The 57671-nt window shown below is 55.1% G+C and carries 54 protein-coding genes and 1 tRNA gene (2 of these 55 running past the window's edge); 41 read left to right on the top strand and 14 right to left on the bottom strand.

What is annotated here, in order from left to right; genetic code table 11:
- The 8 genes from htpG to GRX64_RS03265 form a co-directional block, all read left to right on the top strand.
- A protein-coding gene (htpG, locus tag GRX64_RS03300; RefSeq protein ID WP_166263761.1) for a molecular chaperone HtpG crosses the window boundary here: on the top strand, window positions 1–681 show its end. Its footprint begins 1212 nt before the window's first position; only the last 681 of its 1893 coding nucleotides appear in the window; its start codon lies off the left edge, out of view; the stop codon is at window positions 679–681.
- Between the two features lie 6 nt (window positions 682–687).
- Window positions 688–906 carry a DUF2835 domain-containing protein gene (locus tag GRX64_RS03295; RefSeq protein WP_166263760.1) on the top strand — a complete coding sequence of 73 codons (219 nt, stop codon included), beginning with the start codon at window positions 688–690 and terminating at the stop codon, window positions 904–906.
- A gap of 287 nt (window positions 907–1193) precedes the next feature.
- Window positions 1194–2159 carry a tRNA dihydrouridine synthase gene (locus GRX64_RS03290; RefSeq protein ID WP_166263759.1) on the top strand — a complete coding sequence of 322 codons (966 nt, stop codon included), beginning with the start codon at window positions 1194–1196 and terminating at the stop codon, window positions 2157–2159.
- Between the two features lie 374 nt (window positions 2160–2533).
- Window positions 2534–2893, top strand: a complete 360-nt coding sequence (locus GRX64_RS03285; RefSeq protein WP_166263758.1) for a nuclear transport factor 2 family protein — start codon at window positions 2534–2536, stop codon at window positions 2891–2893.
- Window positions 2894–3456: 563 nt separating this feature from the next.
- Window positions 3457–4020: an alkyl hydroperoxide reductase subunit C gene (gene ahpC / locus GRX64_RS03280; protein WP_166263757.1), complete on the top strand. Its 564-nt coding sequence runs from the start codon at window positions 3457–3459 to the stop codon at window positions 4018–4020.
- A gap of 217 nt (window positions 4021–4237) precedes the next feature.
- Window positions 4238–5824 carry an alkyl hydroperoxide reductase subunit F gene (ahpF, locus tag GRX64_RS03275; RefSeq protein WP_166263756.1) on the top strand — a complete coding sequence of 529 codons (1587 nt, stop codon included), beginning with the start codon at window positions 4238–4240 and terminating at the stop codon, window positions 5822–5824.
- A gap of 365 nt (window positions 5825–6189) precedes the next feature.
- Window positions 6190–8379 carry an OsmC domain/YcaO domain-containing protein gene (locus GRX64_RS03270; RefSeq protein ID WP_166263818.1) on the top strand — a complete coding sequence of 730 codons (2190 nt, stop codon included), beginning with the start codon at window positions 6190–6192 and terminating at the stop codon, window positions 8377–8379.
- Between the two features lie 525 nt (window positions 8380–8904).
- Window positions 8905–9870: a DUF6635 family protein gene (locus GRX64_RS03265; RefSeq protein ID WP_207308718.1), complete on the top strand. Its 966-nt coding sequence runs from the start codon at window positions 8905–8907 to the stop codon at window positions 9868–9870.
- 56 nt (window positions 9871–9926) lie between these two features.
- Here the strand turns inward: GRX64_RS03265 and GRX64_RS03260 are convergent, their stop codons facing one another.
- Complete coding sequence (locus GRX64_RS03260; RefSeq protein ID WP_166263755.1) at window positions 9927–10376, bottom strand: GNAT family N-acetyltransferase; 450 nt, start codon at window positions 10374–10376, stop codon at window positions 9927–9929.
- Window positions 10377–10533: 157 nt separating this feature from the next.
- On the opposite strand from GRX64_RS03260, the gene GRX64_RS03255 reads away from it, so the two are divergent.
- Together GRX64_RS03255 and GRX64_RS03250 are read left to right on the top strand one after the other, a co-directional pair.
- The gene (locus tag GRX64_RS03255; protein ID WP_207308717.1) at window positions 10534–11391 is read left to right on the top strand and encodes a hypothetical protein; all 858 of its coding nucleotides are present in this window, start codon (window positions 10534–10536) and stop codon (window positions 11389–11391) included.
- 215 nt (window positions 11392–11606) lie between these two features.
- Window positions 11607–12584, top strand: a complete 978-nt coding sequence (locus tag GRX64_RS03250) for an MBL fold metallo-hydrolase (RefSeq protein ID WP_166263754.1) — start codon at window positions 11607–11609, stop codon at window positions 12582–12584.
- A 57-nt stretch (window positions 12585–12641) separates the two neighbouring features.
- On the opposite strand, the gene GRX64_RS03245 is transcribed toward GRX64_RS03250, so the two are convergent.
- From GRX64_RS03245 to GRX64_RS03230, 4 genes are all read right to left on the bottom strand, one after another.
- Window positions 12642–13070: an organic hydroperoxide resistance protein gene (locus tag GRX64_RS03245; RefSeq protein ID WP_166263753.1), complete on the bottom strand. Its 429-nt coding sequence runs from the start codon at window positions 13068–13070 to the stop codon at window positions 12642–12644.
- Between the two features lie 298 nt (window positions 13071–13368).
- Complete coding sequence (locus tag GRX64_RS03240; RefSeq protein ID WP_166263752.1) at window positions 13369–13818, bottom strand: MarR family winged helix-turn-helix transcriptional regulator; 450 nt, start codon at window positions 13816–13818, stop codon at window positions 13369–13371.
- Window positions 13819–14019: 201 nt separating this feature from the next.
- Complete coding sequence (locus tag GRX64_RS03235) at window positions 14020–14715, bottom strand: TSCPD domain-containing protein (RefSeq protein WP_166263751.1); 696 nt, start codon at window positions 14713–14715, stop codon at window positions 14020–14022.
- Window positions 14716–14743: 28 nt separating this feature from the next.
- Entirely contained in the window at window positions 14744–16882 is a 2139-nt protein-coding gene (locus tag GRX64_RS03230) for an adenosylcobalamin-dependent ribonucleoside-diphosphate reductase (protein WP_166263750.1), read from the bottom strand.
- 582 nt (window positions 16883–17464) lie between these two features.
- Here GRX64_RS03230 and GRX64_RS03225 point away from each other — a divergent pair.
- The gene (locus GRX64_RS03225) at window positions 17465–18277 is read left to right on the top strand and encodes a DUF6160 family protein (RefSeq protein WP_166263749.1); all 813 of its coding nucleotides are present in this window, start codon (window positions 17465–17467) and stop codon (window positions 18275–18277) included.
- A 49-nt stretch (window positions 18278–18326) separates the two neighbouring features.
- Here GRX64_RS03225 and GRX64_RS03220 read toward each other — a convergent pair whose 3' ends face one another.
- The 3 genes from GRX64_RS03220 to GRX64_RS03210 form a co-directional block, all read right to left on the bottom strand.
- On the bottom strand, window positions 18327–19121 hold the full coding sequence (locus tag GRX64_RS03220; protein ID WP_166263748.1) for an ABC transporter ATP-binding protein: 795 nt from the start codon (window positions 19119–19121) through the stop codon (window positions 18327–18329).
- Between the two features lie 10 nt (window positions 19122–19131).
- Window positions 19132–20034 (bottom strand): ABC transporter permease, encoded by a 903-nt coding sequence (locus GRX64_RS03215; protein ID WP_166263747.1) that lies wholly within the window; start codon window positions 20032–20034, stop codon window positions 19132–19134.
- 66 nt (window positions 20035–20100) lie between these two features.
- Window positions 20101–21072 (bottom strand): ABC transporter substrate-binding protein, encoded by a 972-nt coding sequence (locus GRX64_RS03210; RefSeq protein ID WP_166263746.1) that lies wholly within the window; start codon window positions 21070–21072, stop codon window positions 20101–20103.
- A gap of 281 nt (window positions 21073–21353) precedes the next feature.
- Between GRX64_RS03210 and GRX64_RS03205 the strand changes: the two genes are divergently transcribed.
- On the top strand, window positions 21354–23021 hold the full coding sequence (locus GRX64_RS03205; protein ID WP_166263745.1) for an AMP-binding protein: 1668 nt from the start codon (window positions 21354–21356) through the stop codon (window positions 23019–23021).
- 138 nt (window positions 23022–23159) lie between these two features.
- On the top strand, window positions 23160–23648 hold the full coding sequence (locus tag GRX64_RS03200) for a YiiD C-terminal domain-containing protein (protein ID WP_166263744.1): 489 nt from the start codon (window positions 23160–23162) through the stop codon (window positions 23646–23648).
- Between the two features lie 44 nt (window positions 23649–23692).
- Here GRX64_RS03200 and GRX64_RS03195 read toward each other — a convergent pair whose 3' ends face one another.
- Both GRX64_RS03195 and GRX64_RS03190 read right to left on the bottom strand, forming a co-directional pair.
- Window positions 23693–25381 (bottom strand): ABC transporter permease, encoded by a 1689-nt coding sequence (locus GRX64_RS03195; protein ID WP_166263743.1) that lies wholly within the window; start codon window positions 25379–25381, stop codon window positions 23693–23695.
- Window positions 25382–25497: 116 nt separating this feature from the next.
- Complete coding sequence (locus GRX64_RS03190) at window positions 25498–26511, bottom strand: Fe(3+) ABC transporter substrate-binding protein (protein WP_166263742.1); 1014 nt, start codon at window positions 26509–26511, stop codon at window positions 25498–25500.
- Between the two features lie 222 nt (window positions 26512–26733).
- On the opposite strand from GRX64_RS03190, the gene GRX64_RS03185 reads away from it, so the two are divergent.
- The 3 genes from GRX64_RS03185 to GRX64_RS03175 all read left to right on the top strand — a co-directional run bounded on the left by GRX64_RS03185 (window position 26734) and on the right by GRX64_RS03175 (window position 29206).
- The gene (locus GRX64_RS03185; protein WP_166263741.1) at window positions 26734–27003 is read left to right on the top strand and encodes a PilZ domain-containing protein; all 270 of its coding nucleotides are present in this window, start codon (window positions 26734–26736) and stop codon (window positions 27001–27003) included.
- Between the two features lie 77 nt (window positions 27004–27080).
- Complete coding sequence (locus GRX64_RS03180; protein ID WP_166263740.1) at window positions 27081–27680, top strand: hypothetical protein; 600 nt, start codon at window positions 27081–27083, stop codon at window positions 27678–27680.
- A gap of 158 nt (window positions 27681–27838) precedes the next feature.
- Complete coding sequence (locus tag GRX64_RS03175; RefSeq protein ID WP_427901638.1) at window positions 27839–29206, top strand: HD-GYP domain-containing protein; 1368 nt, start codon at window positions 27839–27841, stop codon at window positions 29204–29206.
- Window positions 29207–29265: 59 nt separating this feature from the next.
- Here the strand turns inward: GRX64_RS03175 and GRX64_RS03170 are convergent, their stop codons facing one another.
- The gene (locus GRX64_RS03170) at window positions 29266–30399 is read right to left on the bottom strand and encodes an organic solvent ABC transporter permease (protein WP_235937496.1); all 1134 of its coding nucleotides are present in this window, start codon (window positions 30397–30399) and stop codon (window positions 29266–29268) included.
- A 259-nt stretch (window positions 30400–30658) separates the two neighbouring features.
- Here GRX64_RS03170 and GRX64_RS03165 point away from each other — a divergent pair, with 259 nt between their 5' ends.
- Genes GRX64_RS03165 through queF form a run of 3 tightly spaced genes read left to right on the top strand, consistent with a single transcriptional unit; the run spans window position 30659 to window position 33203 of the window.
- Entirely contained in the window at window positions 30659–31597 is a 939-nt protein-coding gene (locus tag GRX64_RS03165) for an ABC transporter ATP-binding protein (protein ID WP_166263738.1), read from the top strand.
- Complete coding sequence (locus tag GRX64_RS03160; RefSeq protein ID WP_166263737.1) at window positions 31594–32367, top strand: ABC transporter permease; 774 nt, start codon at window positions 31594–31596, stop codon at window positions 32365–32367. Before GRX64_RS03165 ends, GRX64_RS03160 begins: the two co-directional genes overlap by 4 nt.
- 14 nt (window positions 32368–32381) lie before the next feature.
- Entirely contained in the window at window positions 32382–33203 is an 822-nt protein-coding gene (gene queF, locus GRX64_RS03155; RefSeq protein ID WP_166263736.1) for an NADPH-dependent 7-cyano-7-deazaguanine reductase QueF, read from the top strand.
- Between the two features lie 20 nt (window positions 33204–33223).
- Here the strand turns inward: queF and GRX64_RS03150 are convergent, their stop codons facing one another.
- The gene (locus tag GRX64_RS03150; RefSeq protein WP_207308716.1) at window positions 33224–34636 is read right to left on the bottom strand and encodes an adenylate/guanylate cyclase domain-containing protein; all 1413 of its coding nucleotides are present in this window, start codon (window positions 34634–34636) and stop codon (window positions 33224–33226) included.
- 1 nt (window position 34637) lies between these two features.
- Window positions 34638–34949, bottom strand: a complete 312-nt coding sequence (locus tag GRX64_RS03145; RefSeq protein ID WP_166263735.1) for an Mpo1-like protein — start codon at window positions 34947–34949, stop codon at window positions 34638–34640.
- A gap of 146 nt (window positions 34950–35095) precedes the next feature.
- On the opposite strand from GRX64_RS03145, the gene GRX64_RS03140 reads away from it, so the two are divergent.
- From GRX64_RS03140 to secF, 18 genes are all read left to right on the top strand, one after another.
- Window positions 35096–35656 carry a nitroreductase family protein gene (locus GRX64_RS03140; protein WP_166263734.1) on the top strand — a complete coding sequence of 187 codons (561 nt, stop codon included), beginning with the start codon at window positions 35096–35098 and terminating at the stop codon, window positions 35654–35656.
- Window positions 35657–35876: 220 nt separating this feature from the next.
- The gene (flgB, locus tag GRX64_RS03135) at window positions 35877–36272 is read left to right on the top strand and encodes a flagellar basal body rod protein FlgB (RefSeq protein WP_166263733.1); all 396 of its coding nucleotides are present in this window, start codon (window positions 35877–35879) and stop codon (window positions 36270–36272) included.
- Window positions 36273–36303: 31 nt separating this feature from the next.
- Complete coding sequence (gene flgC / locus GRX64_RS03130) at window positions 36304–36753, top strand: flagellar basal body rod protein FlgC (protein ID WP_166263732.1); 450 nt, start codon at window positions 36304–36306, stop codon at window positions 36751–36753.
- Between the two features lie 21 nt (window positions 36754–36774).
- Entirely contained in the window at window positions 36775–37449 is a 675-nt protein-coding gene (locus tag GRX64_RS03125; RefSeq protein ID WP_166263731.1) for a flagellar hook assembly protein FlgD, read from the top strand.
- A gap of 26 nt (window positions 37450–37475) precedes the next feature.
- Complete coding sequence (locus GRX64_RS03120) at window positions 37476–39332, top strand: flagellar hook protein FlgE (RefSeq protein WP_166263730.1); 1857 nt, start codon at window positions 37476–37478, stop codon at window positions 39330–39332.
- 177 nt (window positions 39333–39509) lie between these two features.
- A complete protein-coding gene (locus GRX64_RS03115) occupies window positions 39510–40262 on the top strand; it encodes a flagellar basal body rod protein FlgF (RefSeq protein WP_166263729.1) in 753 nt (250 codons plus the stop codon).
- Between the two features lie 78 nt (window positions 40263–40340).
- On the top strand, window positions 40341–41129 hold the full coding sequence (gene flgG, locus GRX64_RS03110) for a flagellar basal-body rod protein FlgG (protein WP_166263728.1): 789 nt from the start codon (window positions 40341–40343) through the stop codon (window positions 41127–41129).
- 36 nt (window positions 41130–41165) lie between these two features.
- Window positions 41166–41855: a flagellar basal body L-ring protein FlgH gene (gene flgH / locus GRX64_RS03105; protein WP_207308715.1), complete on the top strand. Its 690-nt coding sequence runs from the start codon at window positions 41166–41168 to the stop codon at window positions 41853–41855.
- A complete protein-coding gene (locus tag GRX64_RS03100; RefSeq protein ID WP_166263726.1) occupies window positions 41852–42949 on the top strand; it encodes a flagellar basal body P-ring protein FlgI in 1098 nt (365 codons plus the stop codon). Before flgH ends, GRX64_RS03100 begins: the two co-directional genes overlap by 4 nt.
- A gap of 8 nt (window positions 42950–42957) precedes the next feature.
- Window positions 42958–43965 carry a flagellar assembly peptidoglycan hydrolase FlgJ gene (gene flgJ / locus GRX64_RS03095; protein ID WP_166263725.1) on the top strand — a complete coding sequence of 336 codons (1008 nt, stop codon included), beginning with the start codon at window positions 42958–42960 and terminating at the stop codon, window positions 43963–43965.
- Window positions 43966–43971: 6 nt separating this feature from the next.
- Complete coding sequence (gene flgK / locus GRX64_RS03090) at window positions 43972–46008, top strand: flagellar hook-associated protein FlgK (RefSeq protein WP_166263724.1); 2037 nt, start codon at window positions 43972–43974, stop codon at window positions 46006–46008.
- A gap of 16 nt (window positions 46009–46024) precedes the next feature.
- The gene (gene flgL / locus GRX64_RS03085; RefSeq protein ID WP_166263723.1) at window positions 46025–47581 is read left to right on the top strand and encodes a flagellar hook-associated protein FlgL; all 1557 of its coding nucleotides are present in this window, start codon (window positions 46025–46027) and stop codon (window positions 47579–47581) included.
- A 70-nt stretch (window positions 47582–47651) separates the two neighbouring features.
- A tRNA-Leu gene (locus GRX64_RS03080) sits at window positions 47652–47738 on the top strand.
- Window positions 47739–47781: 43 nt separating this feature from the next.
- Window positions 47782–48861, top strand: a complete 1080-nt coding sequence (gene queA / locus GRX64_RS03075) for a tRNA preQ1(34) S-adenosylmethionine ribosyltransferase-isomerase QueA (protein ID WP_166263722.1) — start codon at window positions 47782–47784, stop codon at window positions 48859–48861.
- 14 nt (window positions 48862–48875) lie between these two features.
- Window positions 48876–49988, top strand: coding sequence for a tRNA guanosine(34) transglycosylase Tgt (gene tgt / locus GRX64_RS03070; protein ID WP_166263813.1), 1113 nt, complete (start codon window positions 48876–48878; stop codon window positions 49986–49988).
- A gap of 67 nt (window positions 49989–50055) precedes the next feature.
- A complete protein-coding gene (gene yajC, locus GRX64_RS03065; RefSeq protein ID WP_166263721.1) occupies window positions 50056–50418 on the top strand; it encodes a preprotein translocase subunit YajC in 363 nt (120 codons plus the stop codon).
- A 47-nt stretch (window positions 50419–50465) separates the two neighbouring features.
- On the top strand, window positions 50466–52343 hold the full coding sequence (gene secD, locus GRX64_RS03060) for a protein translocase subunit SecD (RefSeq protein WP_166263720.1): 1878 nt from the start codon (window positions 50466–50468) through the stop codon (window positions 52341–52343).
- Window positions 52336–53289, top strand: coding sequence for a protein translocase subunit SecF (gene secF / locus GRX64_RS03055; protein ID WP_166263719.1), 954 nt, complete (start codon window positions 52336–52338; stop codon window positions 53287–53289). The genes secD and secF overlap by 8 nt, the downstream gene beginning before the upstream one ends.
- Before the next feature lie 347 nt (window positions 53290–53636).
- Here the strand turns inward: secF and GRX64_RS03050 are convergent, their stop codons facing one another.
- Window positions 53637–54437, bottom strand: a complete 801-nt coding sequence (locus GRX64_RS03050; protein ID WP_166263718.1) for an inositol monophosphatase family protein — start codon at window positions 54435–54437, stop codon at window positions 53637–53639.
- A gap of 203 nt (window positions 54438–54640) precedes the next feature.
- Between GRX64_RS03050 and trmJ the strand changes: the two genes are divergently transcribed.
- From trmJ to GRX64_RS03030, 4 genes are all read left to right on the top strand, one after another.
- Window positions 54641–55510 (top strand): tRNA (cytosine(32)/uridine(32)-2'-O)-methyltransferase TrmJ, encoded by an 870-nt coding sequence (gene trmJ / locus GRX64_RS03045; RefSeq protein ID WP_166263717.1) that lies wholly within the window; start codon window positions 54641–54643, stop codon window positions 55508–55510.
- Complete coding sequence (gene cysE, locus GRX64_RS03040) at window positions 55503–56285, top strand: serine O-acetyltransferase (RefSeq protein WP_166263716.1); 783 nt, start codon at window positions 55503–55505, stop codon at window positions 56283–56285. Before trmJ ends, cysE begins: the two co-directional genes overlap by 8 nt.
- A 79-nt stretch (window positions 56286–56364) precedes the next feature.
- A complete protein-coding gene (gene iscR / locus GRX64_RS03035; protein WP_166263715.1) occupies window positions 56365–56862 on the top strand; it encodes a Fe-S cluster assembly transcriptional regulator IscR in 498 nt (165 codons plus the stop codon).
- A 14-nt stretch (window positions 56863–56876) separates the two neighbouring features.
- Window positions 56877–57671, top strand: the 5' portion of a protein-coding gene (locus tag GRX64_RS03030; RefSeq protein WP_166263714.1) for an IscS subfamily cysteine desulfurase. It continues 366 nt past the right edge of the window; only the first 795 of its 1161 coding nucleotides appear in the window; its start codon is at window positions 56877–56879; its stop codon lies beyond the right edge, outside the window.

The raw sequence follows: 57671 nt of genomic DNA, 5'->3' as shown, positions 1-57671 counted from the left end.
GCCTCAACACACTCGGGCGACGACACCCAGAACGTATCGCTGGACGAGTACATCGCCCGAATGAAGGAAGGTCAAAGCAAGGTGTACTACATCACCGCCGACAACTTCATGGCCGCCAAGAGCAGCCCGCACCTGGAAGTGTTTCGCAAGAAGGGCATTGAAGTGTTGATTCTGTCAGACCGCATCGACGAATGGATGATGGGCTACCTGACCGAATACGATGGCAAGTCCCTGCAGGACGTTGCCCGGGGTGAGCTGGACCTGGGGGAAGTGGAAACTGAAGAAGACAAAAAGCATCAGGAAGAAGCCACCGAAGCCCACAAAGGCCTGCTTGAGCGTATCAAGGCGGCGCTGGCTGCCAGTGTTCAGGAGGTTCGGGTGACCAACCGTCTGACCGATTCACCGGCGTGCCTGGTGGTGGCGGACCACGACATGGGTGCCCAGATGAAGAAAATCATGGAAGCGGCCGGTCAAAAGGTGCCGGACAGCAAGCCGATTTTCGAAATCAACGTGGAGCATCCGCTGGTTCAGCGTCTGGAAAACGAGCAGGGCGATGAACGCTTCAACGAACTGTCTGCGGTGCTGTTCGATCAGGCCACACTGGCCAGTGGCGAGCAGCTCAAGGACCCGGGCGCATACGTCACCCGTCTGAACCGTTTGTTGCTGGACCTGAGTAACTGATCCACCATGCAACAGATTTTTGTGGACATTGCGATTACCTCTGACGAATGGCTCAAGCTTTACCAGGGGATCGCCCGTGATGTTCACACCGTGGCCCGGGACGGACGCAGTGTCCGCTTCCCGGCCCGGATTCTCTCCCGCTTTTACCTCCGCGACGGAGTTCGTGGCAGTTTCTGCATTACCTTTGACGACGCTGGCAAGTTTGTCAGTATCGAACGGACCTGACCGCGTCACCCTCCAATCCCAGCCGTGCCATGGCTCAATACGCTTGCTGCCGTTGCAGACCGCCAACCATGTCTTATTGGCCAGAGGGTCGAGCAAGGCAATGGAGCGCCAGTCGCAGGGCTCGACACAACTCATTTGCCGGGGTCAGGGCAAGCCCTCGGCGCAAACACCGTGCCCTGATGGACGAGGCTGTTATGCAAGTACTGGCTTTTTTTTATCCACAGAACGGTTAGAATGCCCACCCTGAACAGCCGGTATCCGCCGGCCTGAGGTTACCCGGAGCAGCAATGCGGATTATTCTTGCCCCCATGGAGGGACTGGTCGACTCACCAATTCGTGAATCCCTGACGCAAGTCGGAGGGATTGACCGGTGTGTGACTGAATTTATCCGCGTGACCCATGGCATGCTGCCGCCACGGATCTTCTATAAATACGCACCGGAACTACACCGCCAATGCCGCACCCACAGTGGTGTACCGGTGGCCGTGCAATTACTGGGTTCAGACGCCGCCCAAATGGCCCTGCATGGGGCCCGCGCGGCTGAACTGGGCGCCCCCCAGATTGACATCAACTTTGGCTGCCCGGCCAAAACTGTCAACAAACACAAGGGTGGGGCGGTGCTGCTGAAAGAGCCGGAGCTGCTTTACCACATCGCCAGCGCAATTCGTCACGCGGTTCCAGCGCACATACCGGTGACCGCAAAAATGCGCCTGGGCTATGAGGACCGGTCCATGGGGGTGGCGTGTGGCCAGGCGCTGGAAGCGGCTGGCGCCGCCGAAATCGTTATCCACGCCCGCAGTAAAGTTGACGGTTACAAGCCACCGGCTTACTGGGAGGAGGTCGCCCGGGTCCGGGAAGCTGTGGCAACTCAGGTCATCGCCAATGGCGACATCTGGACCGTGGCCGATTACTGGCGGTGCCGTGAGGTGTCCGGCTGCGCCGACGTGATGATCGGCCGCGGCCTGATTTCCCGCCCCGATCTGGCCGCACAAATCAAAGCCAGCCAGCGGGGCGAATCCCGGCCCGAGATGACCTGGCCGGAGGCGGTTGCGCTGGTGAAGGACTACGGCCGCGCCCTCCAGGGCCACCTGGAAGACAAATACGTCACCGGTCGCATCAAACAATGGCTGAACTACCTGCGCCGCGGCTTTGCGGAAGCCGAAGCGGTCTGGCCACAAGCACGAAAATACCGCGAAGTGGACCCCCTGTTTGCTTGCCTGGACGCCGTCGCGTTAAAACAACGCGCCGCTTAATAGCCCCCTCATCCCGCCGCTTTGCCAGGTGTGCACAGAACTGGACACCTACAGCGCTCAGGTGGAGGCGACCGGCTTCCCTTCGACGAACTCGACAATGATTAACCCGGAAACCCCGCCTGCACGCAATGGCACTGTTGGATTTGCCAGCCCCTGATGGCGGTTCCCATTATCTCTGGTTCCCCTACGGCGAAGTCTGCCGCCGATCGACACTCAGTAGCAGGCGACGGCTGTGCGAGCACGAGCGGTGCTGGCATTTTCGATTGGCCAATAGGGTCAAAAAAGGACAGTAAATATTCAGTGCACAGAGGTATATTGATCATTGCAGGAGCAGTAAACGTTTCGTGAGTTTACCTTTCAGAGGAGGAAGGGAAATGACTTTATCGGAAATTGTGCAGCGGGGATGGGATGCGGTCGGTTCGGGTGATTTGGACGCATTGGTAACGGATTATGAGGAGGATATGACGTTCATCATGCCTGGGCAGGCAGACGTCCTGAGAGGCAAAAGGTCGTTTCGCGCCGCGCTTGATGGCCTTGGTAAGCTCCTCCCTCCCGGGTTCGAGATTACTGGCCTTCGCCAGATTGAGGGGGAAGGCGAGGTTGTATCGATTGTGGAGTGGAAGTCCTTAAACATCGAGGCCTCTCAGCTTTCTGTCCTGTTCAGGTTTAAAGGCGACAAAATTTACGAGGAACGGTGGTTCATCGACACCGAGCAGTGGAAGGGGGCATTCTGACGCTCACCGAACGCCAGGGCAGGCGCGAGAAAATTTCCAGGGTTGAGGCTGGTCCAGTCAGGCTGGGCACACCGAAAGGTGTTTCGGTGGGCGTCGGTCCGTTGGTCGCTAACCCACAGGCTGGAACCAAGCACATCGAATACCGCGTATGACCTAATAAGCGATCGGGGCGGGGAACACAAAGCGCTGACAGCGCAGGCCAACTCCGTTGGGTTTCGGCGTCAGCCATGGCATTCGATGATCGTCAAGATCCCCCCCACGGAGCATTTGAGAAGATGTACAACGGATCAGGACATTGGTTTGGCAGGCATCCGGAGGTAAGCGGTGGCCGAGCAATGGCCTATTTCAGGTATCTGTCAGCAAACAACGCACACTCAATCAATCAGCGACGCCAGTCTGCGGTGCGACAAGAGCGGTTTCACGATGCGAATCCCTGGGGATCATCGGCATAGTAATTATCTATCGAACCACTTAAAACAATTAAATTGAGTGGGCGCCCCTCAATCAATAGTGTAGGCACCCAGTTAAGTCATGATTAAATTCATTATTTGGAGATGCTGTACATGGGAATTATTAATAGCGAGATCAAACCCTTCAACGCAACCGCTTTCAAAAACGGCGAATTTGTAGAAATTTCGGACGCCGACGTCAAAGGTAAGTGGGCCGTATTCTTTTTCTATCCAGCCGACTTTACCTTTGTTTGCCCCACTGAACTGGGTGACGTGGCCGATAAGTATGAAGAACTCAAGCGGTTGGGCGTGGAAGTGTTCTCGGTATCCACTGATACGCACTTTACACACAAGGCATGGCATGGCAGTTCAGACACGATCGCCAAGATCAACTACTACATGGTTGGCGATCAGACCGGCACCATCACCAACAATTTTGGGGTGATGCGTGAAGGTCAGGGTCTGGCAGACCGCGCGACCTTCCTGATTGATCCGGATGGTGTGATTCAGGCCATGGAAATGACGGCGGAAGGGGTCGGTCGTGATGCAGAAGATCTGATGCGCAAGGTTAAAGCCGCACAGTATGTCCGCAAGCATCCGGGTGAAGTATGCCCTGCGAAGTGGAAAGAAGGCGAAGAGACACTGACGCCGTCGCTGGACCTGGTTGGCAAAATCTAACCACTATGTTGTCGAGCAAGCGTTTGAACAGGCCCGCGATGCGGGCCTTTTTTGTATCTGAAGAACGGCGGTCGCCAACGAATAGCAAATTACTATCGAAATGGTTTGATCAATCAATTTGAGCTTAATTCGGCGAGACCCTAATGTGACTGCATCAAATTTGTCGCTCGAAATGAGCTGAAAAATCAGTCTCACCAAGTCAAAAGGGGAACAGCGCATGTTGGATGCCAACATCAAGGAACAATTGCAAGGTTACATGGAAAAGCTGCAACAGCCGATCGAGCTCGTTGCCGCTTACGACGATGGCGGAAAATCGCGAGAGCTCAAGAAGCTGCTTGAGGAAATCGAACCAATGTCTGACAAGATCAGTCTGCGCACTGAAGAGTCATCTGACGTTCGCCGGCCATCGTTTGCAATTAACCGTGTGGGCACGGATGTTGGTGTGCGTTTTGCCGGCATACCCATGGGACACGAGTTTACCTCACTGGTTCTGGCCCTGCTGCAGGTGGGCGGCCACCCGTCAAAGGCCAGTCAGGACGTGATCGAGCAGATCCAGAATCTGGATGGTAAATTCGAGTTTGAAACCTACTTTTCGCTGTCCTGCCAGAATTGCCCGGATGTGGTCCAGGCCCTCAATCTCATGAGCGTGTTGAATCCGAATATCAGCCACACGGCGATTGACGGTGGCCTTTTCCAGGACGAAGTCGAACAGCGTGAAGTGATGGCGGTGCCCAGCATTTTCTTGAATGGCGAATCGTTCGGCCAAGGCCGTATGACGCTGGAACAGATTATTGGCAATTTGGATACCGGAGCCGAGGCCCGCGAGGCTGAAAAGCTCAAGCACAAGGACCCGTTCGAAGTTTTGATTATCGGGGGCGGCCCAGCGGGTTCGTCCGCGGCTATTTACGCAGCCCGCAAGGGAATCTCCACCGGTATTGCCGCCGAGCGTTTCGGTGGCCAGGTGGCCGATACCATGGGGATCGAAAACCTGATTTCTGTGCCATACACCGAAGGCCCCAAACTGGTGGCCGCCATGGAGCAACACGTCAAAGAGTACGACGTCGACATCATGAACCTGCAGCGCGCGGAGAAATTGATTCCTGCCGCGAAGCCGGGCCTTCTGCATGAGGTGCGTCTGGCTAACGGCGCCTCTCTGAAGTCGCGCTCGCTGATTCTCTCCACCGGGGCGCGCTGGCGCCAGATCGGGGTCCCTGGCGAGGAGGAATACCGCAACAAGGGTGTGGCTTACTGTCCCCATTGCGATGGCCCGCTGTTCAAGGGCAAGCGCGTGGCGGTTATCGGAGGGGGTAACTCCGGTGTGGAAGCGGCTATAGACCTGGCCGGTATCGTCGGGTACGTGACGCTGCTGGAATTTGGGGCCGAATTGAGGGCAGACGACGTTCTGCAAAAGAAACTCCGCAGCCTGAAAAACGTTGAGATACTCACCTCGGCGCAGACCACCGAGATTGTGGGCGAGGGTGGTAAAGTCAGCGGCCTGCACTACACGGATCGCCGCACCGAGGAAACACACGACGTTGCACTAGAAGGCGTGTTCATTCAGATCGGTCTGATACCCAACACCGAATGGCTGAAGGGTGATATCGAACTGAGCCGACACGGCGAGATCATTGTCGACGAACGTGGGGAAACCTCCATTCCAGGCGTCTTCGCGGCAGGCGACGCCACCACCGTGCCGTTCAAGCAGATTGTTATCTCCATGGGCGATGGCTCGAAGGCAGCGCTCAGTGCGTTTGACTTCCTGATACGCAATTCTGTGGAGGAGGAAGACGAACAGGCGGCCTGAATCAAGGCTTGAAAATGGGTAGACACACGGCTGATCTCCATTCCGGTCGCGTGGTCGAGCCCCGTTAGCCGGTTGCCGGTTAGCGGGGTTTTTTCGGGGGGTTGTTCGAGTGATCCGGTGTTGATCATCGGTGCCGCCCCGGGTTTCAATTTGGAGCCTCAGGTGTATCACTTTGCCAGTCGCAGGACCTGCGCCAACAACTCCGGTGTTGCAGACCGTGCAATGGGGGCGAACCCGAGAAAACAGCGGTGGCGGCGGGCAGGCATTTTTTTTCAACCGGTCGAGACGAAGCGCTGCAGAAACTGGATAATGGCGGAGGTTTAAACCGACAGCGCGGCAAATTCTACAAACCGGGTACCTTTGTAATGGAAATCAACGTCAATTTTCTCGACAATCTCAGACTTGAAGCCAAGTTTGACGATTTCACCGTCATTACCGACCAACCCATACGCTACAAAGGCGATGGTTCGGCACCCAGCCCCTTCGATTATTTTTTGGCGTCGTCGGCGCTTTGCGCGGCCTATTTTGTCCGGGTCTACTGTTTGGCGCGTAACATTCCGACCGACAACATTCGCTTGTCGCAGAACAATATTGTTGATCCCGAGAACCGCTACAACCAGATCTTCAAGATTCAGGTGGAGTTGCCTGAAGATCTCTCTGATAAAGACCGGCAGGGCATCCTGCGCTCAATCGAGCGTTGCACGGTAAAAAAGGTGGTGCAAACCGGCCCCGAGTTTCAGATCGAAACAGTCGACAGTCTGGACCAGGACGCGCAGGCTTTGCTCATGGCGAGCCCCGAGAACGCATCCAGCACTTTCATTGAGGGTAAGGATCTGCCGCTGGAACAGACCATTGCCAATATGACCGGCATTCTGGCGGATCTGGGTATGAAGATCGAAATTGCGTCCTGGCGCAATATTGTGCCCCATGTCTGGTCGTTGCACATTCGCGACGCGGCCTCGCCCATGTGCTTTACCAATGGCAAAGGCGCCACCAAGGAGAGCGCCCTGTGTTCGGCGTTGGGCGAGTTCATTGAGCGCCTGAACTGCAACTTCTTCTACAACGACCAGTTTTTTGGTGAAGAGATTGCCAACAGCGAGTTCGTTCATTACCCGAACGAGGAATGGTTCCAGCCGGGTCCAGACGATGCGCTGCCAGAGGGCATTCTGGATGACCACTGCCTGTCCATTTATAACCCGGACGGTGAGCTGGGCGGCTCCAACCTGATTGATACCAACTCCGGCAATATACAGCGCGGTGTCTGCTCCCTGCCGTTTGTGCGCCAATCGGACGGTGAGGTGGTGTATTTTCCCTCGAATCTGATTGAAAATCTGTTTCTGAGCAACGGCATGAGCGCAGGCAATACCCTGTTTGAAGCCCAGGTGCAGTGCCTGTCGGAAATCTTTGAGCGGGCCGTGAAAAAGCAGATCATCGAAGAAGAAATTGCGCTGCCAGACGTGCCCCGGCAGGTACTGGAACAATACCCCGACATTCTGGAAGGCATCGAGGCGCTGGAAAAACAGGGTTTCCCGGTGCTGGTGAAAGATGCCTCACTGGGGGGAACGTTCCCGGTGATGTGCGTTACGCTGATGAACCCGAGAAACGGCGGTGTGTTTGCGTCTTTTGGCGCGCACCCAAGCTTTGAAGTCGCGCTTGAACGCAGTCTCACCGAGTTACTGCAGGGCCGCAGTTTCGAGGGCTTGAACGACGTGCCGCCACCCACGTTCAACAGCCTTGCCGTGTCCGAGCCGAACAATTTTGTGGAACACTTCATTGATTCGACCGGCGTGGTGTCGTGGCGCTTTTTCAGTGCCAAGCACGATTATGCGTTTTGTGAATGGGATTTCTCAGGCACCAACGAAGAAGAAGCCTCCGGGTTGTTCGGCATCCTCAAGGCCATGGGCAAAGAGGTCTATGTGGCCGTGTATGAAGACCTGGGAGCGCCGGTCTGCCGTATTCTGGTGCCCGGGTATTCCGAGGTGTATCCGATTGAGGACCTGATGATGGATAACACCAACATGGCGTTGGGCTACCGTAAAGACATCCTCAACCTCCATGCCCTGAACGACGGCGAGCTGGCCGATCTTGTGCAGTGCCTGGAAGAAAGCCAGCTCGACGATTACATGACGATCATCAGCCTGATCGGCATTGAGTTCGATGAAAATACGGTATGGGGTCAGTTGACGATCCTGGAGCTGAAGCTGCTGATCTGCCTGGCCTTGCAATGGCACGACGAAGCGCTCGAATTTGTCGAAACTTTCCTGCAATTCAATGACAACACCGTCGAACGCGGACTGTTTTATCGCGCGGTGTGTGCGGTACTGGAAATCGTCCTCGACGATGAGCTGGAATTGGACGACTACCTGGTCAACCTCCGGCGGATGTTTGGTGAGCCGACCATGGCTGCCGTGGTTGGCTCGGTGAATGGCAGTGTGCGCTTTCACGGCCTGACCCCGACCAACACCCAACTGGACGGCCTGGATAAACACCTGCGCTTGGTCGAAAGTTATAAAAAGCTGCATGCGGCACGCGCCGCGACCGTCGGCAACCGCTGAACCGCCGTAAGCTGGCGGTTGTGCATGACGGGTTGCGCCGTGGCGCACAGGGGCTTTAAGCGCAGCGACCTGGGGTGCTGACTTTATAGCCCCAGAGCTCTGGGGCAAAATGGTGGGCATGAAGCTTCGGGCCTATCCTTGCCAGTGATGCGAGCATGGACGGCACCGCCAGCACGGCCCTGATTACCTGAGTGGCAGAGCCCCTCCCGTGTACCGGCTGTGGATAGGCGGTACGGGTGCTCCGCAAGGTACGTCGGTGGTACCCGTCATGATTGAGTGAGACAAACAATTGTTCTCGAAATGGGTCTTCCAAATCGACCGAACTCAAGGGCCGAATTCACCAACCGAACCAGACGTCCCAGAAAACACTTGATTCAGTCATTCGGGGCGTTGCACGATGGCGGCACGCATTCGCACTCGGTCAGTTGAGTCGTTTGCAGAGCTTGTGCGCGTCCGGTTCATTCGCCAAAGGCGGTGGCTCCGGCAGTGCCGGCGCCACCGCTATCCCGTAAGACTTTCGATATTATGGCAACGACAACACCCCCTCAACCCGGCGCCACCGCTGACGAGATCGAAGAGGCGGTTCGCCATGCTACCCAGCGTTATTTTGACGACTGCCGGGAGAGGGTGCCGGCGTTTATTGATCGTCACTTCCATTACCCTGGCGCTTTGGCGACCAATCGGCAGGCGTTTGGTTGGGACATGCTGAGGGCCCCGTTCAATTTGCTGTGGGCTCCTGTGTATGCGCTGGCGTTCATCGTGAAAGTCCTGGTACGCCGCCGCTCGGGACTGAAATGGCTCCATCGGCTGGTCGACCATGTTCCGGCCGGGTTCACCACGCAGGTTCAGCGGTATATCTCGGACCAGATTCTGATCGACTTGTTGAACCATGGGCAGCCATCGGCCAACGTGCTGGAACAGTACCTGGTCGAGGATCTGGAGGCGGTCTACGAGAGCCATGCCAGCGCACTGCCTGATCATCGGAGGTTCAGTAAATTGGTGGCGCCGTTGGTTGAGGATGCGTTGAGTCAGTACCGGGTAACCCGGACGGCCTCGGCCGACATAACGAACAGTCTGTCCTGTACCGTACTGGGTGCTTTTGCGTTCCAGAAGTTTACGCCCGGGGGGATCGGCCTTGGGGTGGTGCTCGCATCAATGCTCGCGCAAATGATGGCGGCCCGGGAGTTTATCTTCGGCGAGACACTGGGGCGTTTTTACTACCGCTGGTTTCCGCCGGAGCCGTCGCTGGCAACCACGGCCGGGGTTATGCTGGCGGTGATGGCGTCATTGGCGGCCTTTGCAGCGTTGTCCGGCGTCATAACCGATCCGGTCCAGGCCGCTACCGGGTTGCATCGTCGCCGCCTGAATAAGCTGTTGGACCATTTGCAGCGCGATGTTGCATTAAATACCCAGAATAGTTTTCGCCCCAAGGATCAGTTTGTGGCGCGGGTGCTGGACACTTTTGACATGATCAAATCGGGCTTGATCTGACCAGTCGCCAGTCGTTGGCCAGGGTCACCCCGGGCCTGTTCAGGCGGGGCCGTGGGTTACAGTCTGATTTCCGCGACGACTTCTCCGCCGGGGTTTTTCTGTTCCAGTTCCACAAAACCAAAACTGCCGTAAAAATCTCTGGCCGTTGTGTTGCTTGCCACGTAGCAAATGGTGATTCGGGCCACCGCATCCATGGCTTTGATTTCCCCCAAAACCAGCTCCATGGCCTTTCGGCCAAGGCCTCGCCCCTGATAGTTCTGGTCGATCATAAAACGGAAGATGTCGCACTCATCCGGGCTTTGGAGACGCTGAACCAGCGCATACATTACAAACCCCACCGGGGTATCACCCCAATAAACAGCTCTTGGTCGAAAGGCATCACTGAACTGGGCTTCTGAAATGGAATAGAAGTTACTGGCAACGTATTTTGTCTGGTCATCGCTGACAGCAAGACGGCCCACATCACTGAAGTTTTTCAGGCTGATGTCTTTAAGTACTATGGTCATGGTGAGACTCTATGCTGCTGGATGCAGCTCGGTTTATACAAGGTGTGAACTGCACCCATAATAAACGGGTATCGCCTGTGTCCGTGAGATAATTCGTGCGTCGGCATTGATTGGTCGCCCGGACTGTGTACGGACTGACTCGAGGAGCGAAAAACTGTTGGCTAAATCAATTGCGGGTCACGTGGGCCTCTATTCCTTGATGGGTCGGCTATTCATTATGGTGTTCGGACTGTTGGCACTGGTGGCGACGGCCTCGGAGACAAAGTCTGCAATCGAACTGGATTTAACCGAAACCCAACTGGCCTGGGTTGGACAGCGGATCTTTCAGAACGAATGTGGGGGTAATCAGGAGTGCCTGGTGCACTGGAATCGGGGTGAGGCGTTTCCGTCGCTGGGTATTGGCCATTTTATCTGGTATCCCGAGGGAGCCGACGGGCCGTATGTGGAAAGCTTCCCCGCCCTGATCGCGTTCATGCGAGCCCGGACCATGGCCATACCGCCATGGCTGGACACCCTGGAGCCCTTCGATGCCCCATGGCCCGACCGTGACTGGTTCATGGCCCTGGGCAACAACCGGCGGGTTGATTCTCTGCGCCAATTCCTGGCCAATACTCAGGCTGTTCAGGCCGAATTTATGTTTGCTCGTGCTCAGTCATCGCTGGCCCGCGTCATACAGGCCGCGCCCAGAGGGAAGCAGGATGTGGTTGAACGTGAGTTAATCGCATTGAGTACAACGCCGGGTGGCGTCTATGCGATGATTGATTATGTGAATTTTAAAGGCGAAGGCATCGCCGCTACGGAAACCTACAAGGGGCAGGGTTGGGGGTTGTTGCAAGTGTTGCTGACGATGCCGGATATCCGTGCTGGTAATCCGCTACAGCGCTTTCAATCTGCTGCGATTGCAGTACTGACTCGCCGGGCGGAGAACGCAGCGCGACCCATAGAGCGAAATCAGTGGCTTCCCGGTTGGGTGAATCGGTTGCAAACCTATCGTGAGTGGCAACTGGCAGACTGACAACATCATGTTGGCGGTAGTTGGGGCGTGCATGACGGAGCGATGCCGTCGTCCTCGAACACTCGTTAACACGCTCTGGATGGCTAGATTCCACTGAAACAGTCTGGTTTTCAATGCCCGGACAGGCGCCTGGCATGAAGATGATTGCGTCTCAGCTGATCAATTTTTTATTGTAGTCGTACAATAGAGTCTTAACAGACAAAAAAGGAGGACGTATGGCTCAGTCAAAAGGGTTATTGCTATCAGCCGTGCTTGTGGCCGGCTGCCTGTCAGGGATGGCCGCCGCGGCGGAACACGACCAGGTTACAGTGACGCCGCTGGGTGGGCAAGACGGTGAGTTCTGTTCCCGGGATAGGGCGCTGGTGTTCGAAGACCCGAACGGCACGCGTATTCTTTATGATGCCGGTCGCACGGTTGCCGGCCCGGAAGACCCCAGGCTGGGTGATATCGATGTCGTACTGGTGTCCCACGTGCACGGTGACCACATTGGCGACCGCCATATTCCGGCGGCCAATGCTGGGTCTTGTGCCACTGCGGATACATCCGTGAACGCGCTGCCCAATTCCAACTCAGTAAACATTGCGGTGAGTAAAGGCGCCAAAATCGTGACCGGCAGTGATATGCCGAGCTTTTTTGCCACCAAGTTGAAGGCTGCCGGTGGCGATCCGGCCAATTCCGTGTTGGTGCGCTTCGGTGCCATGCAGACCGTCGGTGGCGTCGGTATCACTACGGTGCCCGCAGTCCACAGCAATGGCGTTGCGCCGGGTATGATCGAGGGGCCGCTGTCCGAATTATTAGCGCAGTCAGGGTTGAGCGCTTCTGTGGGACCACCGACAGGCTATGTTTTGACCTTCAGCAATGGCTTGGTGGTGTATCTTTCCGGTGATACCGGTATCACCGCGGAGCAAAAACTCGTGGTAAACGATTATTACGATACCGGGCTGGCGGTGATGAATATCGGCGACACTTACACGACCGGGCCAAGGGAAGCGGCGTATGTCGTCAATGACCTGGTGCAACCCAACGCGGTGATCGCCTCACATGCCAATGAAGTGGCGACCAAGGATGGCAAGGTGATACCGGATACCCGAACCGACGTGTTTATCAAGGCAAGCCAGGTTCCGGTGCACGTCCCTTTGAGTGGCATCACTATGTCGTTTGACCGGGATGGCCGCTGCACCAAGGGCTGTTGAACGCCCGGGATTAAAAAAGGCGAGCCGGTGGCTCGCCTTTTTTGTGACGCGCTTAGATCAGTCTTGCAACGACAGCGTCACGTCTATGTTGCCACGGGTGGCGTTCGAATAAGGGCATACCTGGTGGGCTTTCTTGATCAGTTCCTGAGCTTCCTTACGATCCATGCCTGGCAGGCTGATTTTTAACTCCACTTCAATACCGAAGCCGTTGGTAATCGGCCCTATGCCTACTGCACCTTCGATGGCGGTATCGGTTGGAATTTTATGCTGGTCACGGCCACCCACAAATTTCATTGCGCCCAGGAAGCAAGCCGAGTAGCCCGCGGCGAATAATTGCTCAGGGTTGGTGCCCTTGCCTCCAGCTCCGCCCATGTCCTTTGGTGTGGTAAGGGCAACGTCTAAAATGCCGTCGGATGAAATTGCGCGGCCGTCCCGACCTCCGGTTGCTTCCGCATAAGCGCGATAAACGACTTTTTCTAAAGACATATCGGGTTCTCCAGTGAGTCTGAGTCGGACTTAGGGTAAAGATCGGCAGGGCCTTTTTCTACCAGCCGATCCGCACTAAGTCATGGGTTTGCGTGTTACGGCTACAAGATTAACGCACAAAAGGTTAGCGCGCAATATAATATTCTAAAATGATGTTGTGACCGGTTCGGCCATACGAGCTGAGGGGTTTTAAGGTGATTGGTGTTATTAAGGTTATTGGTGGTACTCGTTGTGCGATGAATAGCACGGGTGCCAGTGGTGGCGGACCTAAGTTCAGCCGCCGCGGGTCAATAACGCCTCAGACGGCGTTTTTCAGACTGTCGCGCAGGCGCACAAGCTGATCTTTCAGGGCGGTCAGTTGATCAATGGACTGCTCGGTGGCGCCCGCCACGCAGCTCGGAATCTGCTTGGCTTTTTCACGCAGGGATGAGCCCTTGTCGGTTAAAAACAGTTGAACAATTCGTTCGTCAGACCTGTTTCGCGTTCGACGGATCAGGCCGTCCGCCTCCAATCGTTTAAGTAGGGGCGTCACCGAGCCCGGATCGGTGAGCAGGCGCGCGCTGATAGTACCGACGGTGAGGCCGTCCTGTTCCCACAGCACCAGCATGGCGAGGTATTGAGGGTAGGTCAGTCCCAGGTCTTTCAGCAGTGGTTTGTAGACCTTGGTCATCAACAACGAGGTGGAATACAGGGCAAAACACAGTTGGTTGTCGAGCAACAGGTCAGAACAGTTATCTTGGTTGGCCATTCAAATACTCCACTGCCATAAAAGCGCCGGGGCATTAATTTATCGCGCTAATAGCCTGGATACCAGGGATTAGCCTTAATTCGTGCAAAGTGTTCACGCTGCGACGCTCAGCGGGCTGAGCGGATGTTTTGATCGCAACGAAAAAGGGTGAGCCCCTTGGCTCACCCTTTTTGCTTTGATTGTCTGCGTCAGCTCAGACGTTTAACCACACTTACTGTCGCCGCAGGAAAGGCAGGTCGCACACCCATCCATCACGATAACGGCCTTGGTGCTGCATTTTCCACACATAGTGGAATTGGCAGGGTAGTCACTACCGGTGTCGTCGTTGGTCGCAGCGGCTTTGCTGGCTTCGAACTCAGCACGTTTTTCAGCCAGGATGCGTTTGGTCACGTCGCTCATCTCTTCGCTTTCGATCAGGCCGATGGCTTTGAGGTGTTTCTCGATCACGGCGCCGATTTCTGCCACCAGAGACGGCATAAAGACACCGCCTTTCTTGAAATACCCGCCATTGGGATCGTAAACCGAACGCAGTTCTTCCACCAGGAAGGTGACATCACCGCCTTTGCGGAATACCGCTGAAATAACACGGGTGAGCGCGATAACCCACTGGAAGTGCTCCATCGACTTGGAATTGATGAACACCTCATACGGCTGGCGACTCTCGTGGTCCGTGTCTTCGTTAAGCAAGATGTCATTGATGGTAATGTACATCGCGTGCTCGGCGACCGGCGGCTTGATCTTGTAGGTGGTGCCCAGCAAGAAGTCCGGTCGTTCAATGTACTCGTTCATTTGTATCGGCTTGGGCAGGCTAGCGACTGCTTCGGCTGGTTTTTCGCTGGCGCTATCGGCTTTGGTGACCCGGTAGCCGACGATTTTATTACTGATTTTAACGGTCATGTTCGTTGTCCTGAGTCGGTGTTCCGGATTAATACTTGCCGTAGGTGCCTTCTTTCAAGGCGTCAAACAGGTTGGCAGCGTTGTGAATTTCGCCATCATACTCGACCTGCTCGTTACCCTTGAGCGTGACTTTGCTGCCATCATCCAGGGTAAATTCATACAGCGTATTTTCCAGATCTTTTTCTTTAACCAGTACGCCCTGGAACGCTTCCGGATTGAAGCGGAAGGTAGTGCAGCCTTTCAGGCCTTTTTCGAAGGCGTACATGTAGATGTTCTTGAAATCCGGATATGGGAAGTCCGTTGGTACATTGGCGGTTTTGGAAATGGAGGAATCTACCCACTTCTGGGCCGCCGCCTGAATGTCTACGTGTTGATCTGGCGAGACATCGTCAGAGGTCGTGAAATAACCTGGCAGGCGCGTGCCTTCATCCGACGAGAACGGCATGGCGCCAGCGTTGATCATATGCCGGTAAGCCAGCAATTCGAACGAAAATACATCAACTTTCTCTTTGGTTTTACGACCCTCACGGATAATGTTCCGGGCGTAGTGGTGAGAGAAACTGGGTTCAATGCCATTACTGGCATTGTTGGCCAATGACAGGCTGATGGTGCCGGTAGGGGCAATCGAGGTGTGATGGGTAAAGCGACCGCCTTGCTCCATCAGGGCAGCAACCAGATCGGGTTCCACCTCGGCAATGCGCTGCATGTAATTACTGTATTTGGCGTGCAGGATGCGGCCTTTGAGTTTGTCACCCGGCTTGAACCCATCGTCCTTAAGTTGTGGACACTTGGACAGCATTTTAGGCGTGATTTCGAACTCATCGTTCATGATGGGCGCAGGGCCTTTTTCTTCGGCCAGGGCCAAAGACTGACGCCAGCCTTCGACGGCCATCTCACGCACAACGTCTTCGGTGAACGTTACGGATTCTTCAGACCCATAAGGCATCCGAAGCATTGCCAGAGTTGAACCGAGGCCAAGAATACCCATGCCGTGCCGACGCTTGTATTGGATTTCGTGGCGCTGCTCGGCCAGAGGCAAACCATTTATTTCCACTACGTTGTCCAGCATGCGGGTGAAGATCGCCACTACTTTGCGGTATTTTTCGTAGTTAAAGCTGGCCTTGTCGGTAAACGGATGCTCAACAAACATGGTCAGGTTCACCGACCCGAGCAGACAACTACCGTACGGAGGTAGTGGCTGCTCGCCACAGGGGTTGGTGGCACGGATGTCTTCGCAGAACCAGTTGTTGTTCATCTGATTGACTTTGTCAATCAGGATGAAACCGGGTTCCGCGTAGTCATAGGTGGCGGTCATGATGCTGTCCCAGATGAACTGGGCCTTCAGCGTTCGGTAAATGCGGCAGGCGACTTTGCCTTCCTCATTCGTCACATAGCCATCCAGAATGGGGAAGTCCCGGTATACAAAGGCACCCGCATCGGCAAGATCAAGATTCTCTTCGGCGACCTCTTTCCTGGTGACCGGGAACGACAGGGCCCAGTCGCCATTGTCTCTAACCGCTTCAATGAAATCTTCGGTGATCAGGAGAGACAGATTGAACTGACGCAGGCGACCGTCTTCACGCTTGGCCTGAATAAAATCCAGCACATCGGGGTGATGCACATCAAACGTTGCCATCTGAGCACCACGACGACCGCCAGCGGAGGACACGGTAAAGCACATGCGGTCAAAGATATCCATGAACGACAACGGGCCGGAGGTGGTAGCGCCAGCTCCGGCTACGTAGGCACCCCGGGGGCGCAGGGTGGAAAATTCGTAACCAATGCCGCAGCCCGCCTTGAGCGTCAGGCCGGCTTCGTGATTTTTCTCAAGAATGTCGTTCATTGAGTCGTTGACGCTGCCGGACACCGTGCAGTTGATAGTGGAGGTGGCCGGTTTGTGGGCTTCCGCACCCGCGTTGGAGATGATCCGTCCGGCGGGTATGGCGCCGTGCTTCAGTGCCCAGACAAAATCTTTAAGGTGTTTTGCACGTGCAGATTTGGCTTCTACTTGAGACAGCGCGGTGGCAACACGTTCGTAAGTGGATTCGATGGTCGCATCCACAGGCTCGCCCGTTTTGGTTTTAAGCTGGTATTTGCTGTTCCAAATATCCAGCGACGCATCCTGCATGGGAATGGTGGTGGTCAGTGCCTGAGCCTTCGCGTTCATTGCTATCCTCGGTCTTTCAAAGTGTTGCCAAAAAATGGTGTCGTCTGCGACGTGATCACCATACCAATGTTACTAATTCGTGCCAGAAACAGCGACTGACGGAGCACTACATCTGGTGTTAAGACATCCAGTGAAAATAGTAGGTAGCGCACATTCCAGCCCGGTTCGGGTGCTTGTTGTGGCTTTCCGGCCTGGCGCCTCTGGGTTGAGTAGCTAGAGCTGCCAGATTCAGGCATTTACCCCTCGAACCCCAATATATCGGTCAATCTGAGGCAAGTATAACAGGATATTGTGGTCTGTGAAGAAGAAGAGAACTATCGCAACCGGTGCTGACGGCATAAAAAAACAATGGCAATGGACTTGAAAAATAGGTGAACACGGTCTCATAGAATAGTTTTGACGGGATTTGCCAGCACACAACATATAGTGGTTATAAAGCAATCGATTTTAGTTAGCAATATGAAGGAACTGTGATGCCTCGCACGTCTATTGACAGTACCTGTCGCTAAAGTAGCAGGGTGGGGTAGTTGTAAGTCGTTGCCTCGCAGGGAGCACGAGTCATCAAAAATAAGGATCATAATAATGAAAGGCCTGAAGACGTCTGTGCTGGCGTTAAGCGTGGCGGCAGCGCCCATGCTTGCGGTAGCGGATATACGCATGCTGGATGACAGCGCAATGGGTGACATTACCGGTCAAGCAGGTGTCACCATTGAGTTGGAAACCAAGGTAAACATTGATCGATTCACCTACACGGATGAAGGGTCACTGAACGTCAATGACATCGAAATTGGCGGTACCAACCGGGTAGATCTTTTCTCGGAGCTGGGGGTTAACATCACCAGCCGGCCGCCGAGTGATCTGCTCGATAACATTCGGATCAATATCGATTTGCTCAGTGATGGCGATGCGGTCATCAACATACTGCCGCTCACCTTTGGCGCTGTGGATATTCGCATCAGTACGGGCGAGTGGACCCTGGACGGGGCCACCGACAGCACTACAGTACTGGACAACTTCCACATGGACGCCTTAATCGCCTCGGGTACGATTCGGGTTGATACGGCAACGGATGTAATGAACTTCAGAACGGACTTTGCGATTGACGATATGGATTTCGATGCGCCATTCATGGCCATCGGGGTGCGCGATATGCAGGTAACGGGTGCCGACTACGATCTGACTGCTCCGCAGCCCCTGGATTTGTTCGCCCGGGTAGAAATGGACATCTACAAGGCTCCGAATGCGGCAGGCAATGAGAGCCTGGCGATCGATCTTGCAGAGTTCCGCGCCGATATACGGGTTGGAAGTTTATTGGTTGGTGGCGCATCAGTGGGTAGTATTGCGCTGGACAACCTGGCAATTTCCGATACATCCATGCGGATTTACGGTCATTAAACGGCAGCGATCGTAATGGCCGGGGCCTGTGCGCCCCGGCTATTTATGGTCAGCCCAAGAGCAGACTGTCGTCGGATATCTCCAGGCCACGCTGTTTTTCGAACAGCTCCAGCAGGTCTTTTACTTCAAGACCCTCACGGTCTTTACCTGCGATATCAAACACAACTTGTCCCTGATGCAGCATCACCGTGCGGGTACCCACAGCCAGGGCCTGCTTCATGCTGTGGGTCACCATGAGAGCGGTGAGCCTCTGCTGTTCGATAATCCGGGTAGTCAGTTCCAGTACAAAACGGGCGGTTTTTGGGTCCAGCGCCGCGGTATGCTCATCAAGCAACAGAATGCTGGAAGGGGTCAAGCTGGCCATAAGAAGGCTCACCGCTTGTCGCTGACCGCCCGACAGTAACCCCATCTTGTCACCCAGCCGCTCTTCCAGCCCCAGCCCCAGTGAGCTGAGGCTATCCCTGAATTGGGCGTGGTAACGCGTTTTCACCGCCGTGGTCAGGCCGCGAGACTGACCGCGCTTGATCGCCAGCGAAAGGTTTTCGTCGATCGTCAGGTCTTCACACGTACCGGCCAGCGGGTCCTGGAATACCCGCGCCACACTGGCGGCGCGTTTGTGAGTGGGCAGGCGTGTTACATCCTGGCCGTCTACGACGATGCTGCCGCTGTCGACGAGAACCTCGCCGGCCAGCGCATTGAGAAAGGTCGATTTACCGGCGCCATTGCTGCCGATAACGGTCACGAACTCGCCCTGGTTCACGGTCAGGCTCATGTCTCTCAGTGCCGGATTTTCCAGTGGGGTACCCTGGCCGAAGGTCAACGTGAGGTTTTTTGCCGTAATCATTGTTGGCCCCTTATTGGTTTCGGCGGGCAAAATAAGCCCGGATCGAGGTTTTAGTGCCGGGCAACACAATGGCAAGCGTTACCAGAACCGCCGTCACCAGATTCAGGTCCTGAGCTTTCAGGCCGATGAAATCCGCGTTCAAGGCGAAAGCGATGGCTAGCCGGTAGAGGATTGCCCCCACCACACAGGCGATCAGAGCGCGTAATACGCTACGGGGGCTAATCACCGCTTCGCCCCCGATCAGTGAAGCGAGTCCGATCACGATGACACCCACGCCCATGGTGACATCGGCGGCGCCCTGGCTTTGGGCGAAGAGCGCGCCGGCCATGCCAACCAGTCCATTGGAGAGTGCCACGCCCAGCACCACCATACCTCCGGTGGCGATGCCTTGAGCACGAGCCATTCGGGGATTCGCGCCTGTGGCTCGCATGGCAAGTCCGGTTTCGGATTTCATGAAGCGCCAGAGTAAGATCAGCGAAACAAGCATCACCAGAACGAACAACAGCACCGGCACTTGCTGGTAGGACAGCCCCAGTGAATACCAGGGCGTAAGGACGGTCTCTTCGGACAGCAGGGCAATATTGGGCCGGCCCATGATGCGTAGATTGACCGAATAAAGCGCGATCATGGTCAGGATAGACGCGAGCAAATTAAGAATCTTGAGTTTGACATTAAGCAGCGCTGTTACTGCGCCTGCGGCCATACCCGCCAGCACCGCCGCACCAGTGGCCAGCCAAGGATTGACGCCGTCGATGATCAGAACGGCGGCTACGGCTGCGCCCAGTGGAAAGCTGCCGTCGACGGTCAAATCGGGGAATTGCAGAACTCGAAAGGATAGGTAGATGCCAAAAGCCACCAGGCCATAGATGAGACCGGTTTCGATGGCACCATACAGGGCAATTTCACTGAGCATGATATCGGGCTTATTACTTGAGGGTGGATACGGTGGCCGAGGGTCACGGCCACCTCTGGGGCTTGGTTACTGGCTTTCGACTACTTGTTCCGCGTCGTTAATCACGCTGTCTGGAAGCTCGATTCCCATTCGCGCTGCAGCACCCGGGTTGACGAATAGCGCCAGTTTTTCAACCCGCTCAACGGCGATGTCGCCTGGTTTCGCGCCGGCCAGAATACTGGCCACCATGGCACCGGTCTGGCGACCTACGTCATAGTAATCAAAACCGAGTGCGGCAACCGCACCGCGGGATACGGTGGCCGTATCGGCGGCAAAAACGGGGATTTTCGCCCGCTCACCAACGGCGATGACGGCCTCCGCGGCGCTGATCACAGTGTTGTCCGTGGTCAGGTAAATGGCGTCCGCCTTATCGGTCAGCGACCGGGCAGCACCGAGTACTTCGGATGTTTTAGTCGCTGCGGCCTTGACCAATGTAATGCCGCGACTGGCGAGGTCTTTCTCCAACGCATTGACCAGGGAGACTGCATTGGCTTCGCCAGGGTTGTAGACCGTGCCGATGCGCTTGGCATTGGGTACGATCCGCAACACCATGTCCATGTGTTTGTCGATCGGCAACATGTCGGTGACGCCGGTGATATTGGCCCCGGGCTTGTCGAGACTGCTCACCAGTTTGGCACCCAATGGGTCGGTGACCGCCGAAAAGACAATCGGTATCTCACGGGCGGCAGCCGCCACTGTCTGCGCCGATGGCGTGGCAATGGCGACGATGACATTCGCGCCTTCGCCCACAAACTTACGAGCAATCTGAGCGGCGATGCCGCTATTGCCTTGTGCGCTTTCAAAGGACAGTGTCAGGTTTTCGCCGTCGTTATAACCCCGTTCGGCCAGTTCGTCCTTAACGCCCTGATGCACGGCATCAAGAGCAGGGTGCTCAACGATTTGTGTGACAGCAACCAAGGGTCGCTCTTCGGCCTGAGCAAATCCAACACAAGACATGAGCAGGACACCGATTGCGGCGCCCATCGATAGCTTGGTCATGAACCAGCCTCCAGTATGGGTGAGTTAGATATAAAGTCGGCAAGTTTATCACAGGGCAAAAAGCCACGCTGCCGCCCATCGTGTCCAAAGGGAAGACTTTCAGGGAGGGCTTAGTGGTTGCCAGGTAAAATATTCTGTTAAAAACCGCCGTGGTCTGGCATTTACTCGATATAGTTTTAGTTGCATCACATTTTGACTGGCCTGTGTGTGATGAAATAATCTTCCTGAATGTGACAACTTTAATAAGTGATAACTCTAATAACAGTAAACAAGGAAGGTCCATGGACACGAAAAACAAGCTCCCTCTTGAAATGATCTATCATTGGGAAACTGCCCGCGCTGAATCCATTTACATGGTGCAGCCGATGGGTGGCGGTAAAGTCGTCGAATACACGTGGCGTCGCGCGGTAGGTGAAGCTCGTCGAATGGCGGCTTATCTAAAATCACTCAATCTTCCGGAAAAGAGCCGGATTGGCATTCTGTCCAAGAACTGTGCGCACTGGATCATGTCCGACTGGGCGATCTGGATGGCCGGTCACGTGTCAGTGCCTCTTTATCCTACCCTGAATGCGACGACGGTCGGTTATATTCTCGATCACAGTGGCTGCGAAGTGCTTTTTGTTGGGAAGCTTGACGACTGGGAGAGCATGAAATCGGGTGTGCCGGATACTTTGCCATGCATTTCCTATCCATTGAGCCCGGACAATGCTTTTAAAAGCTGGAACGATATCGTCACGAAATTCCCACCACTGGAGGGCAATGTCCAGCGGGATCCGGAAGAGCTCGCGACCCTTGTTTATACCTCTGGCAGCACAGGCCGGCCAAAGGGTGTGATGCTGAGCTTTGACAATCTGGCGTATTCTGCCGCCGGCGGCACTGACGCGCTCGACATCACCAGCAACGAACGAATGCTCTCCTATTTGCCATTATCCCATGTGTTTGAGCGCTTTGTGGTCGAACTTGGCTCAATGCACAAAGGCTTTGCGCTGTATTTTGCTGAATCGCTGGACACCTTTGTTGAGGATCTCAGGCGCGCTCAGCCGACCCTGTTCCTGGCCGTCCCCCGAATCTGGATTAAGTTCCAACACGGTGTCTTCCAGAAGCTGCCGAAGAAAAAACTGCAAAAGCTGCTGAAAATTCCATTGCTGAACAGAGTGATCAAGAAAAAAGTTCTGACCAACCTGGGGCTGCAGAATGTGAGATTTGCGGGCAGTGGTTCAGCGCCACTGGCCCATGAAATTCTCGATTGGTATCGCAGTCTGGGCCTGGAGTTGCTCGAAGGCTATGGTATGTCGGAGAATTTTGCTTACTCTCACATGACCAAGCCGGGCCGAGCCAAAACCGGGTACGTCGGAGAACCGCTGCCCGGTGTCGACGTAAAGCTCAGTGAGCAGGGCGAGGTGCTGGTAAAGAGCCCGGCAACGATGATGGGGTACTATCAGGACGAAGAAAAAACAGCCGAAACGTTCACCGATGATGGCTTTCTGCGCACCGGTGACAAAGGTGAAATTGATGAACTGGGGCGTCTCAAGCTTACTGGACGAATAAAGGAAATCTTTAAAACCAGCAAAGGTAAGTACGTAGCGCCAGCTCCGATTGAGAACAAGCTGATGAGCCATCCGGACATTGAGATGGTGTGTGTCGCAGGTGAGAACTACCCGCAGCCACACTGTCTGGTTATGCTCTCAGAAGATGCGCACAAGAAAATGGCCGATGAATCCTTCCGTAATGAACTGGAGCAGAGTTTTTCGGCGCTGTTGACCGATGTTAACAAGACGGTTGACCCCCATGAGCAACTGAAATTCATTGCGGTGGTCAAGGATGAGTGGAGCATAGAGAACGACTTCCTTACGCCAACAATGAAATTGAAGCGGAATGTGGTGGAAGACGCTTATAAAGTGGACCTGGATGCCTGGTACGCCAAGCGAGAGCCGGTCATTTGGCAGTAACACATTAACCACTGCCACTGATGAAGACAAACCCTGGCGCACGGCGCTCAGGGTTTTTTTTGTGCTCAATATTAATCATAAGTCTCATAGGGGGAAGCGGATCAGAATACTAAACTCAAGGTATTGAGAGGAGGCACAATGACTCAGTTGGCACGCTTTCGAAAACGCATCCATGACGTCATTCCCCTAACCCAAGGTTTGAACGTTCATCTGGATGCTTACAACGGTTGGCAACTGGTGGCCAGTGCGCCACTGGCGCCCAATCATAACCATCAGGGCACAGCTTTTGGCGGCAGTATCTACGCGCTTGCTGTGGTCTCGGCGTGGAGCCTGGTGGAATTGCTGCTGGAAGATTCTGGTCTGACCGGCAGCGTGGTTATTCAACGCGGTGAAATCGATTACGCTGGCCCGATCACAGACGACTTCTATGCGCTGTGTGCGTTGCCGGACGAGGAGACCGTGGCGCGCTTCCATAAAAGTATCGCCCGTCATGGCAAGGGTCGGCTCGCGTTGACTGCCCATGTCTATCTGGGGCCCGCATCCATGCATCCGATCAGTGCCCCGCTGGCCAGCTTTCATGGTCGTTTTGTTGTGCAGGACGTGCATACCAAGAGAGTTATCCTGTAATCACTACCGCGTGCATGCGCTCGTGGCACCAATGCCTGCATGCACTACTGGAAGCTGCGGGAATTTCCGATCGACCTGCTCATCAGGATGATGGGCACGATGCCGGCCAGGACGATGATCAATGCCGGCAACGCGCTGTGGCTCAGCATCTCGTCGGAGGCGAACTGATAGATATAGGTCGCCAGAGTGTCGAAGTTAAAGGGCCGAAGAATCAGCGTGGCTGGCAGCTCCTTCATACAGTCCACAAACACCACCAGCGCGGCCGTCATCAGGGTGCCTCGCAGAATGGGCATGTGCACTTTGATCAATGTGCCGCCCGGGCTTTGGCCCAGCGAGCGCGACGCCATATCCATACTCGGGGTTACTTTTTGTAGGCCGCTTTCAATGCTGCCGGCTGAAACCGCCAGGAATCGCACGGTATAGGCGAAAACCAGGGCAAACGCGGTACCGCTGAACAGCAGGCCAGTGTTCCAGCCGAACCAGTCACCCATTAAACCGTCCAGCCAGTTGTCAAACCCTGCCATTGGCACAATGACACCCACTGCCAATACAGCGCCAGGCATTGCATAACCCAGGCTCGAAAGCCGCATTAATATTCGCATACCTTGGGTATCATGCAGCCGGCGGCTGTAGGCCAATGTCAGTCCAATGACCAGCGTGGTCAATGCGGCCGTACTGGAAAGAAACAGGCTGTTGAGTGCTGTGCGAACAAACTCGGTGGTCCAGCTCTGGGCAAAATATTCAATCGCATAGTGGCCCAGCACCAGGGCGGGCACCACAAAACCCAGCACCACCGGCAGGGTACAGGTAAGCGTACAGAGCATGCGTAATGGTCGCGATAGGCGGAAGCGGTAGACCGGCTGCCTGTTGTCGCGCGCAGAAAACTGTTTTTGACGGCGCCGGGAGTAGCGCTCAAGCGTGACCAGAATCAGCACGAAGGACAGCATAATGGTGGCAATCTGGGCCGCACCACCAAGGTTGCCCAGATTCATCCAGGTGTCAAAGAGACCGGCAGTGAGGGTCTGAACCGCAAAAAAATCAACCGTACCAAAATCGTTCAGCGTTTCCATCATGACCAGTGAGAGTCCAACGGCAATCGCCGGGCGTGCAATGGGCAGAACAACCCGGCAAAAGGTGCTTAGGGCGGAATGCCCCAGGCTTCGGCTCACTGAAAACAGCGAGGGCGACTGCTCCAGGAAAGCCGCTCTCGACAGCAGGTACACATAAGGATAGAGCACCAGACCGATCATCAGGGTGGCGCCGCCAAGGCTGCGAATTTCGGGAAACCAGTAATCTCTTGCATTGGTCCAGCCAAACCAGTCCCGCAATGCTATCTGGACGGGACCGGCGTAATTCAGCAAATCGGTATAAACGTAGGCAATAACATAGGCGGGCACCGCAAAGGGGAGCAGTAGTGCCCACTCAAAAATCCGCCGGCCGGGAAACTCACACATGGTGACGAGCCAGGCCGTTGACACCCCAATAAGAAGTGTCAGCACCGCAACGCCAAGCATCAGCCGAATGGTGTTATCAAGGTACCGGGGCAGTGTGGTGTCAATCAGGTGGGGCCAGATGTTTTCATCGGGAAAAAACGCAAGGTAGACGACAGAGAATACGGGCAGGGCGACGACAAACGTCGTTAACAACGCTGAGATCAACCAACGTTTTGAGGTACGACCGGCAACCAGAGGTGGGTGTGATGGATAGTCGGCACTGTCCGCAGCCTGATTCATAGGAGTCCTGTTGGAGGAACTAAGGCGCAAAGAGTGTAAACAGCGGTGCCAGGAACTGCAACGGGGTTACCCAAGGGTCTGGGTCCTGGGCCCCTGTGGGGCCCAGGACGCCGGCATCAGTTGTCGTAACCAACCCGATCGACCATTCGCACTGCCGCTTCGCGGTTATTTGCAATGGTTTGCAGAGACAGTGTGTCGGGTTTCAGTTCGCCCCAGCTTGCAACCACCCCGGTTACCTCGACCTTGGGGTTGGCTGGGTATTCCGTGTTGGCTTCGGCATAAATGTGCTGCGCCTTGCTTTCCGACAGGTACGTCATCAGCTTAAGTGCGTTGTCGCGATTGGGAGCACTTTTGGTGAGTGCGATCCCGCTGATGTTAATGTGCGTGCCACGACCGTCGCTGTTGGGGAACACCATGCGCACTTTCTCGGCGGCGGGGCGCTGGTTTTCATCTTCCAGCATGTTGCCATAATAGTAGCTGTTGCCAAGGGCCACGTCACAGACACCCTCAGCAATTGCTTTGATTTGATCCCGGTCACCGCCCTGGGGTCTGCGGGCGAGATTGTCTTTGACGCCCTGTAACCATGTTTCTGTGTCTGCTTCACCGTGATGGGCAATCATCGACGCGATCAGTGCGATGTTATACGGGTGTTTGCCGCTGCGAGTGCAGATGCGGTCATCCCACTTATTATCGGCCAATTGTTCGTACGTGGTCAGTTCGCCTTCCGCCACGCGCTCTTTGGAGGTGTAAATCATCCGCCCGCGTGTGGTCAGCGCAAACCACTTGCCTTCCGGGTGTCGCAGGTGCGCCGGGATGTTAGCCGTCAAAGTGTCGTTGTTCACACTGGCGGTCAGGTCTTTTTCGACCAACTCGTTCAATCGGGAGATATCGACAGTCATCACCAGGTCCGCAGGGCTGTTTCTGCCTTCACGGGCCAGACGTTCGGCAAGGCCATTTTTGGCAAACACGACATTCGTCTTAATGCCGGTATCTTCGGTGAAAGCGTTTAGCAGGGGCTCGAGCAAAAAGGCCTGGCGATACGAATAGATATTTACTTCTTCTTCAGCATGAGCACTCAGGGGCATAATAAGAAAAGCGAGAAGAGCGCTTGCAACCGGCTTCATTCGCATAATAGTTTGTCCTGCTGTGGGTAAGTTCCGTGGCGAGAGGGTCGCCAGCACGCTTGAAAGTGTTAACGCAAACCATTCTCATTATAATTCACCAAAAAGTCAATCAGCCTTGGTGTAAAACTCCTATATGGCGTAAATGTGCTATGATTCAACGACGTACAGACAAAGACAATAAAAGCAGGTATCCGTTCGAGGTGACTCATGCAAGGCAGGCGGCACTGAATGACTACATCTGACCGAAGACAGCACACGCGCACCGCTCTGAATGTGAAGGTCAGGGTGCGTGACTCCAATGACGAGGCCAGAATATTTGCGACCCGTGACATTTCCGACGGGGGCATATTTATCATTGTCGAAGACGGCTTTGAGCCAAGCATTGGCGACCATCTTGAAGTGCAGGTTCAGGGCTTGCCGGTCCCGGCACCGGTTCTCCCTATGGTGGTTGTGCGTAAAACTGTAGACGGATTTGGACTTCAATTTGAGGACCAGTAGGTTGTTTCGCGGCATGCCCAGGTCATAATGCCGGTTCCTTTTCGATGTGATTTAGCGACCCCATGGATGGAAAAGCAATGACACCCTTCTCACAAACGGCTTCGGTTTGCTTATTGCTGGCATCTTTGGTGTTTTCTGGCTGTGCCTCGTATTACGATCATTACGCTGTATTCCCGGCTGCAAACTCGCAAGGTGAGCCTCGCCAGGTACGCTTAAGTTGGCAAACCGCAGAATACCCGGCGTGGTGGATAGCACAGAGCGAAGCGACACCTATAACCGTCGAAAGCCAATGCAGCACCAGGGTTTGGCGTTTGTTTGACCGTACCCAGGAGGCATTCACCTCCGCCGGTGAATGCGGTGACGGCATTCGTGCATGCGGTGACCCTGAGCTGGACCGGGGGGTGTCGGATACCGGTGAAGCAATGAAAGATCAATCGGCATGCATGCGAGTGACTTCAAAGAGTGTCGATCGTATTGCAGCGCTTCCGGCTCAGTTCAAGTTAAAGGTGTCCTGCAAGCCGGCTGAGGTCTCTCAGCCGATAGGGCAGGAGAGTGAAAGCACGGATTATCTCCGGGCGTCTGTCGTGCCTTACGTCGTCCACGCTCGTAAAGTGGCTCGGGGGGGCCTGAATGGCGGAATGCCAGCGCTGGAAGATTCGGTATGTGATAAGGAATAACTCGCCGCAGGCTTATCGGGCGGACCGGTTTGCGCAGCTTCGACCGGTCGATGGATCAGCGATAGTGTGACGCCAGTCACGCTGCTACCTTTTGTTTCCTGAATACAACTTCGGTAACACTCTGTCGTCAAATGGTTACGGCGCCATACAAAACTGTAATGGACTCTTCCCGTCACTCGGTCAGAATAGGCATCGTAGCAATTTATAAATTGAGGTGTGCCGTGGGCGTTCGTCAAAAGAAGGTATCCGTACACGATCTGGAAATCGGCATGTTCGTGTCTGATTTGGATCGTCCATGGCATACGACGCCATTCCCGGTACAAGGCTTTTACATCCGATCGCTGGATGAAATCCGGTCACTGATGTCTCACTGCAAAACAGTGGAAATCGATGTTGCCGAAGTCGCAATGGCCGAAGAATATGACGAGGTCAAAGCGCCCGTCTTTGCCCGCCGAGCTAACCGTCGTAATTCTCAGAATGTTCTCCAGTTGCCACCGATAGCGGTCAGGAGTCCGGTACGCCATGATGTTGCGTCGTCGCTCAGGAAAGAACTGAAGCTCAGTGCCAATTTGTTAGGGGATGCTCGAAAGGCGTTGGACTATGTGGCCAGTTGCATCAAAGCGCACACGATCCCCGATACTCAGCGCCTTACTCGTGTTGCGAAAGAAATGACCGCCAGCATCATAAGAAACCCTGATGCGTTGCTGTGGTTGGCGAGAGTGCGTGAGCATGACGATTACACATACCAGCATGCACTTAATACGTCGGTCTGGGCGCTGGTTTGTGGGCGTCATCTTGGCCTGCAGGAAGGTCTCCTGACCCATTTGGCCGTTGGCTGTTTGCTTGCCCATGTAGGCAAGGTGGTTTTGCCGAAAGAAATCCTGGAAAACGAACACTGCCTTGATGTTGAACAATATTCATTGTTCAAAACCTACGCAGAGCGGGGCGCGGTTCAGCTTGAAGAAGCTGGCATGTCTCGGGCGGTTGTCAGCATCGTACGAGGGCATCGCGAGCGCCACAATGGATCCGGCTTTCCTGCCGCATTGAAAGGCGACAAGATTCCCTTGTTGGCGAAAATTGCGGGGCTCGTTGATCACTATGAGACCTTAATTGAGCCTCGCCAAGGCCATACGCCAATGACACCTGCCCAGGCTGTCAGTCAGTTATTTGAACAGCGTAATATTGAATTCCAGGAAGATTTGGTAGAAAAATTCATCCAGTCCATCGGTATCTACCCCACCGGAACACTGGTTGAATTAAACAGTGGTGAGCGCGGCGTGGTCGTGTCCCATTCGCCAACAAGGCGTCTGTGGCCCAGGGTAATGGTGATGACGAATCGAAACCATGAGCCATTGCGAACCGCGAAGGTAATCAACCTGGCGAGTGTCAATGAAGATCGGACGGCACAGGAGATGTTACAGATCGAAGGGTGCTTACCCTTCGGTACGGATGGTTTGAACCCTAACCACTTTGATGTAACCGGAACCGAATCCCGCTGGAACCTCAAAAAACTGGTCGGTGGTTAATTTCACCCCCGCCGACACGGTAATACCACACTGTGTGGTGTTGCCTGGCAGGCGGTCCGTTATGATTTAATGACGACCCTGATCTGTTTTTTTACCCACCGATAGTCACCCGTTGGCTTGAAGTTAATCAGAATTTCACCTTCCTCTCCGCCATCACCATCAATGAAGTACTCGACGGTCGCTGACTGTCGGTCATAAGAATGTACGATTACATTGAGTGGGTTGGTACTGATCGCCTCAATCTGATCCAGCGAAGGCTCGCCGGCAATTTTTCGAATCTGGACCTTGTGAATTCGAGTGTCGGAAGCGGGGTGCTGTGCTGTTGATGCATCCAGGTAATACTGGTTTGCGATCCGTCGGGAAACGCTGTCGAGTTCTCGCTTCAGGTACTCACGCACATCGGATAATCCGACATCGCCGATTTCGCGTTTTCCGGCCAATATTCGTTCGCGCAGATTTCGGAGGTCGTCCTGATACCTGATGTCAGGATCCCGGTCCTCATCGTTGTCAGGCGGCTCCGGGGCGTTTTCAATTTCACTTATCGTTGGCGTTTCAACGCATAGCTCGCTATCCACCGAGTAAAAGCAGATAGCATCCAAAAGGCGGTTTGCAGGTGATCCGGACGTAATCTCGCCGGTGGCCAGTCCTCGTTGAACCGGTTCGCTAAATTCCGCTTGGCCGGCAGAAAAGTCGATGGTGCTCTCCAGGCTAGGCAGCGCGACATTCAATTGACCAATCGTACGATTCCGGATGTCGACGCCTTGTCCAGAGCTTACGGATCGCTCCCAGTTCAACGACAAAATAAATCGCGTCACATTGATTACTTCCAAGGTCTCAATCAATTGTAATTCTTTCGGTTGGTGGCTCAGAAGGCCTTCATCGGTCAGCTCAGCATTTTCAAGTTGTGCGCGTACGGAGGGGACAAAATCCAATGGTGTTAAAAATCGATTGGCGGGAATCTTGCTGAACAGGGATAGACTGCCAACGCGAAGGTCTACCCGCTCACCCTGGTAGTAGCGAAACGTGCCGCGGCTGTCGGTTTTGCCAGTCTGGCTCGCGGTTTGATACTGGAGGCCTTCAACGCCGGTCGGCGTTATTTGCCCTGTTGAGCGGTCATCGCCATCGGAACCGCCGCCATCCAGACATCCGGAGAGAGCGCATGCGGAAATCAAGATCAAGTGAGCCAATTTCATGGTGGTTCGTCGCATTCCCTGGTTACCGGCCTCTCAGTGGGCGCGATTGTAAATTGTTGTAACCGTTATTATAGGGGACGCAACCCGGGGTATATCGGGATGCCTGTCGCAGTTTAGGGGATTGGCGAGCCGGCCATCGCATGCCCTGTGTCTTGAATTCCAGCCGCAGTGCCACCACCTTATGTCATTCTTCGTTCACTCTTCAATTTATGCAGGCGGCGATGCCTTGAGGTCGTTGCTGTGATAACGGGATCGTTTCATGACTAACGCTTTGCAGATCGATGGGCTCGTCAAAACCTACGGTGACGGCTTTGAGGCCTTGAAAAATATTGATCTACACGTTGCAGAGGGTGATTTTTTTGCCTTGCTAGGCCCCAACGGAGCCGGCAAATCAACGACTTTAGGGATTGTTTGCTCGCTGGTTAATAAAACATCTGGCCGCGTCCAGGTGTTTGGACACGATATCGATACCGATCTGTCGGCTGCCAAAATGAATTTGGGTGTGGTGCCTCAGGAGTTCAATTTTAATCAGTTTGAGAAGGTTTTCGACATTGTCACGACCCAGGCGGGTTACTACGGCATCCCTTTTGCCAAGGCGAAGCTATCGGCCGAACGGTACCTGCGCAAGCTTGGGTTATGGGAAAAGCGCAATTCGCCGGCTCGGATGCTGTCCGGAGGAATGAAGCGTCGACTGATGATTGCGCGGGCACTGGTGCACGAACCCCGAATGTTGATCCTCGATGAGCCGACGGCGGGTGTTGATATTGAGCTTCGTCGTTCGATGTGGGCCTTTCTGGAAGAAATAAACCGCCAGGGCACTACGATTATCCTTACCACGCACTATCTGGAAGAGGCGGAAGCCTTGTGTCGGAATATCGCCATCATTGATAAGGGGCGGATCGTCAAGCACACCAGTAAAAAGGATTTGCTTCAGCAACTCAGTGTTGAAACGTTCGTGCTGGATACCGATCAGAATTTGACGGAGCCTTTGGCATTGGAAGGTTTTACCACCCGTATTGATGGAGAGGGCGCTTTGGAAGTGGATGTGGAAAAGAGCCAGGGTTTGAATGGGGTGTTTATTGAGCTTGAGCGACACAAAATCAAGGTGCTCAGTATGCGGACCAAAGCGAATCGGCTGGAAGAGTTATTCCTCCGTCTGGTGGAAGACAATGCTGGTGAGCAGGGAGCACACTCATGAGCCCACATGCCATTTTTACAGCGTTCAGTACAATTGTTGTCAGGGAAGTGCGTCGATTTACTCGAATATGGCCGCAAACACTGCTGCCACCGGCGGTCACCATGACACTGTATTTTGTGATATTCGGCAACCTGATTGGCTCACGCATTGGTGATATGGGGGGCTTCAACTATATGGCCTTCATTGTGCCTGGCTTGATCATGATGTCAGTGATTACAAGCTCTTATGCCAATGTGGTGTCGTCCTTTTTTAGTATGAAATTTCAGCGCAGCATTGAAGAACTGTTGGTTTCGCCGGTACCCAATTGGGTTATTTTGCTGGGTTATGTGGCGGGCGGCATGACCCGCGGTCTCGGTGTGGGGCTGATTGTCACACTGCTGTCATTGGCGTTTACCCAACTCGAAATCCACAACCTGCCGGTGATGATTCTGACGGTTTTCCTGACCTCGGCACTGTTTTCGCTGGGCGGCTTTATCAATGCTATGTTAGCCACCAAATTTGATGACATTTCAATTGTTCCCACCTTCATTTTGACGCCGCTTACCTATCTCGGGGGGGTGTTCTACTCAATTGACCTGTTGCCGGCGTTTTGGCAAGGGCTGTCGCTGATTAACCCGATTTTGTACATGGTGAACGCTTTTCGGTATGGGATATTAGGGGTATCCGATGTCAATGTCGGGCTGGCATTGGTTATGATCGTGCTGTTCATCACCGTTTTGTCCATAATCTGTTTGCGTATGCTGCAGCGTGGCAAAGGCATCCGACACTGACTCAGGAACCCGCTATGGCTCTTATTGATGCGCCACTCGGTAAAACCAGCGACTACCCCGATCGTTATAGCCCGGAATTGCTATTTCCGGTCCCCAGGGATGACAATCGTCGCAGGATCGGACTGGAGGATGGCCGCTGGCCCTGGTTTGGCGAGGACTTGTGGCAAGCCTGGGAACTATCCTGGCTCCGGCCCAATGGCGTTCCAGCGGTTGCCTGGGCGGAGATTCGGGTACCGGCCGCATCGGCCGCACTGATTGAGTCCAAGTCGCTCAAGCTTTACCTGAACTCGCTGAATCAGGCGACGTTTTCTTCGGTTGATCAGCTAATGGAAGTCATTGAAGGCGATTTGTCGAGCGCCAGTGGCGCGGCGGTCCGGGTGACACTGCACAGCGTCGACCAGACCTCGGAAGCGTTGGGGCGTCCCGAAGGTTATGTGCTCATCGATGACGAGCCAGTGGATTCCGTGAGTTACCAGTATTGCCCGGAGGCCTTGGCGGCAAAGGGCGGCAGTGTTGTGACTGAGCGGCTGTGTTCGCATCTGCTGAAAAGCAACTGTCCGGTGACCGGCCAGCCGGACTGGGGAACACTGCTGGTTGAGTACACAGGGCCGAAGGTGGAGCACTCCGGGTTGTTGAAATATGTGGTGGGGTTTCGACAGCAACAGGATTTTCACGAGCACTGTGTGGAAACGATTTTTACCGACATCATGACCCAGTGCCGGCCGGACCAACTCACCGTCTGTGCCCGTTATACCCGACGCGGGGGCCTGGACATCAACCCCTGGCGCAGCACCTCAGCTGGAGAGGCCCCGAGTGGTCGTCTCATACGCCAATAGCGTGGCGCGATAGTTACCTCTCAAGCATCCTCTTGTCGTAACCGGTCGGCGGCGTCTTCCAGGGCCGATAGAATGGCCTGGCGCTCGCGATCGGTTACCTTCTCCGAGTCGAGATACATGGCAAAGCCGCTGTGTTCGTGCTCAAGAAAACTGCGGTTGGGCCCCAGGTCGCGGCGGAAATCGACAACTTCGTAGATGGGAACTGGCCGACCGAAGCCCTTGACCGTAATTTCGCCTTTGTCCCGGCACATTATGCAGTCTTTGATTAGCGAAAAGGTCTCGTAAGAGACCAGTATTTCGCCTGGCTCCGCAAGCGACTCCAGACGACTGGCAAGGTTTACTTCTTTGCCAATGATGGTGTAATCCATTCGGTTTTCGGCGCCGAAGTTGCCGACCGTGGTGTAACCGGTGCTGATGCCCATGCGGATTTCCAGCGGGGTCTTAATGCCCTGGCTGCGCCATTTTTGCCGCATGATTTTCATATGCTTGCGCATATCGATGGCCATGGATACGCAAGCCGAGGCATCTTCCCGTTGACCGCGGCTGGTAGGATCGCCAAAGAAAATCATAATGGAGTCGCCGACGAATTTATCGATGGTTCCACCGTACTTAAGGGCGACTTCCGACATTTCGTTAAAGTAGTGATTCAGAAGCTCCGTCAATGCTTCCGGCTCCATTTCTTCTGACAACTCAGTGAAGCCTTTGATGTCGGAAAAGAAGATCACCAGCTTTTTGCGCTGGGTCTCCAACCGTACGTCGCGCTCACCGGTAAAGATCGACTGCCAGACCTGGGGCGACAGGTATTTGGAGAGCTTATGGGAGAGTGCTATGGATTGTTCCCGCTGATTCTGGATTTGAGTCTTCGCCATCATCAGTGCCCGCGCCTGCTGATGGGAGTAAAAAGCCGTTACGCAGATGTAGAGCCCGGTCGCCAGCATGGAAACGATGCTGAGCATCAACGGGGATTGAAAGGTATCTGACGTGCCGCAGATGGCAACGGCTGTAACAGCGGACGAGAGCATGAACAATGAACCCAGCAACCATTGCCGTACCCCGCCAACGATCAGGCCGCTGAACATAAGCATCAGCACCACTGCGATCGTGGGTATGGCAACCAGGCCAATCACACCCACGAACGCCCCGCCGATGACACAATCGATCAACAGCATTTTCTGGCGAATGCGGGCCGACCGTTTCAGGCAGGTTCGCCGGGTCAGGTAATAAACGACGTGCGGCCAGCTCAACGCGCCGGCCAATAGCCACGCCATCCAGGGTGCAAATGCACCGTCCCAGAGGCCTGTCACGATCACAGCGGCGGTGGCGGTATACGCCATTATCCGGCCTTTGTAATCGGGCATCGGAGGAATGGCGATGGGGTTATTCTGTGCGTCCAGCACAATTGATTTGCTCACAGTTAGTGGGGCGTTCATCATGTTAAAACCGAATGCGGCCTGTCAGCATATCCTTCAGCATGACCCAGTCACCCAACAGGCTGTAGAGCGGGTATTGAAAGGTTGCAGGGCGATTTTTTTCAAATACAAAATGACCAAACCAGGCAAAGCCGTACCCAATTACTGGCAGTAGCAGCAGGTAGAGCCAGGTTTGAGATGCCAGGGCATAGAGCGTAACCGCCAGGACCAGAAAACTGCCCATGTAGTGCAGTCGTCGACAGGTCGGGTCGCTGTGTTCTTCAAGATAGAACGGATAAAACTCAGAAAAACAGCTAAATTTTCGATTGTGACTCATGGTATCTCTACCGGATTATTTGTTGTTTTTGGTAGGGGTAACTACGACTAAAGGTTAACAGTATTGCCTGTTAGTCACAATTTAATTGCGACTGGGTTCCCACCCAAGTATTCGTGAACGTACCGACCAGAATAGCAGGGATTTGAATGACTGACGTAATTGATGCAATCCTGAATCGAGCTTCTCAGCCGCGACTGGCACTTCCCGCACCGGATCAGGCGACTCTCGACACGGTGTTTGAGTGTGCCGCAAGAGCCCCCGACCATGCGCTGCTGAGGCCGTGGCGTTATTTAGTGATTGAAGGGCAAGGTCTGGCTGCATTGGGAGAGGTGTTCGCCCGCACCGTTGACGATCCGGACAACCCCCTGGCCGGTGACAAGGAAAAACTACGGCGATCGCCCCTGCGGGCTCCAATGATCATTGTTGGCATTACCTGCTACAAAACTCACCCCAAGGTGCCTGCGATCGAGCAGACCATGTCCTCTGCAGTGGGCCTGGGCTACGTATCGCTCGCCCTGCAATCGGCGGGGTATGGCGTCATGTGGCGTACCGGTGCCCTGGCGTATCATCCTTTGGTGCATCGCGCATTGGGCTTAACCGAGGATGAAGCGATCGCCGGCTTTTTGTATGTGGGCACGGCAGAGTCGGAAAAACCTTCCGTGCCCCGTCCGTCAGTTGCCGAGTTCGTGCAGCGTTGGCCGGCGTAACCGTCAGGGTTTGCACACGGGGAGGAAAGCCATTGCCGCTTTTCACCTGTTTGCCGCTTTCTCTCTGCTCTTCCCATCGATATCCAGGATTGCCCATCCCGCCCCGTGCGCCATTTGGCGCCAATCTGTAAAACTGGCATTGCTGTTGCTTTGGAACTGTTAACGACGCATTTGCCGGCACCCATCGACCGGTAACCAGTCAAACGGTCCGGAGGCCTCCATGGCAATCTCATTCGACAGCGCATTAGGAATACACGAGCAGGCACTGCAGGCTCGTGTTAAACGAGCGGAAGTTCAGGCCAATAATCTTGCCAACGCCGATACGCCGGGTTTTAAGGCGCGTGACATTGATTTTCAGGCCATGTTGCAGCAGGCGACGGCCTCGCAAGGCCTACAGATGCAAACCTCTCATGAGGGTCATATGGGGCTGGGCGGGGGCACTGAAGGCAGTGAGCTGCTTTATCGTCAGCCACATCAACCTTCACTGGATGGTAATACGGTCGATGCCCAGCAAGAGCAGAGCCGTTTTATGCGCAATGCCATGGACTATCAGGCCAGTTTTCAGTTTTTGAACAGTAAATTTACAGGGTTGACCAAAGCCCTGACCGGCCAATAAGCCCGTCGTAGCATGAGACAGGAGAGTTACTATGTCACTCGGTAGCATTTTTGATATTGCCGGTTCTGGAATGACGGCGCAGTCGTTGCGACTGAATACCACCGCGTCCAACATCGCCAACGCTGAAACTGCCAGCTCCAGTACGGACACAACTTACCGTGCCCGAAAGCCAGTGTTCGCGGCGATACAGCAAAGCATGATGAACCCCGGCCAGAACGGTTTGAGTTTTGGTGGCAATGACGGCTCAGGCACCGGCGTTCAGGTTGAAGGCATTGTGGAAAGCGACGCGGAATTGCAGATGCGCTACCAGCCCGAGCATCCGGCGGCCAATGAAGACGGCTATGTGTTTTACCCCAATGTCAATGTTGTCGAAGAGATGGCGGACATGATGTCGTCGTCCCGCAGTTTCCAAATGAACGTTGACGTCATGAATACCGCAAAGTCGATGATGCAGCGCATCCTGACCCTTGGGCAGCAGTAACCACGCATTGAGGAATTTGCCATGAGTACGGTGAACGGTACCGCAGCATCGGATGTTCTGAGTCAGTACAGGACCAAAGACCAGGGTGCTGGTCAAAGTGGTGAGCTCGGTAAAAACGAGTTCATGGAGCTGATGATTGCCCAGCTTAAAAATCAGAATCCGTTGGAACCCCAGGACAACGGTGACTTCATCGCCCAGTTGGCTCAGTTCAGCTCACTCGAGGAGATGCAGTCGCTCTCGGGCAGCGTTGACGACGTTGTCGGTCAGTTTCGCTCTACCCAGGCTCTGCAAGCTTCAGCCATGGTGGGGCGCACGGTGCTGGTGCCGTCCGGGGGTGGTTTGCTGGGCGCTGCAGGTGAGATCAAAGGCGCGGTCAATGTGCCATCCACGACCTCCAGTCTCCGGGTTTCAATCATTAATCAGGCGGGCGAACGCATTCGTCAGATCGATATGGGCGCAAGCCAGCCCGGTCAGGCCAGTTTTGTCTGGGACGGTAAGAACAGCAGCGGAGCGGCAATGCCGGCGGGACCCTATCAGATTGTGGCCGAGGCCTCTTATCCGAGCGGCACTGAACAGTTGGGTACGGTGGTCAGCGCCAATGTCGACAGCGTTTCACTCGGCAAACAGGGCAGCATCACGCTGAATCTTGCCGGCATGGGCTCAATCGGGTTGTCCGATGTTCAGCAGATCAACTAACCAGGTTAGAAAAGACGAGGTGTGGTATGGCGTTCAATACAGGACTTAGCGGTTTACGCGCTGCATCGGTTGACCTGGATGTCACCGGTAACAACATTGCAAACGCGAGCACGGTTGGTTTTAAAGGAAGCCGGGTTCAGTTCGGGGATCTCTACGCGAACGGGTTTCTCAGTTCGGGCTCCAGCCCGATTGGTGACGGCGTTCGGGTGCAGGACGTCCAGCAGAGCTTCGCCCAGGGTAACATCAGCTTCACTGACAACGGCCTGGATATGGCTATAAATGGCGACGGTTTCTTTGTCCTGAACAACGGTGGCGAGGTGCGCTATTCCCGCGCCGGTCAGTTTGGCATCGACAAAGACGGTTTTGTCACCAATAACCAGAACATGCGCGTTCAGGGCTTTCAGGCCGACGATGACGGCAATCTTTCCGGTATTCGTGGTGACTTGCAGGTCGATACGGCCAATCTGGCACCCCAGCGCACGACCAACATCGAGTCAGAGCTGAACCTGGATTCCAGGGAAGGGGTTCTGGAAGTCAGCGGCACTCGGGTGCAGACCGCACAGCCGGCCGTAGGGACGTCCACAACCGCTCAAACGCTGACTATCACTTATTCTGATGGGTCAACTCGAAACGTGTCTGTCCCGGCAGGCAGTGAGGCCAGCGCAACTGCAGATCTGTTGAACCAGCAAGATGATATCAGCGCCTCGGCGCGCACGGAGTACACGCTGGCCGCATCGGAAGTGCAGGCGGGAGAAACGGTTACCGTCCAGGGTACGGACTTTGATATTCCGGCGGGTGAGCCCAATCCCATTGACTGGTTACGAGATGCTCTGAACAACTCACCATTGAACAGCGTAAGCGCCACCATCGATGGCGCAGGCGATCTCCGTATTGTCGAAAGCCGGGGCAATGATCTGACCGTGTCCTACCAGTCGGGCGCGGGTATCGTAACGGAAACTCAGGTCGGCAGCGTTAATATTACCCTTGGCCGTGATGTCACCCTGACGTCGGATGGCAATTTGCTGGCCGGTTCGTCTTCGCAACCGTTCAGAACCAATCAGTTTGATCCCAACGACCAGGGCACCTATAACCACGCAACGTCGACCACAATCTACGACAGCCTGGGTAACCCTCACGAGATTACCCAGTATTTCGTAAAAGAGCCGGTAACCGGTGGCGCCAGTGTCTGGGCGATGTACGTTCAGATTGACGGTGAAGATGTCGGGGATCCGCCGTTGCCCACGGGCGGGCCGTCACCGGCTCGCTACGAGTTGCAGTTTAATACCGACGGCACGCTGGAGAGTATTGATGGCAACCCCAATGGCGAGGTTTTGATTTCAAACTGGACCCCGCTGGATTCCAATGGTGATCCCAATGGTTCGTCAGGTCCCTTGTTGATCAGCAGTGGCGGCGTCACCCCCATTCCAGATCCGCCGACCAGCTCCAACTTCGTCATTAATCTGGAGGATACCACGCAGTTTGGTAGTGATTTCGGCGTCAATGACCAGCGGCAGAACGGTTTTGCCACCGGGCGGTTGTCCGGGCTGGATGTGTCGGACACCGGCATTTTGTTTGCCCGCTATACCAACGGCCAGTCTCAAACCCTGGGCCAGGTCGCATTGGCCTCATTCAACAACACCACTGGACTGGCGCCGGTTGGTGAGACCACTTGGGTGGAAACCTTTGATTCAGGCCAGCCCATTATTGGCCGCCCAGACACTGGTACCCTTGGGGCGATCAAGGCCAGTTCGGTGGAAGAGTCCAATGTGGATCTCTCAGCGGAATTGGTAAACCTGATCATTGCCCAGCGGAACTACCAGGCCAACGCAAAGACCATTGAAACTTCGGATGCGGTCACGCAAACCATCATCAACCTCCGTTAATCAAGTGGCAGGACACCAGATCAAGAGCCCGGGCCCGGGCCTTAGCAGGCCGGGCTCGCGACAGTGTCTCCTGACGCCGCCCAATCCCCCTGACGTTCTTCATTAAGCTTTTGTCCACAATGGCACGACTCCTGCATTAACCCTGCTATCAGTCAAAATTCCGGCAGGAGTTGTCCTATGGATAAGTCGATCTTTATTGGTATGTCCGGCGCCAAGCAAACCATGCTGGCTCAGCAGGCCCATGCCAATAATCTGGCCAACGTTACCACCACGGGTTTTAAAAGAGATTTTGCGCAAGCTCGCAGTATGCCGGTTTATGGAGAGCATTTTCCGACCCGGGCCTACGCCATGACCGAGCGCCCCGGCACTGACATGAAATCGGGTGCGCTGATCCAGACCGGGCGCGACCTCGATATTGCCATGAACGGTGATGGCTGGATGGCTATCCAGAACGACAATGGCGAAGAAGTCTTTACCCGCGCCGGCAGCCTTCAAATCGATGTTAACGGGCTGCTGCGAACGTCGGGAGGCGAAATGGTGCTCGGCAACGGTGGCCCGGTCGCACTGCCACCCTATGACAAGGTGTTGATCGGAGCTGACGGGACCATCTCCATTGTTCCTGTTGGGGGAGCCGCCGGCCAGCTGGCGGAAATTGACCGCATCAAACTGGTTGACCCGCCCAGGGGCGCCTTGGAAAAGGGGCAAGATGGCTTCATGCGGCGCAAGCCTGACCAGGCACTGGTTGGCCCAGAGCCGGCGGAGGCGGACCTACGGATCACCTCCGGCTTTCTGGAGAGCTCCAACGTGAACGCGGTCGAGGAAATGATTTCCAATTTGCAGCTGTCCCGTCAGTTCGAAATGCAGGTGAAAATCATGCAGACGGCGGACGAGAATTCCGAGGTTACGGCACGGCTGTTGCAGAATCTCTAATAAGACACGAAAACCGGAGCCTTTTGGCTGAAAGCGGCAAAATTTCGCCGCCAACGGGGTTCAACGAGGAGTAAGGATATGCATCCAGCATTGTGGGTCAGCAAAACCGGGTTGAGTGCTCAAGACACCAACATGACCACCATTTCCAACAACCTGGCTAACGTCAATACCACCGGCTTCAAGCGAGATCGGGCGGTGTTTCAGGACCTGCTGTACCAGGTAAAACGGCAACCGGGTGGGCTATCGACCGAAAACTCCGAGTTACCGTCAGGCCTGCAGCTTGGTACCGGTGTCCGGGTGGTGGGAACCGCCAAGCAATTCTCGCAGGGCAACTTGCAGGTAACGGATCAGCCCTTGGATATGGCGGTGAATGGTCGCGGCTTTTTCCAGGTGTCATTGCCGGACGGCGAGATCGCCTATACCCGGGATGGTCAGTTTCAACTGAACTCGGACGGCGATGTTGTGAACCCGGATGGCTATCTGCTGGAGCCGAACATTAATGTGCCAGAGAACGCCACCACGGTGACGATCGGCAAAGACGGTACGGTGTCAGCGGTGGTCAACAACCAGGCTGCACCGGTCAACCTCGGTAACATCACGCTGGTGGATTTTGTTAATCCGCAAGGCTTGCAGGCGATGGGTAACAATCTGTACCGCGAGACCAATGCCAGCGGTGACCCCACCGAGGGCGAGCCCGGTATTGCCGGTCTAGGTACCGTCGAGCAGGGCGCCACTGAGGCCTCCAACGTTCAAGTGGTCGAAGAGCTGGTCAACATGATTACGACCCAGCGGGCCTACGAAATGAATTCCAAGGTCGTTTCGGCAACCGATCAAATGCTGCAGTTCATCACCAATAACATTGGTTGATCTGGGCGCAGCGCGAACAGAATGAGGGTGATGGCGATGGCAGGCTTGCGCAGACAGTCAGCATGGGTGATTGGTGTAACAGCGGTGTTGATGCTGCTGCAGGGTTGCACCGCCGTCAGCCGTCCGCGGGCCATGCCTGACGATCCGGCGTACGCGCCGGTCAGGGCGCAAGCCATGATGCAGCGAGATGCCAGTTCCGGCTCGATCTATCAAAGCAGCCGTAACTACAATCTGTACGGCGATACCATTGCGCTCAACGTGGGGGATGTCCTGATGGTGACGCTGCAGGAGTCTACCCAGGCCAGCAAAAATGCCGGCAGCAGCATCACCAAGGACAATGACATCTCCTTTAGTGATGGCAGCATTTTGGGCCGCACGGGTTTGAATCTGGGTACTGATCTCAGCCTGGAGCGGGATTTTGAGGGTCAGGCGGAAGCAGATCAAAGCAATAGTCTGGCCGGCAGCATCACCGTGACGGTGACCGAAGTGCTGCCCAACGGTGTGTTGCGGATTCGAGGTGAAAAATGGTTGTCACTGACCACGGGCGACGAATACATCCGCCTGACCGGGATGGTACGGCCAGAAGACATTACCCCCAATAACACCATTGCGTCCACGCGCATTGCCGATGCCCGGATTTCTTACGGCGGCACGGGTGACTTCGATCAAGCGAACCAGATGGGCTGGCTGGCCCGGTTCTTCAACAGTGAATGGTGGCCGCTATGAATTTGCGTCGCGGGTGTGTTGCAGCGCTGGTATTGGTGTTGCTGTCAGCGCCGGTGCTGGCGGATCGTCTGAAAGACATGGCGCGCGTGAAAGGTGTGCGTTCCAACCAGCTCGTAGGTTACGGACTGGTGGTCGGGCTTGATGGTACCGGGGACAAATCACCGTTTACCAATCAGACCTTTCGCAACATGATGACCAAATTTGGCGTCACCATCCCGGAAGGCACCAACCCCAATCTGGCCAACGTGGCGGCGGTGACAGTTCACGCCAGCTTACCCCCGTTTGCCAAGCCAGGACAGGATTTGGATATCACTGTCTCGTCAATCGGAAATGCCGACAGCCTTCGCGGCGGCAGCCTTCTTATGGCTCCTTTGAAGGGGGCCGATGGCAAGATTTACGCGATGGCTCAGGGCAGTCTTGTCGTGGGTGGATTCGGTGCCGCCGGTGCCGATGGCTCGAAAATCACCGTCAATGTGCCCAGCGTAGGACGTATTCCCAATGGCGCGACCATTGAGCGGGAGGTGATATCTCCGTTCGCCCAGGGCGATACCATTACCTTTAATCTGTTGCGTCCTGACTTTACGACCGCTCGCCGTGTGGTTGAGGTGATTAATGAAACGCTCGGAGCAGGAATGGCTTACGCGCATGATGCGACGTCGGTCTCCGTCAAAGCACCTCGTGATCCCTCACAGCGGGTGAGCTTTCTTTCGATTCTTGAGAACCTGGACGTCAACCCCGCCGAGGACGCCGCCAAAGTCGTCATTAACAGTCGCACCGGTACCATTGTCGTCGGTCAGAACGTCAGGGTCAGCCCGGCCGCGGTGACCCACGGCAACTTGACGGTGACCATTCAGGAAAATCTGGATGTCAGTCAACCGAATCCCTTTACCGATGGGGGCACCGTGGTGACGCCGAATAGTCAAATTGCCGTGACGGAAGAGCCGGCAAGAATGTTCCAGTTCGGGCCTGCCGTTACTCTCAATGAAATTGTGCAGGCTGTGAATCAGGTAGGGGCCGCCCCCGGTGATGTCATGGCGGTGCTGGAAGCGCTCAAACAGGCCGGCGCACTGCGCGCCGAGCTGATTGTGATATAGGTGAAGTGATGCAGGACAGCCGTCTTCAGCAAGCCCAGGTCTATACCGAATTCAGCGGTCTCAACGCGCTGAAAGCTCAGGCGCGGACGGATGAAAAATCGGCACTGGAGCAAGTGGCCAAACAGTTCGAAAGCTTGTTCGTCTCGGAAATGCTGAAGTCCATGCGCGCGGCCAATAAAGTGTTGGCTGAGGGTAACTACCTGAACAGCAGTCAGTCGGAATTCTATCAGGATATGTTTGATAGCCAACTGAGCTTGAGTATGTCTCAGCAGCGAGGTCTGGGGCTATCAGAAGCGTTGGTGCGACAGCTCAGTCGTCAGATTCCCGGCATGTCGGAAACCGGTGAGAAGCTAACTGGGCATCGCGCCCAATTGGCCGATTACGATCGCAGCCTGCCTAGCCTGTCACCAAAGTTACCGGAGCAACTACGCCAGGTTAACCAGGTGATTGAAGCTGGCGTCATGCAATCTCCGGCAGCCGAACCTGCCGGCGCCGACCTACCAGTTCGGTTTGAGTCCCCCGCAGCGTTTGTTCGGCAACTGCTACCGGTGGCTGAACGTATTGCCGATGAGAGCGGCCTGAATCCTCGCCTTATGGTGGCCCAGGCTGCGCTCGAGACTGGCTGGGGCAAACACATGATCGAGAGCCGTGAGGGCGCGCCCAGCTTTAACCTGTTTGGCATCAAGTCGGATAGCCGTTGGCAGGGTGAGTCTGTGGACATCGCAACAACCGAGTATCGAGAGGGTGTCGCCATGAGTGAGCGCGCGGCCTTCCGGGCTTACCCCAGCTTTGAGGCCAGTTTCCGGGATTACGTCGCGTTTCTTGAAAGTAACCCCCGGTATCGGGACGTACTGGCATCAGCTGATGATCCAGCGCGTTTTGCCGATGAGTTGCAGGCCGCCGGGTACGCGACAGATCCCGAGTATGGCGCGAAAATTCGACACATCCTGGCCGGTGAGGCGTTTGAAAACGGCACAGATTCTTCTCTTTCACTGAACCAGGGTTCTGGGGAGTAAACGGCTATGGCGGGTCTCATCAATATCGGCCTGACAGGGGTTTTGAGTCATCAGTCGGCCCTCAATACCACCGGTAACAACATTACCAATGCCAATACGCCAGGCTATAGCCGCCAGGAAGTGGTTTTCGAAACCCAGCCCGGCCGCCAAACCGGGGCGGGTACCATTGGCTCGGGCGTTACTATTACCGATATCCGGCGGCTCGCCAATGAATTTATCACCGAGCAAGTGCGCACGGATTCGTCGCTGTTTAACGAGCAGGACACCCTGCAGCGTGAACTGACCCGTCTGGACAACCTGCTCGGTGGCGAGCGTACCGGACTGAACGATGCACTGAACAATTTTTTTGCCAGCATTCAAAGTGCGGCAGAGGATCCTGCGGCATTACCCCAGCGCCAACTGGTGCTCAGCGAGGCCCAGGGCGTGGTCAATCGGTTCCAGTCTTTGTACTCAGAATTTGTTCAGCAACGTCAATCGGTGAACGCACAGATTGAGGCCAATACCTCGGACGTTAACGCGCTACTCTCAAGCATTGCCGAGTTGAATCTGGCGATCTCAGAATCTCCAGGGCTCGCCCAGGGGCAAGAGCCAAACGATCTGCTCGATAAGCGGGATGAAAAGCTTCGGGAGCTGTCGGAGCTTATGAAAGTCCGGGTTGTCCCCAGTGAGGGTGGCCAGGTCAATGTGTTGATGAGCAATGGCCAGGCACTGGTAGTGGGAGGGGAGGCGTCCCGATTATCCACCCAGCGTAGTGACGAAGATCCCACCGCCCTGCAGTTCAATCTCGAAACGGGCGGTCGAATCCGCGACGTCACCGAACAGGTCGTCGGCGGCAAACTCGGAGGGCTTCGCAGCTTTCTCTCTGACGCATTGGACCCGGCATTCGATGAGTTGGGGCGCATTGCCATAGCACTATCCGATCAGATTAACCATCAGCATCAGATTGGTATGGATCTGGAGGGTGATCTGGGTGGCCTGTTTTTTACGGATATAAACAGCGTCAGTGCACAACTTGGCCGGGTGACCGCCAATGCGGGCAATCAGCAACCCAAGGACGGTGTGGTCGCGGTTGAAATTACAGACAGCTCGGCGCTCATCGGCGGTTCGTTCAGACTGCAGATTACCGGGAATACTGGGCAAAACTATGAACTGGTGGATCGGGCAAGCGGTGAGATTGTGCGCCAGGGCCCGGTGCCTTCGCCGCTTCCGGCCGAAATTACCATGCCGGGGTTCAACGTTCGGATCGAGTCCGGCACGTTCAATGAAGGCGACAGTTTTCTGATTCGGCCAACACGATCGGGGGCCACCAACATAGAGCTCCAGGTTGAGCGCGAGGAAGACATCGCACTCGCCAGCCCGATCAAGGCCGAGGCTGGCGATGGCAACGCAGGTGACGGGGAGATATCCCAAGGCATCATGCTGGACGTGAGAAACCCTTTGACCAATGTGCCGCTGCCGGCATTCAATACCCGTGGCGAGTTGTCACCGCCGTTGATGGTGCGTTTTATCAGTGATACCCAGTACGAGATTCTGGACGCCACCGACCCAACCAACCCACAACCGTTGACGCCGCCGGTGAGCGGGCAAAGCTTTCAGGCTGGGATATCGAACAAGCTGTTCTCGGAGGATCCCAGGGATGACAATTACCGGGGTTTTCAATTCACCGTCAACGGCAACCCCCAGGCTAATGATGTTTTTTTGATCAACTATAACGCTGATGGTATTTCAGACAACCGTAATGCTCAGTTTCTGAGCGGGCTGGCAACCGCCAACACGATGAACGGCGGAAATCAAAGCTTTACGGAAGCCTACGGCGGCTTGGTGGAACAGGTCGGGGTGAGCACCCGCCAGAGCCAACTGGACCTGGATGCCGGGGCCGCATTATTGGAGCAGTCGACCAACCAGCGAGAGTCCATGTCCGGTGTCAATCTGGACGAGGAGGCTGGCAGGTTGATCCAGTATCAGGCGGCTTACAACGCCTCCGCACAGGTCATGAGCGTGGCTCAGGATCTATTCGACACGCTCCTGAGCACCTTTCGCTAGGTTGAGGTAAACGGCCATGGTTCGTATTTCATCGCAACAGGTTTTCCAGGGCGGTATTAACCGGCTGCAGGAACTAAACGCTGGCATTCAGAGGACTCAGCAGCAATTATCTTCTGGCAAGCGGGTGCTCAACCCCGCTGACGATCCGGTCGCGGCCGCCAGGATTCTGAAACTTGACCAGGAAGTCTCGCAGATCAAGCAGTATCAAAGTAACGTCAATCTTGCCGAGAGTCGGCTCGAGCAGGAAGAGAGCACCTTAGCGGATATTAACGATGTCATTCAGCGGGTTCGCGAACTGACGGTTCAGGCGGGCAACGGTTCGTTGTCCTCTGCCGATCGCAAATCGGTGGCGGCTGAAATGAGGCAGCGGCTGGATCAACTGGCCTCTCTCGGCAATACCCGGGATGCGTCGGGTGAGTACATTTTCAGTGGGTTCAAAGGCGGCACCCCGGCATTCGGACAAAATATTTCCGGTGACTGGGTTTATCAAGGTGATGAGGGGCATCGCTCCCTCGAAGTGGATTCCGGTGTCAAGATTGCGATCAGTGACCCGGGCAAGGGTTTGTTCATGGATGTTCCTGCCAGCGAGCCAACTTTTTTTGCTGCGGCCAGCACGGGGAATACGTCCGGCGCCAGAATCAGTACAGGTATGGTGCTGGATCAGGATATCTATAACCAGTTCTACTCTGCCAATAATGACGATCTTGTAGTGGATGTAAATGATGACGGTGCCGGAGGCCTGGAATATGAATTGCGCTTCCGGTCAGATGATCCTGCAGCGGTGGGGTATACCCCTATTGCGACCGGACCCTATCAGGATGGCGCTAGCATCGAGGTCGCCGGAATTCAGTTTGAAGTCACCGGTGCCCAGGCCGGCGACCGCTTTCTGATTCAGACAGCCGAAAAACAATCCGTGTTCGGCACGGTCGAGAAGCTCATCTATGGTTTGGAGAACCAGTCCAAAACGCCCGCCGTGGCAACGTTACCAGCGGCCAGTTTCTCTCCTCAGGCCGATGATACGTTGACGATCAATGGCGTCACTTTTACCGGTTTGACCAACCTGTCGGACCTGCGCGATGCCATCAATGCCAGCACAGATCCGGCATTGGAAAAGATCTCAGCTGAATTGGGTGGTGCTGACCTCAATATCACGTCGCTGGCCGGTGATCTGGTGTTCCAGGCGACCGACGGCGGCACACCGGGCGGCCAGATGGTCGTCAATGGCGCGAAGTTCCAGGATCTGGACCTTGCCGCGGGGGTCACCAGCGCTAACGTTGCGAGCGGCCAGACGGCCTTCGACAATTTAATCGCCAATTCCTTGATCAATCTCGATAACGCCAGTGAGAGCCAGCTCAAAACCCAGACGGCCATCGGGGGGCGACTGAACGCACTCGAGTCAACTCGGGCTTTTCTGGAAGATTCGTCACTTTACGCCCAGGATATTCGTTCCGAACTGCGTGATCTGGATTATGCCGAGGCCGTCAGTCGTCTGAGCTTTGAAAGCTTTGTTTTGGAAGCCGCTCAGTTGTCTTTTGCCCAAGTTTCACGTTTGTCGTTGTTTGATCAGCTTTAATCATAAAAAACCGGGCCCTGGACGGTTGCTTTCATCGGTAACCTCAGTATAATCGCCCCCACTCTCCGATGCCGGGGTGGTGAAACTGGTAGACACGCGAGATTCAAAATCTCGTGCAGGCAACTGCGTGTCGGTTCGAGTCCGACCCTCGGCACCAATTATTGGCCGCACAACAGCGGTATCAGCGAACAGCCCTCTCGATGAACGTCTCGGATTTTCATTTTGACCTGCCGGATGAACTGATTGCCCGTTATCCTTTGGCAGAGCGAAGCGCCTCACGTCTGCTGGCACTCGACGGTGCATCCGGACACATATCCCATCACCAATTTCGCGAGCTGACCCGGTTTCTGGCGCCCGGCGATCTGTTGGTGTTTAACAATACCCGGGTGATACCGGCCCGACTCTTTGGGCGTAAGGAAACTGGCGGTCAGGTGGAAATCCTGGTTGAGCGAGTGACCGGTGAGTGCTCGGTACTGGCCCATGTACGATCGTCCAAATCACCCAAGCCAGGGCAGCGAATCATTCTGGAAGATCAGTCCGTACTGACAATGGCAGGGCGTCAGGAGGCGTTGTTTGAGCTCTTGTGCGAGTCAGGGGAACCGATCCTCGAGTTGCTTGAACGCATTGGGCACATGCCACTGCCGCCCTACGTTGACCGTCCGGATGAGCTTGCCGATCGTGAACGTTACCAGACCGTATACGCTCGTGAATCTGGCGCCGTTGCGGCGCCCACGGCTGGGCTACACTTCGATCAGGCGCTGTTGTCCGAGTTATCGGATAATGGAGTGGAAAGCGCCTATGTGACGCTTCACGTGGGTGCCGGCACGTTTCAGTCGGTGCGGGTCGATCGCGTCGAAGACCACGTCATGCACAGCGAAATTGCCCATGTGCCGGAGGCGACCGTCGCTGCCGTGGCACGAACGCGGGCTCGGGGCGGTCGAGTGGTGGCTGTCGGGACAACGTCGGTCCGTTCGCTTGAGTCGGCGTCCGTTGGTGGCAAGCTGGCGCCATTTCGCGGTGAGACGGATATTTTTATTTTCCCCGGTTATCAGTTCCAGTGTGTCGATGCCATGGTGACCAATTTTCACCTGCCGGAATCAACATTGATCATGCTGGTCAGTGCATTCGCCGGTCAGGCGAATGTGATGGCGGCGTACGACGCTGCCATTCGCGAACGCTATCGGTTTTTCAGTTACGGTGATGCCATGTTTATATCAGGGCAGGTGCCAAGCAGGGGAGCCCTGACTACTCGTAATAATGAAGCAGGAGAATCGCAGTGAGTAACGGCTGTTATATGTCTTTCGAAAAGCTGGGTGAAGACGGTAAAGCCCGGCGCGGCCGTTTGTCGTTTCCGAGAGGCCAGGTCGAGACGCCCGCCTTCATGCCGGTCGGCACCTATGGCACGGTCAAAGGCATGTTGCCCCGTGACATCGAAGCCATTGGCGCGGAGATCATCCTGGGCAATACCTTCCATCTGATGCTCCGGCCCGGCACCGAGGTGATCAAGGCGCACGGGGATTTGCATGACTTCACTCAATGGTCCGGGCCAATTCTGACCGACTCCGGTGGTTTTCAGGTTTTCAGCCTCGGTGAGATGCGTAAAATAACCGAAGCGGGGGTTACTTTCCGGTCGCCTATTGACGGTTCACCGGTGGAGTTATCACCGGAGATCGCCATGCAGGTCCAGCGCGATCTGGGGTCGGACATTGTCATGATTTTTGACGAGTGTACACCATACCCCGCTACCCAGAATCAGGCCAGCGAATCAATGGAGCTGTCTCTGCGTTGGGCCAGGCGAAGCAAGGTTGCTCATGGTGACAACCCGGCGGCGTTGTTTGGGATCGTACAGGGCGGCATGTACCCTGGGCTTCGCGAGCAGTCCCTGGCCGGGTTGACCGAGATTGGTTTTGATGGCTACGCCATCGGAGGGCTCTCGGTAGGTGAACCGAAAGAAGAAATGATCAAGATTCTTAACGACTTGCCAGCCAAGATGCCGGCAGATAAACCCCGCTACCTGATGGGCGTGGGCAAACCTGAAGACATTGTTGAAGCGGTTCGCCGGGGTGTCGACATGTTTGACTGTGTCATGCCAACGCGCAATGCCCGCAACGGTTATCTGTTCACCGCCACCGGTGTCGTGAAGATTCGTAACGCACGTCATCGTCACGATACGGCACCGCTGGACGATTTGTGTGATTGCTACACCTGTAAGAATTTTTCCAGAAGTTATCTCCATCATCTGGATAAGTGCGGAGAAATGCTGGGTTCTCAGTTGAACACCATTCACAACTTACGGTATTACCAGAACCTGATGACCGGATTGCGTGGGGCCATTGAAGCAGGTACATTGTGCGACTTTATTGACGCGTTCTACGCCCGGCGTGGCGAGTCTGTGCCTCCGATGTGAGTCATAGAAACTGCCCCCTCGCCCGGGTGTCGTCCAACGAATTTCAAACGTCCAACGGAGAATACACATGAAAGCTGTACAAACCCTTTTTGTTGCTTTGTTAGCATTGGTACCAGGTCTTGCCTTTGCTCAGGATCCTGCAGGGCAGGGCATGAGCGTCATCGGCCAGGTCATCTTCTTTGCCGGCTTTATCCTGATTTTCTACCTACTGATCTGGCGTCCCCAGTCAAAGCGTGCGAAAGAACATAAGGCGCTGATGTCCGGATTGGACAAGGGCGATGAAATTGTCACTTCGGGCGGCGTTGCCGGCAAGATCACCAAAGTGACTGACGACTTCCTTGTTGTTGAAATTGCCGAAAATGTTGAAGTCAAGGTTCAGAAAGTCGCTGTTGCGGCGGCGCTGCCAAAAGGCACGCTGAAAGATATCTGATCGACGTTTCCACCTGACAATCGGACTGTTGCTTAAAAAGGCACCGCATGCTGAATAAATATCCTCTCTGGAAGAATCTGGTCATCCTGGCAGTGGTGGTGATCGGGTTTGTCTATGCATTACCCAACCTGTATCCGGACGATTTTGCCGTTCAGATAACCGGTGCCCGAAGTAGCACCACGATTGATGAGCGCGCGTTGGAACGAGCTGTTTCAAGCGTGAAAGACGCTGGCATAGACGTGAAGTCTGCCAGTCTGCAGGACCGAAATGGTCTGGTTCGCGTGACCGGCCCGGAAGCACAGCTGAAAGCCCGGCCGATCGTGCAGGCCGCACTGGGGGAAGACTACCTGGTGGCTCTGAATATGGCCCCGTCTACGCCGGACTGGCTTCGCAGCATTGGCGCAGGGCCGATGAAGTTGGGGCTGGACTTGCGGGGCGGGGTCCATTTCCTGCTGGAAGTCGATATGGACAGCGCATTGGCGCAGCGTCTTGATGCCTACTCCAGCGAGATAAAGCGTGAGTTGCGGGATGAGCGCATTCGGTATCGCGGCGGCGACGTCGGCGACAATCGTGACATCGTACTGACATTCCGGGACGAGTCGTCAAGGACGGAGGCCTTTGAGCTGGTCAAGCGGCAGTACAACGAATTCCTGCTTGATGAGCGACGCGGCGATGAGAGCGAGTATGAACTCGTGCTTTCGCTCGCTGAAAAGGAAATACGGCAGATCGAAGACTACGCGGTCGAGCAAAACCTGACCACGATTCGCAATCGGGTCAATGAACTCGGCGTGGCCGAGCCCATTGTTCAGCGCCAAGGCAGAGCCCGCATCGTGGTTGAACTGCCTGGCGTGCAGGACACGGCACAGGCCAAACGGGTGCTCGGTGCTACTGCCAATCTTGAATTCCGGCTGGAGGCAAGACAAGACGCGCCCTCCGGTGCGACTGAGGTGCTGCCTTTCCGCAATGACCCCAATCGGACGGCGCGACTGGAACGAGAGGTTATTGTAACGGGCAACAACGTTGCGAATGCCCAGCAGGCATTCGATGAAAACAGCCAGCCTCAGGTCAATATCACCATGGATGGCCCGGGTGGAGATATGATGAACCGCGCTACCCGTGACGCGATCAAGCGCAGGATGGCGGTCATTTTTATTGAATTCCGTACCGAGACCGAAGAGCGCAGGGTGGATGGCGTCGTCGAAACCGTTGACAAACGGGTAGAAGAGCGCAGCATCATCAGCTTGGCGACGATTCAGTCAGCGCTGGGCGCCAGCTTCCGGATTACCGGGCTGGACTCCATCAACGAAGCATCGGAGCTGGCGTTGTTGCTGAGAGCCGGTTCCCTGGCAGCACCAATGTACTTTGTTGAGGAGCGGACCATTGGCCCGAGCCTTGGCCAAAAGAATATCGACGCGGGTTTCATGTCGGTTACGCTTGGCTTTGTGCTGGTGCTGGCGTACATGTTGGTTTACTACCGCGGTTTCGGCGTAGTCGCCAACGTGGCACTGACTATCAATCTGATGCTGCTGCTGGCCTGCATGTCGATTCTATCGGCCACACTGACCTTGCCCGGCATTGCCGGTATCGTTCTGACCGTTGGTATGGCGGTTGATGCCAACGTGCTGATTTTCGAGCGGATCAAAGAGGAACTGAGGTCGGGAATGCCGCCCCAGTCTGCTATCAACGCAGGTTATTCGCGGGCGTTTGTCTCCATTGTAGATGCCAACATCACCACGTTGCTGGTGGCCGTGATTCTGTTTGCCATGGGCTCAGGCCCGGTCAAGGGCTTCGCGATCACGCTGTGCATCGGTATCTTGACGTCGATGTTCTCTGCGCTGGTGGTTAGCCGGGGTATTGTGAACGCGACCTACGGCGGCCGGAAAGTCCAAAAGCTGTCCATCGGGGGGAAACTGGCTAATGTCTGATGTCGATAAAAAGCCCATTGATTTCATGGGGATTCGCAAAGCCGCGGCTATCATGTCGATATTGCTGGTCATTGGTTCGGTCATCGCACTCGGTGTGAGGGGTTTGAACCTGGGTCTAGACTTCACAGGCGGCGCTTCGGTTGAACTGGACTACCAGCAGGCGCCGGATCTGAATAGTATCCGTAACACTCTGACAGACGCTGGCTACGTAAACTTCGTGGTTCAGAACTTCGGTGACGAAAGTTCTGTATTGGTGCGTCTCTCCGATGCCTTTGACGATGAATTGGCCGGGCGGGTGACCAAAGACTTACGGGCAACGGGCGATGAGCTTGAGTTGGTTAGTTCGGCCTTCGTTGGGTCACAAGTAGGTGATGAATTGAAGGAAGACAGCGGGTTGGGGCTCCTGCTGGCGCTTGCCGTTGTGCTGATTTACGTCGGCATGCGCTTTCAGTTCAAGTTTGGCATTGCTTCGGTGCTGCCGTTGGCGCACGACGTGATCATCATTCTCGGGGTGTTTGCGGTGTTCCAGTGGACGTTTGATCTGAGTGTGTTGGCGGCATTGCTGGCCGTCATTGGTTACTCTTTGAACGATACCATCGTGGTTGCGGATCGCATTCGGGAGAATTTCCGAAAAATGCGGGTGGGGGACTCCGAGCACGTCATCAATGAGTCGATCCATCAAACCATCAGTCGTACCTTGAACACGTCTGGCACAACCTTGGTCGTGTTGATCGCGCTTTATTTCCTGGGTGGCGAAGCCATCAATAATTTCGCCATCGCGTTGATCATTGGCGTCGTCGTTGGTACCTACTCGTCAATCTATGTGGCCGCCAGCTTACTGATTGCGTTCGGCGTCAGTCGCGAAGACCTGATCATTCCGCCCAAGGAAGGTGTCGAAGGTGCGGAGAAGGACGAACAGCCGCCAGAGTGGCTGAACAGGATGTAATGGCAGACCCGGTGTCACTCGGGGGGTGTCTCGCACAAAGGTTCATTGTGGATTGGTGCGGCAGCGCAGACGTTTCACGTTGTGATCGAACAGCTCGCGCAATAATGTAGCCGATGCTTCAGCTTCTCAGCGGGCCCTGAGCCTGGCCTCCTGGGTCCTCGAGGCCTCAGAGCCTGAAGCGTTGGCTACGAAGAACCGTTTGACTGCAGGGCTCGGTGCCGTCGCTGAACACGGCAGCGCTTCCCGGAAAAGTACGAAGAACCATAAAAAAAGCCGCGATGACTTGAGTCACGCGGCTTTTTTTATGGTTTCACCGAAGTAGGAGCAATCGATGAAGGTCAGTGGGTCTACTTTGGCAGGCGGCTCCGGAAAGGGTGGAGCACTTTGAGGACTTCTTTGAACAACTTGGGGTTGGCAACGACCAGTTGCCGACTCTGGGCGGTTGAAGGGTTACCCGAAAAATCACCCGTCAATGAGCCAGACTCGTTGGCGATTATCAACCCTATGGTGATGTCCGCCGCTTGCGGACGGAAAATCACTGCTGCGTCCAGGTGACCGGCAGCCACCCGGGCAATATCGAGGGCAGCGCAGCCTGTTGTGCGAATGGAGCTGGTTTGCTGCGCCAGTGTTGCGGCCAGCTCTCCCCAAATAAGTGGGTCGTCCGTATTGCGAGCCTGGTCCAGTAAGTTGGTTACCACTGCGGCTTCACTCGCATGCTTGACGGAGCCGGCGCGAACACGGCGGCTATTGAGGCCAGCACCGTGACCACGGCTGGAAGAGTACTCTTCGCCAGTGATCGGGTTAACCAATAACAGGTGCTCGGCACGATTGTTTTTCTTCTGAATCAGCGCAAGGGCAAACTCGGGTATACCGCGAAGAAAATTATCTCGGCCCAAAAGCGGAAATATATGCCATGTTTTATCGTGCTCCCCGGCATCAGCTTCACCCATGGGGGCGATGACGTGGTCTTTATACGCTTTCTGAAGCTGTTCAGAAAAATTTTCGTACAGGGAGTGCTCAACCCGGTCGAGTTGATTGTGCAGGTCCTGTTGATCCCGCTCTGATAATTCCTGTCGCTCGAAATGGGCTTTCAGAAAGTCGGAACCCTGACGCGCGACGCGTAGAGCCATTTTAATTGCTGGTTGCATCAGACTATTCGTCACCTGGCTGTGTGAAGGCCGCGTATCATATCAAAATGAGGTTTTGGCTTATACGTTTTTTGGATGCGCAATAGCACGGATGTGTCATATGCTCAGAATATTGGCGCCCGCTAACGCTCTGGACTCGGACCGGGTTCTTGCTTCTGGTATCCTGTGACGCCCACTGACTGGTCTTTAGAGTACACTCCGATATGTATAAACCGGCAATGCCTTCTGGGCACACCACATCTCATTACGATAACTTGCGAATTGTCCTGGTAGAAACATCGCACTCCGGAAATATTGGCGCAGTCGCCCGCGCAATGAAAAACATGGGCTTGTTCAATCTGTGGTTAGTGAATCCGGTTTCGTTTCCCGACGAGACGTCCTATGCACGCTCCGCTGGCGCGTCGGATGTCCTGGACCGGGCGCAAGTGGTTGGGTCACTGGCAGAAGCGATCGACGATTGCGTTCTGGTCATGGGGACCAGTGCCCGAGGGCGCAAAGTTCCCTGGCCGGTGATCGCGCCACCAGATGCAGCAGACAAAGCCGCACAGCATGCTACTCAGGGGCCGGTAGCACTGGTGTTTGGTCGTGAAAATCACGGCCTCAGCAATGATGAACTTCAGCGCTGCCACTTCCATATCCATATTCCCTCCAACGAGGACTATAGCTCGTTGAACCTGGCAATGGCGGTGCAAGTGGTGACGTATGAATTGCGTATGCACTACCTCCGTGGTCTTGAGGCGGGCAAAGGCAAAGCCCAGTTGCAACCAATGCTGTCACCGGGGGACCCCGGCTGGGATGTGTCGCTCGCCCCGGTCAAGGACGTTGAAGGTTTTTTTGTGCATCTGGAGAAGGTGCTCGTGGACATTGAGTTCCATCGTCGTGATAACCCCAGGCAGTTGATGACTCGCCTACGGCGGCTTTTTCAGCGTGCACAGTTGGACCAAATGGAAATCAATATATTGCGTGGCGTATTAACCGCCATGCAGAAAGCAGCCGGCAATAACAGTATCGGTGAAAGCTCGGAGGATGAGTCTGTGAGTCAGCCTGAACAGAGGCAGGACCATAATGTTTGATCGCCTTAAAGAAGACGTTAACAGTGTTTTTCACCGTGATCCTGCCGCCCGCAACACGTTTGAAGTGTTGACCAATTATCCGGGTTTGCATGCGTTGCTGTTCCACAGGCTTTCGCATTGGCTGTGGGGGCTGGGATTCAAATGGTTGGCCAGAACCCTCTCAACGCTGGCGAGATGGTTCACCGGCATTGAAATACACCCGGGAGCCGAGATCGGGCGCCGTTTTTTTATTGACCATGGTATGGGAGTGGTCATCGGTGAAACCACCGTCATCGGTGACGATGTTACTCTGTATCAGGGCGTAACATTGGGCGGCACCAGCTGGAATAAAGGCAAGCGGCACCCAACGCTGGGCAACGCCGTGGTGGTTGGTGCCGGAGCAAAAATACTCGGACCCTTTGAGGTCGGGGAAGGTGCCAAAATCGGCTCCAACTCCGTGGTGACAAAGGCTGTTCCTGCAGGCGCAACCGTGGTCGGTATTCCAGGTCGGGTGATTGTCAAACGCCCGGCCGGTTCCCCCGGCGATGATGGCAAGCGACGTGATATGGAGCGCAAGATGGGCTTCGATGCTTATGGTGTAACCGAAGATATGCCAGATCCGGTTGCTCGCTCTGTCCGCAGTCTGCTGGATCATATGCATGCGGTTGATGATCGTATCGAAACGATCTGCAAGGCACTCCAGAAGGTGAACGCCGAGTATAAGAACGATGCCTTGCCGCCACTGGAGGACGAAGACTTTGATGCCGTTCGTGATGACCATGACCCGCAAGCGTGAATACTTGACTGATTTAGTGGGTCAATTCATACTCGTTTCTTATGGAGTCTGAATTCTCGCCAAGTCGAGGCTTTACTATATGCGACTGACTACCAAAGGCCGATATGCGGTAACCGCTATGCTTGATCTAGCGCTTCATGCGGATGAGGGGCCGGTCAGTCTTGCTGATATATCGAGCCGCCAAGGTATCTCGCTGTCGTATCTTGAGCAGTTATTTTCCCGTCTCAGACGAGAGAATCTGGTGGTCAGTATTCGGGGTCCGGGCGGTGGTTATCGCCTGGCTCGCAGCTACGATCAGTTGTTTATTTCCGAAGTAGTCGATGCCGTAAACGAGTCTCTGGATACCACGCGGTGTAAAAATAAGGGCGACTGCCAAAATGGCGAGAAATGCCTGACACATCATCTCTGGTCCGATTTAAGTGAGGAGATCCACCAATTTTTGAGTGGCATTAGCTTGGCCGATTTGATGAAGAAACGTGAGATACAGATTGTCGCGGAACGTCAGAACCGGCGGCAGAAGAGTGACGATTCCCAAGCCATTAATACCGAACGCCTGGCTGATCAGGCGCCGGCCTGACAATCAGTGATATTATGACTAAGCCTGTGTATATGGATTATGCGGCGACAGCCCCCGTGGACCCTGTCGTGGCGAAAGAGATGATGAACTACCTGACCATGGACGGCGTGTTTGGTAACCCGGCGTCACGCTCACATGGTTACGGTTGGCAGGCTGAGGCCGCAGTCGAAAAGGCGCGTCGACAGGTAGCGAATCTGATTCACTGTGATCCCCGTGAAGTGGTTTGGACATCGGGTGCTACCGAATCTGATAATTTGGCTATCAAAGGTGTGGTTGCCAACTTTGACCGGCCTCACATTGTCACCTCCAGCATTGAACACAAGGCCGTGCTCGACACTTGCCTCTGGCTGGAATCCCAAGGGTGCACTGTTACCTGGTTGCAACCGCAATCTGATGGCGTTATCACAGTTGAGCAAGTATCGAACGCCGTGACCGACGAGACCGTGCTGGTCAGTTTGATGATGGTCAACAATGAGCTGGGCACCATCAATAATATTGCCGAAATTGGCGCAATGCTCCGAAGCCGGGGCGTTCTCTTTCACGTCGATGCTGCGCAGGCTGCCGGTAAAATGCTGGTTGACGTAACCAGTATGCCGGTCGATCTGTTGTCGTTGTCAGGGCATAAAGTCTATGGACCGAAGGGTGTTGGCGCGCTCTACGTTCGTCGTGACCCCCGAGTGCGGGTCAGCGCCCAAATACACGGCGGTGGCCATGAGAGAGGCATGCGATCCGGAACGTTACCGACCCATCAATTAGTGGGTATGGGGCTGGCGTTTGAAATCGCCGGCAATTGTCTGGATGAGGAATTG

Origin of the sequence: Marinobacter caseinilyticus (assembly GCF_011074955.1) — a bacterium.
GTDB classification, from domain to species: domain Bacteria; phylum Pseudomonadota; class Gammaproteobacteria; order Pseudomonadales; family Oleiphilaceae; genus Marinobacter; species Marinobacter caseinilyticus.
Note: the sequence above shows the minus strand (reverse complement) of the source record. Positions and strands in the feature narration are given on the sequence as shown.

Coding starts and splice junctions, on each gene's coding strand:
- GRX64_RS03170 (WP_235937496.1), bottom strand. CDS start 30,399: ATGAAATTGGCTCACTTGATCTTGATTTCCGCATGCGCTCTCTCCGGA.
- GRX64_RS03230 (WP_166263750.1), bottom strand. CDS start 16,882: ATGAACGCGAAGGCTCAGGCACTGACCACCACCATTCCCATGCAGGAT.
- GRX64_RS03205 (WP_166263745.1), top strand. CDS start 21,354: ATGGACACGAAAAACAAGCTCCCTCTTGAAATGATCTATCATTGGGAA.
- GRX64_RS03240 (WP_166263752.1), bottom strand. CDS start 13,818: ATGGCCAACCAAGATAACTGTTCTGACCTGTTGCTCGACAACCAACTG.
- GRX64_RS03125 (WP_166263731.1), top strand. CDS start 36,775: ATGAGTACGGTGAACGGTACCGCAGCATCGGATGTTCTGAGTCAGTAC.
- GRX64_RS03235 (WP_166263751.1), bottom strand. CDS start 14,715: ATGACCGTTAAAATCAGTAATAAAATCGTCGGCTACCGGGTCACCAAA.
- iscR (WP_166263715.1), top strand. CDS start 56,365: ATGCGACTGACTACCAAAGGCCGATATGCGGTAACCGCTATGCTTGAT.
- GRX64_RS03195 (WP_166263743.1), bottom strand. CDS start 25,381: ATGAATCAGGCTGCGGACAGTGCCGACTATCCATCACACCCACCTCTG.
- trmJ (WP_166263717.1), top strand. CDS start 54,641: ATGTATAAACCGGCAATGCCTTCTGGGCACACCACATCTCATTACGAT.
- GRX64_RS03150 (WP_207308716.1), bottom strand. CDS start 34,636: ATGATGAACGCCCCACTAACTGTGAGCAAATCAATTGTGCTGGACGCA.
- secF (WP_166263719.1), top strand. CDS start 52,336: ATGTCTGATGTCGATAAAAAGCCCATTGATTTCATGGGGATTCGCAAA.
- GRX64_RS03180 (WP_166263740.1), top strand. CDS start 27,081: ATGACACCCTTCTCACAAACGGCTTCGGTTTGCTTATTGCTGGCATCT.
- GRX64_RS03270 (WP_166263818.1), top strand. CDS start 6,190: ATGGAAATCAACGTCAATTTTCTCGACAATCTCAGACTTGAAGCCAAG.
- GRX64_RS03220 (WP_166263748.1), bottom strand. CDS start 19,121: ATGATTACGGCAAAAAACCTCACGTTGACCTTCGGCCAGGGTACCCCA.
- GRX64_RS03050 (WP_166263718.1), bottom strand. CDS start 54,437: ATGCAACCAGCAATTAAAATGGCTCTACGCGTCGCGCGTCAGGGTTCC.
- GRX64_RS03165 (WP_166263738.1), top strand. CDS start 30,659: ATGACTAACGCTTTGCAGATCGATGGGCTCGTCAAAACCTACGGTGAC.
- flgL (WP_166263723.1), top strand. CDS start 46,025: ATGGTTCGTATTTCATCGCAACAGGTTTTCCAGGGCGGTATTAACCGG.
- GRX64_RS03200 (WP_166263744.1), top strand. CDS start 23,160: ATGACTCAGTTGGCACGCTTTCGAAAACGCATCCATGACGTCATTCCC.
- tgt (WP_166263813.1), top strand. CDS start 48,876: ATGTCTTTCGAAAAGCTGGGTGAAGACGGTAAAGCCCGGCGCGGCCGT.
- queF (WP_166263736.1), top strand. CDS start 32,382: ATGGCTCTTATTGATGCGCCACTCGGTAAAACCAGCGACTACCCCGAT.
- GRX64_RS03145 (WP_166263735.1), bottom strand. CDS start 34,949: ATGAGTCACAATCGAAAATTTAGCTGTTTTTCTGAGTTTTATCCGTTC.
- GRX64_RS03100 (WP_166263726.1), top strand. CDS start 41,852: ATGAATTTGCGTCGCGGGTGTGTTGCAGCGCTGGTATTGGTGTTGCTG.
- flgB (WP_166263733.1), top strand. CDS start 35,877: ATGGCAATCTCATTCGACAGCGCATTAGGAATACACGAGCAGGCACTG.
- GRX64_RS03175 (WP_427901638.1), top strand. CDS start 27,839: ATGGACTCTTCCCGTCACTCGGTCAGAATAGGCATCGTAGCAATTTAT.
- GRX64_RS03260 (WP_166263755.1), bottom strand. CDS start 10,376: ATGACCATAGTACTTAAAGACATCAGCCTGAAAAACTTCAGTGATGTG.
- flgJ (WP_166263725.1), top strand. CDS start 42,958: ATGCAGGACAGCCGTCTTCAGCAAGCCCAGGTCTATACCGAATTCAGC.
- queA (WP_166263722.1), top strand. CDS start 47,782: ATGAACGTCTCGGATTTTCATTTTGACCTGCCGGATGAACTGATTGCC.
- flgC (WP_166263732.1), top strand. CDS start 36,304: ATGTCACTCGGTAGCATTTTTGATATTGCCGGTTCTGGAATGACGGCG.
- GRX64_RS03225 (WP_166263749.1), top strand. CDS start 17,465: ATGAAAGGCCTGAAGACGTCTGTGCTGGCGTTAAGCGTGGCGGCAGCG.
- ahpC (WP_166263757.1), top strand. CDS start 3,457: ATGGGAATTATTAATAGCGAGATCAAACCCTTCAACGCAACCGCTTTC.
- GRX64_RS03245 (WP_166263753.1), bottom strand. CDS start 13,070: ATGTCTTTAGAAAAAGTCGTTTATCGCGCTTATGCGGAAGCAACCGGA.
- GRX64_RS03120 (WP_166263730.1), top strand. CDS start 37,476: ATGGCGTTCAATACAGGACTTAGCGGTTTACGCGCTGCATCGGTTGAC.
- GRX64_RS03215 (WP_166263747.1), bottom strand. CDS start 20,034: ATGCTCAGTGAAATTGCCCTGTATGGTGCCATCGAAACCGGTCTCATC.
- cysE (WP_166263716.1), top strand. CDS start 55,503: ATGTTTGATCGCCTTAAAGAAGACGTTAACAGTGTTTTTCACCGTGAT.
- GRX64_RS03185 (WP_166263741.1), top strand. CDS start 26,734: ATGACTACATCTGACCGAAGACAGCACACGCGCACCGCTCTGAATGTG.
- yajC (WP_166263721.1), top strand. CDS start 50,056: ATGAAAGCTGTACAAACCCTTTTTGTTGCTTTGTTAGCATTGGTACCA.
- ahpF (WP_166263756.1), top strand. CDS start 4,238: ATGTTGGATGCCAACATCAAGGAACAATTGCAAGGTTACATGGAAAAG.
- GRX64_RS03190 (WP_166263742.1), bottom strand. CDS start 26,511: ATGCGAATGAAGCCGGTTGCAAGCGCTCTTCTCGCTTTTCTTATTATG.
- GRX64_RS03115 (WP_166263729.1), top strand. CDS start 39,510: ATGGATAAGTCGATCTTTATTGGTATGTCCGGCGCCAAGCAAACCATG.
- GRX64_RS03250 (WP_166263754.1), top strand. CDS start 11,607: ATGGCTCAGTCAAAAGGGTTATTGCTATCAGCCGTGCTTGTGGCCGGC.
- flgK (WP_166263724.1), top strand. CDS start 43,972: ATGGCGGGTCTCATCAATATCGGCCTGACAGGGGTTTTGAGTCATCAG.
- secD (WP_166263720.1), top strand. CDS start 50,466: ATGCTGAATAAATATCCTCTCTGGAAGAATCTGGTCATCCTGGCAGTG.
- GRX64_RS03160 (WP_166263737.1), top strand. CDS start 31,594: ATGAGCCCACATGCCATTTTTACAGCGTTCAGTACAATTGTTGTCAGG.
- GRX64_RS03285 (WP_166263758.1), top strand. CDS start 2,534: ATGACTTTATCGGAAATTGTGCAGCGGGGATGGGATGCGGTCGGTTCG.
- GRX64_RS03140 (WP_166263734.1), top strand. CDS start 35,096: ATGACTGACGTAATTGATGCAATCCTGAATCGAGCTTCTCAGCCGCGA.
- flgG (WP_166263728.1), top strand. CDS start 40,341: ATGCATCCAGCATTGTGGGTCAGCAAAACCGGGTTGAGTGCTCAAGAC.
- GRX64_RS03290 (WP_166263759.1), top strand. CDS start 1,194: ATGCGGATTATTCTTGCCCCCATGGAGGGACTGGTCGACTCACCAATT.
- GRX64_RS03265 (WP_207308718.1), top strand. CDS start 8,905: ATGGCAACGACAACACCCCCTCAACCCGGCGCCACCGCTGACGAGATC.
- flgH (WP_207308715.1), top strand. CDS start 41,166: ATGGCAGGCTTGCGCAGACAGTCAGCATGGGTGATTGGTGTAACAGCG.
- GRX64_RS03210 (WP_166263746.1), bottom strand. CDS start 21,072: ATGACCAAGCTATCGATGGGCGCCGCAATCGGTGTCCTGCTCATGTCT.
- GRX64_RS03295 (WP_166263760.1), top strand. CDS start 688: ATGCAACAGATTTTTGTGGACATTGCGATTACCTCTGACGAATGGCTC.